At 66.6% G+C, this 57,312-nt stretch carries 49 protein-coding genes and 1 tRNA gene (2 of these 50 only partly in view); 36 read left to right on the forward strand and 14 right to left on the reverse strand.

The features are described 5' to 3' along the window. The 3 genes in view from BMX96_RS03240 to BMX96_RS03250 are tightly spaced (at most 10 nt apart) and all read left to right on the forward strand, a layout consistent with a single transcriptional unit that may run on beyond the window. Positions 1–255 carry the 3' portion of a YIP1 family protein gene (locus BMX96_RS03240; RefSeq protein WP_073125853.1) on the forward strand. 243 nt of this gene lie to the left of the window's left edge, so the window shows 255 of its 498 coding nt (coding positions 244–498); its start codon lies off the left edge, out of view; its stop codon occupies positions 253–255. Beyond that, positions 252–857 carry a Yip1 family protein gene (locus BMX96_RS03245; protein ID WP_091844195.1) on the forward strand — a complete coding sequence of 202 codons (606 nt, stop codon included), beginning with the start codon at positions 252–254 and terminating at the stop codon, positions 855–857. Before BMX96_RS03240 ends, BMX96_RS03245 begins: the two co-directional genes overlap by 4 nt. A gap of 10 nt (positions 858–867) precedes the next feature. Then, positions 868–2,088 (forward strand): cysteine desulfurase, encoded by a 1,221-nt coding sequence (locus BMX96_RS03250; protein ID WP_091844198.1) that lies wholly within the window; start codon positions 868–870, stop codon positions 2,086–2,088. A 37-nt stretch (positions 2,089–2,125) separates the two neighbouring features. Here the strand turns inward: BMX96_RS03250 and BMX96_RS03255 are convergent, their stop codons facing one another. Next, positions 2,126–3,592, reverse strand: coding sequence for a peroxidase family protein (locus tag BMX96_RS03255; RefSeq protein ID WP_091844201.1), 1,467 nt, complete (start codon positions 3,590–3,592; stop codon positions 2,126–2,128). Positions 3,593–3,774: 182 nt separating this feature from the next. Here BMX96_RS03255 and BMX96_RS03260 point away from each other — a divergent pair. The 9 genes from BMX96_RS03260 to BMX96_RS03300 all read left to right on the forward strand — a co-directional run bounded on the left by BMX96_RS03260 (position 3,775) and on the right by BMX96_RS03300 (position 17,136). Beyond that, positions 3,775–3,851 (forward strand) — tRNA-Arg (locus tag BMX96_RS03260). 59 nt (positions 3,852–3,910) lie between these two features. Next, positions 3,911–4,648, forward strand: coding sequence for a molybdate ABC transporter substrate-binding protein (gene modA, locus BMX96_RS03265; RefSeq protein WP_091844204.1), 738 nt, complete (start codon positions 3,911–3,913; stop codon positions 4,646–4,648). Beyond that, complete coding sequence (gene modB / locus BMX96_RS03270) at positions 4,645–5,307, forward strand: molybdate ABC transporter permease subunit (protein WP_091844206.1); 663 nt, start codon at positions 4,645–4,647, stop codon at positions 5,305–5,307. Before modA ends, modB begins: the two co-directional genes overlap by 4 nt. Beyond that, a complete protein-coding gene (locus tag BMX96_RS19745) occupies positions 5,300–6,286 on the forward strand; it encodes an ATP-binding cassette domain-containing protein (RefSeq protein ID WP_214606824.1) in 987 nt (328 codons plus the stop codon). The genes modB and BMX96_RS19745 overlap by 8 nt, the downstream gene beginning before the upstream one ends. Before the next feature lie 638 nt (positions 6,287–6,924). Next, entirely contained in the window at positions 6,925–13,206 is a 6,282-nt protein-coding gene (locus BMX96_RS19850) for a tandem-95 repeat protein (RefSeq protein ID WP_091844208.1), read from the forward strand. Between the two features lie 183 nt (positions 13,207–13,389). Continuing rightward, a complete protein-coding gene (locus BMX96_RS19560) occupies positions 13,390–14,568 on the forward strand; it encodes a Hint domain-containing protein (RefSeq protein ID WP_175481639.1) in 1,179 nt (392 codons plus the stop codon). A 292-nt stretch (positions 14,569–14,860) separates the two neighbouring features. Beyond that, positions 14,861–15,658 carry a Hint domain-containing protein gene (locus BMX96_RS03290; protein ID WP_091844210.1) on the forward strand — a complete coding sequence of 266 codons (798 nt, stop codon included), beginning with the start codon at positions 14,861–14,863 and terminating at the stop codon, positions 15,656–15,658. A gap of 411 nt (positions 15,659–16,069) precedes the next feature. Continuing rightward, on the forward strand, positions 16,070–16,639 hold the full coding sequence (locus BMX96_RS03295; protein WP_091844211.1) for a Hint domain-containing protein: 570 nt from the start codon (positions 16,070–16,072) through the stop codon (positions 16,637–16,639). Positions 16,640–16,704: 65 nt separating this feature from the next. After that, a complete protein-coding gene (locus BMX96_RS03300) occupies positions 16,705–17,136 on the forward strand; it encodes a hypothetical protein (protein ID WP_091844212.1) in 432 nt (143 codons plus the stop codon). A 13-nt stretch (positions 17,137–17,149) separates the two neighbouring features. Here BMX96_RS03300 and BMX96_RS03305 read toward each other — a convergent pair whose 3' ends face one another. The 3 genes from BMX96_RS03305 to BMX96_RS03315 form a co-directional block, all read right to left on the reverse strand. Then, positions 17,150–17,749, reverse strand: coding sequence for a nucleotidyltransferase family protein (locus BMX96_RS03305; protein ID WP_091844213.1), 600 nt, complete (start codon positions 17,747–17,749; stop codon positions 17,150–17,152). A 265-nt stretch (positions 17,750–18,014) separates the two neighbouring features. After that, on the reverse strand, positions 18,015–19,211 hold the full coding sequence (locus BMX96_RS03310) for an ABC transporter substrate-binding protein (protein ID WP_091844214.1): 1,197 nt from the start codon (positions 19,209–19,211) through the stop codon (positions 18,015–18,017). A gap of 107 nt (positions 19,212–19,318) precedes the next feature. Further along, positions 19,319–20,311: a GlxA family transcriptional regulator gene (locus BMX96_RS03315; protein WP_091844215.1), complete on the reverse strand. Its 993-nt coding sequence runs from the start codon at positions 20,309–20,311 to the stop codon at positions 19,319–19,321. 163 nt (positions 20,312–20,474) lie between these two features. On the opposite strand from BMX96_RS03315, the gene BMX96_RS03320 reads away from it, so the two are divergent. Beyond that, positions 20,475–21,845: a class II 3-deoxy-7-phosphoheptulonate synthase gene (locus BMX96_RS03320; protein WP_091844216.1), complete on the forward strand. Its 1,371-nt coding sequence runs from the start codon at positions 20,475–20,477 to the stop codon at positions 21,843–21,845. A gap of 30 nt (positions 21,846–21,875) precedes the next feature. Here BMX96_RS03320 and BMX96_RS03325 read toward each other — a convergent pair whose 3' ends face one another. Continuing rightward, complete coding sequence (locus tag BMX96_RS03325) at positions 21,876–22,550, reverse strand: PAS domain-containing protein (RefSeq protein WP_091844217.1); 675 nt, start codon at positions 22,548–22,550, stop codon at positions 21,876–21,878. 158 nt (positions 22,551–22,708) lie between these two features. On the opposite strand from BMX96_RS03325, the gene BMX96_RS03330 reads away from it, so the two are divergent. From BMX96_RS03330 to aroQ, 12 genes are all read left to right on the forward strand, one after another. Further along, a complete protein-coding gene (locus BMX96_RS03330) occupies positions 22,709–23,602 on the forward strand; it encodes a YicC/YloC family endoribonuclease (RefSeq protein WP_091844218.1) in 894 nt (297 codons plus the stop codon). 8 nt (positions 23,603–23,610) lie between these two features. After that, entirely contained in the window at positions 23,611–24,261 is a 651-nt protein-coding gene (gmk, locus tag BMX96_RS03335) for a guanylate kinase (protein ID WP_091844219.1), read from the forward strand. Next, positions 24,258–24,794 carry a gamma carbonic anhydrase family protein gene (locus tag BMX96_RS03340; protein WP_091844220.1) on the forward strand — a complete coding sequence of 179 codons (537 nt, stop codon included), beginning with the start codon at positions 24,258–24,260 and terminating at the stop codon, positions 24,792–24,794. Before gmk ends, BMX96_RS03340 begins: the two co-directional genes overlap by 4 nt. After that, entirely contained in the window at positions 24,791–25,966 is a 1,176-nt protein-coding gene (locus BMX96_RS03345; RefSeq protein ID WP_091844221.1) for a trans-sulfuration enzyme family protein, read from the forward strand. Before BMX96_RS03340 ends, BMX96_RS03345 begins: the two co-directional genes overlap by 4 nt. A 3-nt stretch (positions 25,967–25,969) precedes the next feature. Continuing rightward, positions 25,970–27,007, forward strand: coding sequence for a sensor histidine kinase (locus BMX96_RS03350; RefSeq protein WP_091844222.1), 1,038 nt, complete (start codon positions 25,970–25,972; stop codon positions 27,005–27,007). A gap of 107 nt (positions 27,008–27,114) precedes the next feature. Beyond that, a complete protein-coding gene (locus tag BMX96_RS03355; RefSeq protein WP_091844223.1) occupies positions 27,115–28,161 on the forward strand; it encodes a PstS family phosphate ABC transporter substrate-binding protein in 1,047 nt (348 codons plus the stop codon). An 89-nt stretch (positions 28,162–28,250) separates the two neighbouring features. Continuing rightward, positions 28,251–29,714 carry a phosphate ABC transporter permease subunit PstC gene (gene pstC, locus BMX96_RS03360; protein ID WP_091844224.1) on the forward strand — a complete coding sequence of 488 codons (1,464 nt, stop codon included), beginning with the start codon at positions 28,251–28,253 and terminating at the stop codon, positions 29,712–29,714. Continuing rightward, positions 29,711–31,069 carry a phosphate ABC transporter permease PstA gene (pstA, locus tag BMX96_RS03365; RefSeq protein WP_091844225.1) on the forward strand — a complete coding sequence of 453 codons (1,359 nt, stop codon included), beginning with the start codon at positions 29,711–29,713 and terminating at the stop codon, positions 31,067–31,069. Before pstC ends, pstA begins: the two co-directional genes overlap by 4 nt. 12 nt (positions 31,070–31,081) lie before the next feature. Then, positions 31,082–31,879: a phosphate ABC transporter ATP-binding protein PstB gene (pstB, locus tag BMX96_RS03370; protein ID WP_091844226.1), complete on the forward strand. Its 798-nt coding sequence runs from the start codon at positions 31,082–31,084 to the stop codon at positions 31,877–31,879. A gap of 3 nt (positions 31,880–31,882) precedes the next feature. Then, complete coding sequence (phoU, locus tag BMX96_RS03375) at positions 31,883–32,593, forward strand: phosphate signaling complex protein PhoU (RefSeq protein WP_091844227.1); 711 nt, start codon at positions 31,883–31,885, stop codon at positions 32,591–32,593. A gap of 2 nt (positions 32,594–32,595) precedes the next feature. Next, the gene (phoB, locus tag BMX96_RS03380) at positions 32,596–33,288 is read left to right on the forward strand and encodes a phosphate regulon transcriptional regulator PhoB (RefSeq protein ID WP_091844228.1); all 693 of its coding nucleotides are present in this window, start codon (positions 32,596–32,598) and stop codon (positions 33,286–33,288) included. A gap of 325 nt (positions 33,289–33,613) precedes the next feature. Then, complete coding sequence (gene aroQ / locus BMX96_RS03385; protein ID WP_139209938.1) at positions 33,614–34,048, forward strand: type II 3-dehydroquinate dehydratase; 435 nt, start codon at positions 33,614–33,616, stop codon at positions 34,046–34,048. A gap of 88 nt (positions 34,049–34,136) precedes the next feature. On the opposite strand, the gene tsf is transcribed toward aroQ, so the two are convergent. Together tsf and rpsB are read right to left on the reverse strand one after the other, a co-directional pair. Continuing rightward, positions 34,137–35,012, reverse strand: coding sequence for a translation elongation factor Ts (tsf, locus tag BMX96_RS03390; protein WP_091844229.1), 876 nt, complete (start codon positions 35,010–35,012; stop codon positions 34,137–34,139). A 78-nt stretch (positions 35,013–35,090) separates the two neighbouring features. Beyond that, entirely contained in the window at positions 35,091–35,951 is an 861-nt protein-coding gene (gene rpsB, locus BMX96_RS03395) for a 30S ribosomal protein S2 (RefSeq protein ID WP_091844230.1), read from the reverse strand. Between the two features lie 235 nt (positions 35,952–36,186). On the opposite strand from rpsB, the gene BMX96_RS03400 reads away from it, so the two are divergent. The 3 genes from BMX96_RS03400 to BMX96_RS03410 all read left to right on the forward strand — a co-directional run bounded on the left by BMX96_RS03400 (position 36,187) and on the right by BMX96_RS03410 (position 38,769). After that, entirely contained in the window at positions 36,187–37,074 is an 888-nt protein-coding gene (locus tag BMX96_RS03400; protein ID WP_091844393.1) for a PfkB family carbohydrate kinase, read from the forward strand. Next, positions 37,071–38,006, forward strand: coding sequence for a pseudouridine-5'-phosphate glycosidase (locus BMX96_RS03405; RefSeq protein WP_091844231.1), 936 nt, complete (start codon positions 37,071–37,073; stop codon positions 38,004–38,006). The genes BMX96_RS03400 and BMX96_RS03405 overlap by 4 nt, the downstream gene beginning before the upstream one ends. 61 nt (positions 38,007–38,067) lie before the next feature. Continuing rightward, on the forward strand, positions 38,068–38,769 hold the full coding sequence (locus BMX96_RS03410) for a DUF502 domain-containing protein (RefSeq protein WP_091844232.1): 702 nt from the start codon (positions 38,068–38,070) through the stop codon (positions 38,767–38,769). On the opposite strand, the gene BMX96_RS03415 is transcribed toward BMX96_RS03410, so the two are convergent. Both BMX96_RS03415 and BMX96_RS03420 read right to left on the reverse strand, forming a co-directional pair. After that, positions 38,770–39,804: a patatin-like phospholipase family protein gene (locus BMX96_RS03415; protein ID WP_091844394.1), complete on the reverse strand. Its 1,035-nt coding sequence runs from the start codon at positions 39,802–39,804 to the stop codon at positions 38,770–38,772. Between the two features lie 92 nt (positions 39,805–39,896). Next, positions 39,897–40,670 (reverse strand): 3-hydroxybutyrate dehydrogenase, encoded by a 774-nt coding sequence (locus tag BMX96_RS03420; protein ID WP_091844233.1) that lies wholly within the window; start codon positions 40,668–40,670, stop codon positions 39,897–39,899. Between the two features lie 330 nt (positions 40,671–41,000). On the opposite strand from BMX96_RS03420, the gene BMX96_RS03425 reads away from it, so the two are divergent. The 6 genes from BMX96_RS03425 (at position 41,001) to BMX96_RS03445 (ending at position 46,026) form a co-directional block, all read left to right on the forward strand. Beyond that, positions 41,001–42,830, forward strand: coding sequence for an extracellular solute-binding protein (locus BMX96_RS03425; protein WP_091844234.1), 1,830 nt, complete (start codon positions 41,001–41,003; stop codon positions 42,828–42,830). Continuing rightward, positions 42,820–42,948: a hypothetical protein gene (locus tag BMX96_RS20040; RefSeq protein ID WP_269085811.1), complete on the forward strand. Its 129-nt coding sequence runs from the start codon at positions 42,820–42,822 to the stop codon at positions 42,946–42,948. Before BMX96_RS03425 ends, BMX96_RS20040 begins: the two co-directional genes overlap by 11 nt. Before the next feature lie 68 nt (positions 42,949–43,016). Beyond that, positions 43,017–43,364: a CsbD family protein gene (locus tag BMX96_RS03430; RefSeq protein ID WP_073125916.1), complete on the forward strand. Its 348-nt coding sequence runs from the start codon at positions 43,017–43,019 to the stop codon at positions 43,362–43,364. Positions 43,365–43,539: 175 nt separating this feature from the next. Continuing rightward, complete coding sequence (locus BMX96_RS03435) at positions 43,540–44,196, forward strand: DsbA family oxidoreductase (protein ID WP_091844235.1); 657 nt, start codon at positions 43,540–43,542, stop codon at positions 44,194–44,196. A gap of 85 nt (positions 44,197–44,281) precedes the next feature. Next, positions 44,282–44,821 carry a methyltransferase family protein gene (locus BMX96_RS03440; RefSeq protein WP_091844236.1) on the forward strand — a complete coding sequence of 180 codons (540 nt, stop codon included), beginning with the start codon at positions 44,282–44,284 and terminating at the stop codon, positions 44,819–44,821. Then, a complete protein-coding gene (locus BMX96_RS03445) occupies positions 44,821–46,026 on the forward strand; it encodes a multidrug effflux MFS transporter (RefSeq protein ID WP_091844237.1) in 1,206 nt (401 codons plus the stop codon). Before BMX96_RS03440 ends, BMX96_RS03445 begins: the two co-directional genes overlap by 1 nt. On the opposite strand, the gene mfd is transcribed toward BMX96_RS03445, so the two are convergent. Continuing rightward, on the reverse strand, positions 46,023–49,505 hold the full coding sequence (mfd, locus tag BMX96_RS03450) for a transcription-repair coupling factor (RefSeq protein WP_091844238.1): 3,483 nt from the start codon (positions 49,503–49,505) through the stop codon (positions 46,023–46,025). The genes BMX96_RS03445 and mfd overlap by 4 nt on opposite strands. A gap of 258 nt (positions 49,506–49,763) precedes the next feature. On the opposite strand from mfd, the gene BMX96_RS03455 reads away from it, so the two are divergent. Next, entirely contained in the window at positions 49,764–50,942 is a 1,179-nt protein-coding gene (locus BMX96_RS03455) for a type III PLP-dependent enzyme (RefSeq protein WP_407944647.1), read from the forward strand. 45 nt (positions 50,943–50,987) lie between these two features. Here BMX96_RS03455 and BMX96_RS03460 read toward each other — a convergent pair whose 3' ends face one another. Next, on the reverse strand, positions 50,988–51,650 hold the full coding sequence (locus tag BMX96_RS03460; RefSeq protein WP_091844240.1) for a hypothetical protein: 663 nt from the start codon (positions 51,648–51,650) through the stop codon (positions 50,988–50,990). Between the two features lie 267 nt (positions 51,651–51,917). Continuing rightward, positions 51,918–52,787, reverse strand: a complete 870-nt coding sequence (locus tag BMX96_RS03465; protein WP_091844241.1) for an NAD(P)-dependent oxidoreductase — start codon at positions 52,785–52,787, stop codon at positions 51,918–51,920. Between the two features lie 98 nt (positions 52,788–52,885). On the opposite strand from BMX96_RS03465, the gene BMX96_RS03470 reads away from it, so the two are divergent. Then, complete coding sequence (locus BMX96_RS03470; RefSeq protein ID WP_091844242.1) at positions 52,886–55,357, forward strand: penicillin acylase family protein; 2,472 nt, start codon at positions 52,886–52,888, stop codon at positions 55,355–55,357. On the opposite strand, the gene BMX96_RS03475 is transcribed toward BMX96_RS03470, so the two are convergent. After that, positions 55,354–56,058: a VIT1/CCC1 transporter family protein gene (locus BMX96_RS03475; protein ID WP_091844243.1), complete on the reverse strand. Its 705-nt coding sequence runs from the start codon at positions 56,056–56,058 to the stop codon at positions 55,354–55,356. The genes BMX96_RS03470 and BMX96_RS03475 overlap by 4 nt on opposite strands. A 9-nt stretch (positions 56,059–56,067) precedes the next feature. After that, positions 56,068–57,312, reverse strand: the 3' portion of a protein-coding gene (locus BMX96_RS03480) for a helicase HerA-like domain-containing protein (protein ID WP_175481640.1). It continues 294 nt past the right edge of the window; the window shows 1,245 of its 1,539 coding nt (coding positions 295–1,539); the start codon falls outside the window, past its right edge — the gene reads right to left on this strand; it ends in the stop codon at positions 56,068–56,070.

Consider the following 57,312-nt stretch of genomic DNA (forward strand, 5'->3'; position numbering starts at 1 on the left):
GCGATGTACGGCCTGGCGGCGATCAGCCACCTGGTCGCGCGGGTCTTCGGTGGCCGGGCCAGCTGGCTCGAGTCGCGGATGGCCCTGTTCTGGGGGTTGCTCGCGGCCGCGCCGCTGTGGCTGCTCTGGGGTTTGGTCGCGGGCTTCATCGGCCCGGGACCTGCGCTCGACCTGACCGGCATCGTGGCGCTGGTGGCGTTCCTGGTGCTGTGGCTCGCCGGGCTCTACACGTTCGAGTTCGGGAGAACCGCATGAACCTGATGTCTCCCGCCACGCTGGGTCAGCTCGTGGTCAGTACCCTGCGCGCGCCGCGCCCGACCTTCCGCGCGCTGCTCGAGATGGGTCTGCCGCGCGAAGTGCTGTGGCAGGCTCTCACGCTGGTCGCGGTGCTGTCGCTGATCCTTTCGGTGACCGTGAACGCCTTCTTCGTCGTCCAGGTCACGGGCAGCGAACAGGTGCCGCCCGAGGAAATCATCACCCTTTCGCCGCTGATGGTGGGGCTTATCCAGTTCGCCGTCCTGGTGGTGTCGGTGTTCCTGATCGATTGGGTCGGCAAGAAGTTCAAGGGCACCGGCAGCTTCGAAGGCGCGATCCTGGCGGTCACATGGCTCCAGGTCATGATGGTCGGTGTGCAGCTGTTGCAGATGCTGCTTCTGCTGGCATTGCCCGTGCTGGGATCCGCCCTGACGCTTCTGGGCATGGTCCTGTTCTTCTGGCTGCTGACGAATTTCATCGCCGAGCTTCACGGCTTTACCAGCCTCGGCCGGGTGTTCGGCATGATCCTGTTCGTCATGGTGGGTGTGGCACTTGGCCTCTCTTTCTTGCTGACGCTGGTGGGCATAACTGTCCCGCGGTAGGAGGTATTCCATGTTCGATGTTGACGCGATCCGCGCCGAGTTTCCCATCATGTCGCGGCAGATCAACGGCAAGCCGCTGGTCTATCTCGACAGTGGCGCGTCGGCGCAGAAGCCGCAGGTGGTGATCGACACGATCACGCGCGCCTATGCCGAGGACTACGCGAACGTGCATCGCGGGCTGCACACGCTCAGCACGATCTCGACCGAGAATTACGAGTCCGTGCGCGGCAAGCTCGCCCGGTTCCTGAACGCCGCGTCCGAAGACAGCATCGTGATGAACACCGGCACGACCGAGGGCATCAACATGATCGCCTATGCCTGGGCGATGCCGCGGTTCGAGCCGGGTGACGAGATGATCCTGTCGGTGATGGAGCACCACGCCAACATCGTGCCGTGGCATTTCCTGCGCGAACGGCAGGGCGCGGTCATCAAGTGGATCGAGCCGGCGGCCGACGGGTCGCTGGACCCGCAAGCGGTGATCGACGCCATGGGGCCGAAGACCCGGCTGGTGGCGATGACCCACATGTCGAACGTGCTGGGCACGGTGGTGGACGTGAAAGCCATCTGCCGAGCGGCGCGCGAGCGTGGGATCGCCAGCCTGATCGATGGCAGCCAGGCGGCGGTCCACATGCCGGTGGACGTGAGCGACATCGGCTGCGACTTCTACGCGGTGACCGGCCACAAGCTTTACGGGCCATCGGGGTCCGGCGGGATCTACGTGCACCCCGACCGCATGGCCGAGATGCGACCCTTCATGGGCGGCGGTGACATGATCCGCGAGGTGCGCCGCGACGGGATCGACTACAACGACGCGCCGATGAAGTTCGAGGCAGGCACGCCGGGCATCGTGCAGCAGATCGGGCTGGGCGCCGCGCTGGACTGGATGACCAACCTAGGCTTGGACGCCATTGCGGCGCACGAGGCGGATCTGCGCGACTATACCCAGTCGCGGCTCGCGGGGCTCAACTGGGTCAACGTGCAGGGCACCGCGCCGGGCAAGGGCGCGATCTTCTCGTTCACGCTGGACGGCGCGGCGCATCCGCACGACATCTCGACCGTTCTGGACAAGCGCGGGATTGCGGTGCGCGCGGGCCAGCATTGCTGCGGCCCGCTGATGGATCACCTGGGCGTCGCCGCGACCACCCGGGCAAGCTTCGCCGTCTACAACACGCGCGCCGATGTGGATGCGTTGGTCGACGGGCTGGAGCTGTGCCACGATCTGTTCGCGTGACGAAGCGGCCCGGACCTGAGCCCGGGCCGCCAAGCGATCAATGGCAGTAAAGATCCTCGCGATGGGCGACATCGTCGCGATGGGCCTCGACGAACTGCATGAGCGACGCCATCGAGAAATGATCGCCGAAGCCTGACCACGGCTGGAATCCTTGCAGGTTCAGGACGCTTTCGGGGTCGAGTTTCATCGCGCGGATCAGAACCGAGGCGACGATGCGGCCGCCGACACCCGTCAGCTTGCCGGCGCCGAAGGTCGAGGCCTCTTGCAGGCAGTAGAACCACAACGGCGTCTTGTCGATGTGGTGATCCTGGAGCGCCTCGGGCGCCGGTATCACGTCCAGCCCCAGATGCGCGGCGGCCTGCTGCCCTGACACGAGATGCATGGCGGTGCGGTCGCGCAGGATGTTGCGCAGCGCAAGTTTCTTGGCCTGCTTCACCGGGATCTCGTAGTCCCCCCACATCAGCGGTTTCGACACGACCGAGTCCGGCAACTCGAACAGGGTCTTGGCCATCTTCACGCCGACGGGCAGTGCCTTTTGCGCCCCGGCGCCGAAGAACCGGGCCATCTCCAGGTCGTGGTCCGCATCGCGCGGGCCGAAGCCTTCCATCGTGAACAGGTCCACGCCCGTCTTGGAGTCGCTGAGGTCGTATTTCGCCTGCACCGTCGCGTGGCCGAACCGATAGGCCGCGACCGAGAACTCGGCGGGCATGATCGGGCCGAGATCGTGGAACGGATCGTGGGCCAGGACCGAATCGATCACGCTTTGCTCGACGAAGCTTGGCAGGAAATCCTTCAGCACCAACCATTGATAGTGCAGCCGAATGAAGCGGCGCACCTCTTCGAAGCCGGCCATGTCCTTGGGGATGACCTCGTGCCAGACGTCGCGCCGGACGCCCATCTGCGCGCAGGCGTGAACGTCGCCCTTGGCCGCGCCGCCTTCGGTCACCATGGTCATCAGGATGTTGTGCAGCATGACGAAAGCTGCCTGAATCTGACTGACGATGATGTTCTCGTCGTTGCGCGGATCGCCGATCAGGGCCCGTCCGTGGCAGTTGCGCGCCAGATCGTAGGGGCTGTCGGGCCGGCCGAGAAGCATGAAGCCCTCGGGGTCGTGAGAGTAGAGATAGGGGCTGGCCTCGGGTCCGTCGCCATAGACGCAGTCCAGATCCAGGTTCGGCGTTCGCACGTTGCGGACCGAGCGCGGGTCGATCCGCTGTCCGATGGCGCTGGTCGCATCCAGCGTGATGTCATGGTCGATGAATTGCCCGAAGAAGGTCATGCCCGCATCGGCGGGGCCGTTCTCGACCTGATCGACCCGCATGGTTTCGACCAATGCGTCGAAGCCGTCCACGATCGCTTTCTTGGTCAGGTTCCCGGTGACGGGGTTTTCGTGGAACAGGTAACCGAAGGTCTGGGGAAGCGGCGCCGCGTTGGTGCCGTGGCCGCCCAGGCAGTCGCGAAGAAACGTATCGAGCCGGGAGAGCCCGTGAGCCATATTCGTCATGAGAATTTCCTTTAATTTGAATGAGGAGAAAAAATGCAATCGTTAAATGTCGGCGACAAAATATCGCACGCCGAGGTTGTAGCATGACCGCGGAGCGATTTCCACTGCTCCGTACACTCCCGCCCTGCTTGCGGCGTTTTGCAGTTGTCGAAGCAGCCCGACCCGGTTAGGGAAGGCGCCAAGGACCATTAGCTCAGCTGGATAGAGCGCTGCCCTCCGAAGGCAGAGGCCAGAGGTTCGAATCCTCTATGGTCCGCCATTCTCCCACGCCCTTTCGTCGCTATTGCATCCCCGGCAGTGCTCGGGCTTAACCGGGCCATGGCGCGGTTTTTTCTGATCATTTGGCTTCTGGCCCAGCCGGTCACGGCGCTGGCCGACACCGTTCGTCTGGCGGTCGCGGCGAATGCGCTTCCGGCAGCCGAGGCCCTGGCGCGCGCGTTCACGGATGAGACGGGCGAGGCGGTCAGCATCGCACACGGCGCCACCGGCAAGCTCTATGTCCAGATCACCCGGGGCGCGCCGTTCGACATTTTCCTGTCCGCCGACAGCGCACGGCCCGAGCGGCTCATGCGCGAGGGGCTTGGCCGCGCCAGCAAGCCCTACGCTCTGGGGCGGCTGGTGCTGGTGGCGCCCGAGGGGATCGATGCGCACGGCGCGCCCGCCGATCTTCTGCGGGGTCAAAGAATCGCGCTGGCCGATCCCGCGCTTGCGCCCTATGGCGCGGCGGCGGTCGAGACGCTCGATGCCTGGGGGCTGGGTCTCGACGGAGTCCAACCGCTTCTCGCCGAGAACGTGGGACAAGTTGCGGTCTGGCTGTCCACCGGCAATGCCGACTACGGCCTGTTGGCGGCGTCGCTGCTGCCGGATCTACAGACCCGACGCGATGTGACCGCTATCCCGGTCGCGACCGACTTGCACGCCCCCATCGCACAGGATGCGGTATGGCTTGCTTCCGCTGCCGACACGCCGGTCGCAGCGCGCTTCTGGGCGTGGCTCGATTCCGAGACGGCCGATGCGATCCTCGCCGATCACGGCTACGACGTTCCCGCGCGATGATCTGGGACGCGGTCTGGCTGTCGCTGCGGCTGTCGGCCGTGACCACCCTGATCCTGCTGGCGGTATCACTGCCGCTGGCGTGGTGGCTGGCCAACACGCGCAACCGGCTGAAACCGTTGATCGAGGCCCTGACCGCGCTGCCGCTGGTGCTGCCTCCGACGGTCCTTGGCTTCTACCTTCTGCTGCTCATGAGCCCCGATGCCCCGCTTGGCGGTTTCTGGCTGCGTCTGACCGGCGACACGCTGACCTTCAATTTCGCGGGGCTTGTCGTTGCCTCATGCCTCTATTCACTGCCCTTCGCGGTGCAGCCGTTGCAAACCGCCTTCGCCGGGCTGCCCAGCGGCATGATGCAGGCCGCCGCGACGCTGGGCGCCGCGCCCTTCGACGCCTTCCGCAGCGTGGCGCTGCCGCTGGCCCGGCGTGGCGTGCTCACGGCGGGGGTTCTGAGCTTCGCCCACACGCTGGGGGAATTCGGCGTCGTATTGATGGTGGGCGGGAATATCCCCGGCAGCACGCGCGTGATCTCGGTCGAGATCTACTCGGCGGTTGAAACGCTGGACTACCGCACCGCGCATATCCTGTCGGCGGGATTGCTGGTCAGCAGCTTCGCGGTGCTGGTGCTTGTCTACGGCGTGGGTCGGAGCCGCTGGCGTGTCTGACGGGCTGTCTTTTGACCTGACCATCCGGCATCCGGGACTCGAGCTGCGGCTGGCGGCCGATCTGCCGTCGCACGGGGTGACCGCGCTTGTTGGGGCGTCGGGGGCCGGCAAGACATCGCTACTGCGGGCGCTGGCCGGAGTGCTGCCTGCCGCAGGCCCCTTCATGCTGAACGGCGACCGGCTGGATCCGCTTCCGGCCCATCGGCGCGGCGTCGGCCTGGTGTTCCAGGGCGCGATGCTGTTCCCGCATCTGAGCGTGGCCGAGAACATCGCCTTTGGTGCCCGACGTGCCGGCACGACCGGGGCCGAGGTGGAGCGCGTGGTCCAGGCGCTGGACGTGGGTCCACTGGTGGAGCGGGCGCCGGACACTTTGTCGGGGGGCGAGGCGCGGCGCGTGGCCCTGGCGCGCACGCTCGCCGCGCGTCCGCGGTTGCTGCTGTTGGACGAACCGCTGGCCGGTCTCGACCCGGGACGCAAGCGCGACATCCTGCCCTATCTGGCCCGTGCAATCCGGTCGGCCGGATGTCCCACGTTGTTCGTGACCCATGACACCAATGAAAGCCTGGCACTGGCCGACCGGCAACTGCGCATCGCGCGCGGGCAGATCCGCGAAACGGCAATGGACACGGCACTGATCCCCGGCCGGGTCGAAAGGGATGCGGCCGGTGCCCGGCTGTGGGTTGCAGGGCAGGGGGTGCCCATGCCCTTCGCCGCCGACGAGGATGAGCCGTGGGGCTTGGTCGTCGCGCCGGGACGGGCGACTTTCCTGGCCGGACCGGGTCCGCACGTGACCGACGCGCCGGCCGTCATTCCGGCGCGGGTCGTCGCCTTGACGGCCGCGTCCGCAACGGTCGAGATCGAGGGCGCGCGGATCGACTGGCCCCTGCCGGAGGCTGCGGCAGAAAGGCTCCGGACGGGCGATCCCTGCGCTATTGCCTTGCAGACTCCGATCTTCCGTATGGTCAACGGGCGCTGCTGATTCGATCATTCCGCCACGTTCCGTGAACAACATTCCTCCACGTTCCGCGAACAGTCGGCGGCTGCCATGGACTTCGTCCGCGCAAAATCAACAATTCGCAGGACCCGCCGACGCCACATTTCGGCCACGATTCTGACCGGATTTCCCGCTCGGGAGCGTGGGTCCGACGGAAACAATGCGCCGTCCGCCGCGCGGCATTGTCGGCATTGCACGACCGATCCTCAATATTCTCGGGGTTTTTTAGACGATTTTTGTATGACTTAGCCGGAATGCCGCCTCGATTGTCGAACAATCCGTCGTGGAGCTCCGGGTGCCACGGTTGCCGAATTCTGGAGCCGTTGCCGACGGTGACGACAGGTTTCCGCCTCTTTTGGCTATGAGGTTCGGAGCAATCTGGTAAAACGAAAGCGTCGGGAAACCGATGGGGCGCTGGGGGGCGTCCGGCATGTGGGCAGGCTTGAGCAAATCCCCATGCGGAATGTGTCTGCTTGGAGGTGATTTGCTGCACCACCGACAACACTGAGATTTAAGTGGGTCGTCTCTGGCGGCCCGACCGTCCGTCTCGCCAGTCGCGGGAAGGATGCCTTTTTGCCTGGGTGGGTCACGTCGTGGCTGCGCCGTAAGTGGAGACGAGTATAATGACCTATGGATCCGGCAAAGACGGTATCGTCGAAGGCACTGCAAACGATGACGTGATCGACACTGCTTACACTGGTGATCCCGATGGCGATCGTGTTGACGCGAACGATGCGATCCTGGGCAACGTGGGCAGCAACGACGACATCGTGCGGGCAGGGGCCGGTAACGACAGCGTCCTGGCCGGCGCGGGTGCCGATACCGTCGACGGCGAGGCGGGCAACGACACGCTGGACGGCGGCGAGGGCGACGACAGCCTTTCGGGCGGCGACGGGCTGGATCTTCTGCGTGGCGCGGAAGGCAGCGATACGCTGGTCGGCGGCGCCGGCAACGACACCCTGCTGGGCGACGAGGGTGTCACGACCACGGCCGTGACCGGCGATCGTGCGCTGTTCGACTGGTCGAAGGCACCCAATTTCGGTGACGGCAACCACGCTTCGGGGTTCACGCAGGACACCGGCGATGTGAACGTCACCTTCTCGATCGACAAGCTCGACGGCAGCCGCCACGACATCAAGAATACCTTTGAGACCAGCACGCAATACACGTCGGACCTGGACGCCGACGTGTCCGAGACCTCGTCCTTTTCGTCGGTCTTCGACGATGACCACACCAAGGTCGCCTACGGCTTCGATTTCGACGCGACCGTGACGGACGTGGAATTCCGCGTCAACGACATCGACGGCAGCGGGCGGGTCACCATCTTGGCCGAAGGGCCCGACGGCCCCGTCGAGGTGACTCTGACCGCGGGCGACAAGCTGTACCAGTCGGGCCAGACCGTGACCTCAAAGGGCGGTTACCTGCCCGATGACAGCTCGGAATACTCGGTCCTGGTGAACATCCCGGGCCCCGTGACCAAGGTCACCGTGATCCACGAGCAACTGGACGACCACAAGGACAGCGGCATCAACATCACCGACATCGCCTTCAACGGTGTCGAGTTCGTCGAAACCCCTGTCGAAGGCGCCGGCGACGACCTTCTGATCGGCGGTGAAGGCGACGACCTGATCGAGGGCGGTGCCGGCAACGACAGCGCTTTGGGCGGCGCGGGCGACGATACCCTTCTGGGCGGCAGCGGCGACGACACCCTTCTGGGCGATGCCGACATCGCCAATGGCACGGCACTGGGCGACCGCGCCCTGTTCGACTGGGAGCAGGGTCCCAATTTCGGCGACGATCGGCACGTTTCGGACTTCACCCAGGATACGGGCGAGGTCGACGTTACGTTCTCGAAGATCCGCCTCCGCGACTGGGATGGCGACACCCGTAACACCTACGAGACGTCCACCCAGAATACCGATGACCTTGACCCCGCTGTGAGCGAGCGGAGCTCGTTCGAATCCGATCTTCAGGATCGAGGCGACCGGTACCAGTACGATTTTGACTTCAGCGCCGAGGTTGCCAATGTCGAATTCCGGATCAACGACCTGGATGGCGGCGGTCGGGTCACGGTTCTCGCCGAGGGGCCGAATGGCTCGGTCGAAGTGGCTCTCGAGCCCGGCAGCCACCTGACCCAAAGCGGCAACACCGTCACCTCTCGTGGGGGGTACGAAGGCGACGAAAGCGACAACTACTCGACCCTCGTCAACATCGCGGGCCCGGTCACCAAGATCACCGTGATCCACGAGCAGATCAACGATCACGACAGCGGAGTGAACATCACCGACATCGCGTTCAACCCGGTCGTCGCGGCCCCGACGCCCACCGAGGGCATGGGCAACGACCTGCTGGAGGGCGGCGACGGTGCCGACCTGATCGAGGGTGGCAGGGGCAACGACACCGCCCTGGGCGGCGAAGGATCCGACACGATCCTCGGCGGCGACGGCGCGGACCTGCTGGAGGGGGGCGACGGTGCCGACCAGATCGACGGCGGCGCGGACCAGGACACGATCACCGGCGGGACCGATGCGGACACCATCGATGGCGGCGCGGGTGGCTTCTCGGCAGATCCGCTGGTCAACACCGACAGCGACACGCTGGATCTGAGCGGGGTCGGAAACTACCGCATCATCGACGAACGCCCAGACAGCAACGGCAACGGCTTCGACGGCACGGTCGTCCTCCTGGATGACAGCGGCAACGAGGCCGGCCGCTTCGACTTCTTCGAGATCGAAACCTTCGTCGGCCGCGATCTAGCGCCCGAGGCGCAGGACGACGCGGCCGCGACTGATGAAGATACGCCGGTCAACAACATCGACGTCTTGGCGAACGACACCGATCCCGATGGGCTCGACTCGGACCTGACGGTCATCAGCGCTTCGGCCGAGAACGGCACGGTGACGGTCAACCCCGACGGCACGCTGAACTATACGCCGGACCCGGATTTCTTCGGTGAGGACACGATCACTTACACGATCGAGGATGCAGATGGACTGACCGACACCGCGACGGTATCCGTCACGGTGGACGCGGTGAACGACGCACCGAACGCGGTCGACGATGTCGCGACCACTGACGAGGATGCGCCGACGACCATCGACGTGCTCGCCAACGACACCGATCCCGATCTGCCCGCGGACACGCTGACCGTGATCAGCGCCTCGGCGCAAAACGGCCAGGTCACGATCAACCCCGACGGCACGCTGAATTACACGCCGGATGCGGATTTCTCCGGCGAAGACACCATCACCTATACCATCGAGGATGAGGGCGGTTTTACCGACACCGCGACCGTCACCGTCACCGTGAACCCGGTGGATGATGCACCGGCGGCAGCGGATGACACTGCCGAAACCGATGAAGACACCCCGGTCACCATTGATGTGCTGGCCAATGACACCGACCCGGATACCCCGGTCGAGGATCTTAACGTCACCGAGGCGACTGCCGGGAACGGCACCGTCACGATCAACCCCAATGGCACGCTGGACTACACGCCGAACGCGGATTTCAACGGCGAGGACACGATCAGCTATACCGTGTCAGATCCGGAAGGGAACACCGACACCGCGACCGTCACCGTCACCGTGAACCCGGTGAATGACGGTCCCGTTGCCGTCGATGACACGGCGACCACGGATGAGAACCAGCCGGTCGTTATCGACCTTGTCGGCAACGACACCGATGTGGACAACGCGACCTCGGATCTGACGCTGGTCAGCTTCGACCAACCCGCGAACGGCACCGTGGTCGACAATGGCGACGGCACCGTGACCTACACGCCGAATACCGGCTTCTCGGGGACCGAAAGTTTCGACTATGTCGTGGCCGACCCCGACGGTCTGACGGATACCGGCACGGCAACGGTCACGGTCAACCACACGATCCTGCCCGACGGCATCGTCGAGGGTTCCGACGGCGATGACCTGATCGATTTCGACTACACCGGCGATCCCGAGGGCGACCTGATCGACCGTCCGGACCAGGTGATCATCGGCGGCGATCCCATTGGCACCGATGGCGACGTGGTCGAAGCGGGCGCCGGCAACGACACGGTGCGCAGCCTGGAAGGTGACGACACCGTTTCGGCCGGCACCGGCGACGATCTGGTCGAAGCCGGAAACGGCAACGACATCGTCAACGGCGAGGACGGCAACGACACGCTGCGTGGCCAGGCCGGCGACGACACCCTGTCGGGCGGCGAGGGCAATGACCTTCTTGATGGTGGTCCCGGCGACGACTCGCTTTCGGGCGGCGCGGGGGACGATACCCTGCGCGGAGCGGCCGGCGAAGACACGCTGGACGGCGGCGACGGCAACGACAGCATCAGTGGCGGCACCGACGCCGACCTGATCACCGGTGGCACCGGGAGTGACACGATCAGCGCGAACGAGGGCAACGACACGGTCGATGCCGGCGCGGGGGACGACTCGGTCACCGGCGGCCTGGGTAGTGACAGCATCGACGGCGGCATCGGCAATGACGCGATCCATGCTAACGAAGGCGACGACACTGTCGCCGGCGGTTCGGGCGACGATACGATCTCGGGCAATGACGGGGATGACGTGCTGGCCGGCGGCGCCGACAACGACAGCATCACCGGTGGCGACGGAAACGACGAAATCGACGGTGGGCAGGGCGACGACTATATCGACGCCTCGGGCCCGAACGCTGCAATCGACGCCGATGTGCCCCTGGTGCCGACCCCGTTCGACCAGGACCCCAACCCGAACGACGACCGGGATACGGTCATCGGCGGCGCCGGCAACGACACGATCCTGACGGGCGACGACGCCGACAGCATCGTGGGCGGCTTCGGCGACGACTCGATCGAATCCGGCATCGACGATGACACCGTCATCGGTGGCGCAGGCAATGACACGATCACCGACGTACAGGGCTCGGACAGCATCTTCGGCAACGATGGCGACGACCTGATCGACGCGGGCACCGATACGTTGTCGGATTACCCGAACGACCAGCCGACGCTGGCCGACGGCTCGCCCAACCCGTTCTTCGGATCCGGCGATCCGAACCCCGATGACGGTCGCGATTTCGTCGATGGCGGCGACGGCGCGGACACGATCACCACGGGTGACGATGATGACACCATCATCGGCGGCGGCGGTGACGACGTCATCAATGCCGGGATCGACGATGACGAGGTCACCGGCGGGGCCGGAAACGACAGCATCATCGGCAGCCACGGATCGGATACGCTGGACGGCAACGACGGCAATGACACCATCTACGGCGGCTATGGACCGACCCCGGTTCCGTCCGGCGTGGCGGGGGCCGAGCCCGATGCCACCGATCCCCAGCCCGATAACGGCCGGGATCTGATCAGCGGTGGTGACGGAAACGACGTTCTCTACGGCGAGGACGACGACGATACGATCTTCGGTGGCGCCGATGACGACTTCATCGATGGCGGCATCGACGACGACTCGCTCGACGGCGGAACCGGCAACGACACGATCCTTGGTGGCGATGGCGATGACACCGTCGACGGCGGCGCGGGAGCCGACTCGATCGAGGGCGGCGATGGCGATGACAGCCTGATGGGTGGAGCGGACAACGACACCATCATCGGTGGCGGCGGCAACGACGTCATGGATGGCGGTGCGGGCGACGACCTGCTGACCGGCCGCGACGGCGACGACACCATCACCGGCGGCGACGGGAATGACACCCTCGCGGGACGTGGCGGGAACGATATCCTGTCTGGTGGAGCCGGCGACGACTTCATCTATGGCGGTCTCGAGAACGACTCGCTTGACGGTGGCGATGGCAACGACCTGCTTTCCGGTCGCCAGGGTGACGACACCATCGACGGTGGTGCCGGCGATGACACCATCGACGCAGGCGGTGGCAACGACCTGGTGGATGCCGGCGACGGTAACGACCAGGTTCAGGGCGGCACAGGTGCCGACACCATCGACGGCGGTGAAGGTAACGACACTATCGAGGGCTTCGGCGGTGGCGACATCATTACCGGCGGTGCCGGCGACGACCAGATCTCGGGCGGCAACGGTCCCGACACGATGGAGGGCGGCGACGACCGCGATACCTTCTCCAACGTGACCGCAGGCGATAGCATCCTCGGCGGCTCCGGCGGCGACGACTTCGACGTTCTGGATCTGACCGGATCGCTGAATGGTGGCAGCTATCGGCTGGTGAATGTGACCGAGGACAACGATCCCGGCGACACTGTCGATGGCGACAGCCCCAATGACGGGATCGACGGTGAGGTTCAATTCTTCGACGCCGGCGGCAACCGGACCGGGACCCTGACATTCGAGAATATCGAACGGATCATTCCCTGCTTCACGCCCGGCACCCTGATCGCGACCCCCAAGGGCGAGCGCCGGGTCGAGGACCTGCGCGAGGGCGACCGTGTCATCACCCGCGACAACGGCATTCAGGAGATTCGCTGGATCGGCGAAAAGCGCCTGGACCGGACCGAGCTGCTGCGTCAGCCCGAGCTGAAGCCGGTACTCGTTCGGGCCGGTTCACTGGGCAACGGCCTGCCCGAGCGGGACATGCTTGTCAGCCCCAATCACCGGATGCTGGTCGCCAACGACAAGACGGCGCTTTACTTCGAGGAACGTGAAGTGCTGGTTGCGGCTAAGCACCTGATCGACAGCGACGGCGTGGACCAGGTCGAAGCCCTGGGCGTCAGCTACATCCACTTCATGTTCCAGCAACACGAGGTTGTGCTGTCGGACGGCACCTGGTCGGAAAGCTTCCAGCCCGGCGACTACACGCTGAAGGGCATCGGCGATGCACAACGCGCCGAGATCCTGACGCTGTTCCCCGAGCTCGAGAACCACGAGGGGATCGAGGGCTATCAGTCGGCCCGCCGGACGCTGAAGCGGCACGAGGCGAAACTGCTTACCCGCTGACCCACTTGCCAAATGGCCGAATCGAAACGGCCGACCGCTGCCGCGGTCGGCCGTTTTCTGTTTGTACGGCCCGTCAAGGATCCATCTAACAGGCTGTATCGACAGAAATCTGCCTTGCAGCGCCAAGTTTCCGCAACGTCAGACGCCTGTTAGTGGACCGACGGAAAAACATCCTGTAGTTGATTGTCCATCGAATTGATTAAACCCCGGGGGCTGGTGATGGCGGTGATCAACGGCAATGGCAGGAGCAATACGCTCTCGGGCACCGGCGACGACGACTTGATCCGGGGACGTGGCGGGGACGACCTGATAAGCGGTGGTGACGGGAACGACACCCTGTCCGGCGACGCGGGCAATGATACGATCGTGGGCGGCGCGGGCAGGGACGTGATCAGAGGTGGCACGGGAGACGACTCACTCGACGGGGGGACCGGCCGGAACGACAATGATCAGGTTTCGGGGGATGCTGGCGACGACACGCTGGTAGGATACGGCGAGAATGACATCCTCCGCGGCGATGATGGAAACGACACGTTCATTGCACGTCCCGGCAGCACCACTGACGGCAATATTTCCGTCAACGGAGGTGAAAGCGATACAGGCGATACCATCGATCTGCGCGAGGTTCTGTCACAGGGCTTCGAGATCGACGCGCTGACTCGAAACCCGAGCAGCACCGACAACGGCATCCCAAGCTTTACCGGACAGATCCGGCTTGTGAATTCGGCCGATGGCCGGTCACTCAACATAAACTACGATGATATCGAAGCGATCACACCATGCTTTACGCCGGGCACCCTGATCGCGACCCCGCAGGGCGAGCGCCGGGTCGAGGACCTGCACGAGGGCGATCGGGTGATTACCCGGGACAGTGGCGTCCAGCGTCTTGTCTGGATCGGCGAGAAATGCCTGCATCGCTCCGATCTGAAACTTCATCCAGAATTGCAGCCTGTGCTGGTTCGGGCCGGATCACTGGGCAGAGGCTTGCCCGAGCGTGACCTGCTGGTCAGCCCGAACCACCGGATCCTGGTCGCCAACGACAGAACGGCGCTCTACTTCGAGGATCGTGAAGTGCTGGTCGCGGCCAAGCACCTGACCGACCACGACGGCGTCGACCGGGTCGAGGCGGCCGGTGTCAGTTATATCCACTTCATGTTCGAGCACCACGAGGTGGTTCTTTCGGAGGGCGTGTGGTCGGAAAGTTTCCAGCCCGGCAGCGCCTCACTCAAAGGCATCGGCGACGCCCAGCGCACCGAGATCCTGTCTCTTTTCCCCGACCTTGGGACACGCGAAGGTATTGAAGGCTTCCAATCGGCGCGGCGGACGCTGAAGCGCCACGAAGCGAGACTTCTATCGAAGTGAGTCGCGCACGTCTTTTCCCGGAAAGGCGGAGAAGTCATCGCGACCCGCACATCCTGAACCTGTCTCTGATTAATCCTTCCGCGATTTGCACAGGCCATCGTTTCGCCCGGAAGCCCAATTCGGTACGCAACTTGGGATTGTAGACCTATCGAGCGGCTCGCTCAAAAATGCCTTGATCGGCCACAAAATCTCCCACAGGTTGTATAAATGAAGGCGTCTTTAGGCTTGGGCCACTGACCGAGTTCCCGGGATCGAGGCGCCGCTTTCGTTGCAGAACTGCAGGAGCCCCGAGATGATGAAGTTCGACGAAAATGCGATGTCGCCGGTTGGTGCCGATGCCGAAGCGCGTGACTCTCGGGCGCGCCGCAATTCTTCAGGAACAGGCGAGCTGGCCGAATTGCGGACCCGGCAGACACCGCAGGTGGTCCGGCGGAAGGCGATCGATGCGTCCCGCGAGAGCGACACCGCCGTCAAGCTGAGCCTGTCGGATATCGAGGGCGTCCTGCCATGCTTCACGCCCGGCACCCTGATCGCAACAGGCAAGGGTGAGCGGCGGGTCGAGACATTGCAGGCAGGCGACCGGGTCATCACCCGCGACCGGGGTATGCAGGTGGTTCACTGGGTCGGTAAGACGACCCTGACAGAAAAAGACCTGCGCGCCCAACCCGCCATGCGCCCCGTTCGTTTGCGGGCAGGGTGCCTGGGGCCGGACCGCCCGGCGCGCGACATGCTGCTCAGCCCCAACCATCGCGTGCTGTTCAACGAGAGTCAGTACACCGGGAAATTCGCCGGCTCCGAGGTCATGGCCGCGGCCAAGCACCTGACCTGGATGCCCGGGATCACCCAGGCACGGGCGGAAACCGTCACCTATATCCACTTCATGTTCGCCCAACACGAGCTGGTCCTGTCCGACGGGCTGTGGTCCGAGAGCTTCCAGGCGGGCGATTACACGCTGAACGCGCTCGACCGCCGGCAAAGGGATGCGATCTTCCAGATATTTCCCGACCTGAAGGGTCACGAGGGCATGGATGGCTTCACGCCCGCGCGGCGGGTGCTCAGCAGGAAAGAGGCACGACTCCTGGGCGCCTGAGGTAAATGGGGCAGGTGGACACGCTTCGGCCCCATTTCCGACCCAAATCCGAATCGAACGGCTGAATTCGAGCTGAATGCGCCGCCTTGCGGGCGCTCGATTCGCTTCCAAGCGACAAGTTACGGCAACAATGCCGCCGATCGGGCGGTTTTGTTCGTTCGTGTGAATGTGGCGAAAATAAGTGATTGTTTGCCACCACTTTCCGGTTCTTGCAGACCCAAATCACTGTTCCGACGCTCGAGGTCAATCGGACCGATTTGTGGCCGGATCCGGCCAAATGTGTCCGAATGCGGCGCAGGGACGACCACAATCGTGACACTTTTCTGGCCCGGTCCGCCCAATTTGGCTAAAACAAGGCAACAAGTTTCAGCGGATCGCCTGAACCGGCGGACCAAGTGAAGGAAGACCAGTATGACCGTTTCGACCGCCAAAGCCCGCAAGATCGCCACCGACCGCCAGATCGCCGAAGGCCGCGGTCGCATGATCGGTATCTCGGCCGAGACCTTGGTCGCCACCATGGCGGGCGAAAAGCCGGCCGGCAGCCTGGCCGTCGGCGACAAGGTCTTCACCCGCGACAACGGCGCCCAGCCGATCCGCCGGATCGAGCGCATCGAAGCCGCCACCGCCGAGAAATCGACCGTTCGCATCGCCAAGGGCGCACTGGGCCACGGCCTGCCGATGCAGGACATGGTCGTCGCTGCCGATTACCGCCTTCTGATCTGCTCGGAGCGGGCCAACCTGCTGCTGGACGACACCGAGGTTCTGGTCGCCGCCGCCGACATGGTGGGCCAGCCCGGCTTCGACTGGGCCGAGGCGCCCGCGGCCGGCTTCGTCGCCATCTTCACCGATTTCCACGAAGTGATCCTGACCGACGGCACCTGGGCCGAAACCGCCGAACCGGGCCGCGTGGTCCATGGCCACGGCGCCCCGGCGCGCCGCGTGCTCAAGCGTTTCGAGGCGCAGCTGGTCGCGGGCGCCTGAGCGCGGCATCTGGACGTTCGCGGCAGGGCAGGGCAGATTGAGCCCGACCTGACCCGGAGTTTTCCATGTTTCACCCCACGCCCTGGCATTTCTGGCCCGTTCTGACCATTGCCCTGATCTGGCATCTTTTCGGGGTGATCGATTACACCGCTACGCAGCTGGATCTTGCGTTCTGGATGTCCATGGCGACCGATGCGCAGCGCGCCTTCGTCTCGACCATGCCGGACTGGATCGACGCTGTCTGGGCCATTTCGGTCTGGGCGGGTCTTGCCGGTGTCATCCTCATGGCGATGCGGACCGGGTTCGCGCCGCTGATCCTTGCGGCCAGCTTCATCGCGACCCTGATCCTGACGATCTGGCTCGCCATTTCGGCAGATCCTTCGCTGGTCCAGCTGGTGGGTCCTGTCGGTGTCTGGGTCATGGTCGGCGCCACGGTGCTGTCGCTGATCCTGTGGCTCTGGGCCCGGGCGATGCACCAGGAAGGCGTCATCGACTAGCGCACGGCTGCGCCTAGCGCGGCTGACCGGTCCGGGCGCGCCACGCGTCCCAGGCCTCGGGCGTGTCCAGGTCGGTCACGGCGCGGTCGCCTGCCAACGGCAGCAGCTCGACCTTCTGTCCCGACAACAACGCGCGTCCACCCGCATCGCCCTGCAATTCGGCGAAGCGGGGGACCAGTGAGGCGGGGAAGATCACCGGCTGGCCGGGCTGGCCGCCGGCGGTGGCGGCACGCAGCGGCGTGTCGGGCGCGCCTTGCCACTGTGCGATCAGGGCGCGCATGTCGGCGGCGGTGATGTCGGGCATATCCGCCAGGACCACCATGACGGCCCGCCCATCGGCCAAGGGCGCGATCGCGCGAAACGACGCCGCCATGCCCGTATCGGCGTCGGGAACGCGCACCAGATCCACCGCCAGCCCCTCCAGCGCGTCGTCACGCGAACGGGCCTCGGGCAAGGTGACGAGCACCGGCGCGCCGGTTTCCAGCGCGCGCCGCGCCACCAGCCGCAGCAGCGGCATGCCACCTACGGTTTCGCGCAGCTTGTCGCGGCCACGCATCCGGGTCGACCCGCCGGCGGCGAGAATGGCGATGACGGGCAGCGCGGATGCGGTCATGGGGCAGGGGGCCTGCGCCGTCCCGAAAGGGGCGTCATTATGCAGCCCGAAGGGGAACTGGCCCGGCCATTGCACGTTGCCCGAGTGACAGCGCGAAAGCTGCAAAAGTGGTTTGACTGCCGGTCCCACCGGGGGTCATGTCCCTGCTCCCCTGGGGATCCGGTTCGTCCCTTACGGATCACTTGGCCTGGCCCTGTCAAAGGAAGCCCGGCAAGCGTCATGCTTGCCGGGCTTTCGCGTTTCGTGTCTGCGGTCGGCAGGGGCGTCAGCGGATCTGCTGCTGCTCGAACGCACCGTCGGTGACGGTGTATTCCAGGTAGGTGCCTGCGGCTTCACCCGGGCCGATCAGCTCGACATTGGTCGCGCCGACATAGTCGATGTCGCCACCTTCGCTGAGAATCTGGATCGCTTTCTCCATCTCGCCCGGCAGGATCTGCTCGCCCGGGGCGTTGGCCACCTCGAGGATCGAGTCCTTGTACTCGTTCGGGTCGGTCGAGCCCGCCGCCTGCATGGCCAGCGCGAGCAGCGCGGCCGCGTCATAGCTTTCGCGGGTATACGAGGTCGCGGGGTCGAACCCGGCGGCTTCGGCATTGGCGGCGAACGCTTCCGTGCCTTCCCCCTCGGACCACGGCACGGCGCCGAACGAGCCGTTCATGGCGTCGCCGATGGTGTCCAGCAGCGCGGTGGCATACATGCCGTCGCCCATCATGAAGGTGTCGAACGCACCCGAGTCGAGCGCCGAGCGGATCATGCCCAGACCGCCCTGGTCTGCGTAGCCCAGCACGACCAGCACGTCGCCACCGGCCGAGGCCAGCGCGCCGACTTCGGCCGAGTAGTCGCCCTTGCCGTCCTCGTGCGCCGAGTTCAGCGTCACGCTGCCGCCGGCCTCCTCGAACGAGGCGATGAAGCTGTCGCTCAGGCCCTTGCCGTAGTCGTTGTTGGTGTAGGTCACGGCCACCGACTCGACCCCGCGGTCGGACAGGATGTTGGCCAGCACTTCGCCCTGGCGCGCATCCGACGGAGCGGTGCGGAAGAACTGGCCGTTATCCTCGGCGGTGGACAGGCCCGGCGACGTGGCCGAGGGCGAGATCATGACCATGCCGTTCGGCACGGCGACGTTGGCGAGGATCGCGCCGGTCACGCCCGAGCAGTCGGCCCCCATGATGCCGGCCACGCCGTCCGAGGTCACCAGACGCTCGGCCGCGGCGGTGGCGGCGGCGGCGTCGACGCAGGTGCTGTCGGCGGTCACGGCTTCCAGCATGCGGCCGTCCAGGATGCCGCCGGCCTCGTTCACTTCGGAGATCGCCAGCTGCGCGGCGTCGGACATGCCGGGCGTGATCGATTCAATGGGGCCGGTGAAGCCCAGGATGATGCCGATCTTGACCGGGCCTTCGTGTTCGGCGGCAATGGCGCCGGTGGCGGCCATCGTACCCATGGCCGTAGCCATCAGAAACTTCTTCATGGTGAAAGACTCCCTGTCTTTTTCGTGTTTGTGCCGCGATGATTGCCAGCAAGGTCGGCGCTTGGCAATGACCCTGCCGGTTGCCGCAGGGGCAGGGTGCACTTTCGCTAGACGCGCGACGGCTGGCTGCCGCGCTCGCGGTAGGGCGTGGTGTCGTAATGCGCGCGGTAGCATTTCGAGAAATGCGACGGGCTGGAAAACCCGCAGGCCAGGGCGACGTTGATGACGCTCATCTCGGTCTGCATCAGCAGGTTGCGCGCCTTCTGCAGCCGCAGTTCCATGTAATACCGCTTGGGGCTGCGGCCGAGGTAGCGGCGGAACAACCGCTCGAGCTGGCGCGTGCTCATGCCCACGTCGCGGGCCAGCGTCGCGGGACTTATAGGGTCCTCGATATGGGCCTCCATCACGCCGATGACCTGGGCGAGCTTCGGATGCCGCACGCCGATGCGCGTGGGTACGCTCAGCCGCTGGGTGTCCTGGTCGGTGCGGATGGTGTTGTAGATCAGCTGGTCGGCCACCGCGTTGGCCAGGTCGGGGCCGTGATGTTCGGCCAGGAGCTTCAGGAAAAGGTCGATGGACGCCGTGCCGCCGGCCGCGGTCATGCGGCCGCCATCGATGGTGAAGATCTCCTTGCCCAGAGTGACATCCGGGAAGTCCTCGGCGAAGCCGTCGTGGTTTTCCCAGTGGATCGTGGCGCGCTTGCCGTCCAGCAGGCCTGCGCGGGCCAGCGTGTAGGACGCGGTGCAAAGCCCCGCGACCGCGGCCCCGCGCCGGGCCTCGCGTCTCAGCCAGTTCAGCACCGGCTTGCTGCTGGCGGCCGCAACGCCCAGCCCCCCGCACACGACGATCAGGGTGTCGCGCGGCAATTCGGGCAGATCGCCGTCGACGGCGAAGCGGGTGCCGGCCGAACAGGCCATGGGCCTGCCCCCGTCCGATACGATCTGCCAATTGTAAAGACGTCGCCCCGACAGCCGGTTGGCGATGCGCAGGCAGTCCACCGCGCTGGCGAAGGCCAACAGCGAGAACTCCGGAAGCAGCAGGAAGGCGACGTTGCGCGCGGGTGCCTCTGGCGCCGTGCTGGAAACCGGGTGTTCAACCATTCAAAGCCGCTTTCGACCGTGGACCGAAGGTGAGCCAAGCACCGTTGCGGAGCAGGCGCAAGAGACGACGATCCCGCCATGGCACGTCACGGGCTTTTTGCCGGTTTGCAATGCCTTTTGATCGCCCTATACACGCCCGGCAATTCGACGAAAGGAACGCCCCATGGCAGACTGGCAGAAATCCTCCTGGCGCAGCCGTCCGCGGATCCAGATGCCCGAGTATACCGACCCCTCCGCGCTGCAGGCGGTCGAGTCGCGCCTGTCGAAGTTCCCGCCGTTGGTCTTTGCCGGCGAAGCGCGGACCCTGCGCGAGGAGCTGGCGGCCGTATCGCGGGGCGAGGCGTTCCTTCTGCAAGGCGGCGACTGCGCCGAAAGCTTTGCCGAGTTCTCGGCCGACAGCATCCGCGACACGTTCAAGGTCATGCTGCAGATGGCCATGGTGCTGACCTATGGCGCCAAGGTGCCCACGGTGAAGGTCGGGCGCATGGCCGGCCAGTTCGCCAAACCGCGCAGCGCCCCCACCGAGACCCAAGGGAGCACCGAGCTGCCCAGCTATCGCGGTGACATCATCAACGGGTTCGACTTCACGCCCGAGGCGCGCATCCCCGACCCCAACCGGATGCTCGAGGCCTATACCCAGGCGGCCGCGACGCTGAACCTGCTGCGCGCCTTCTCGAAGGGTGGCTTCGCCGACGTGCACCGCGTCCATGCGTGGACTCTGGGCTTCACCGATGACGACGAGGCGGGCAAGTACCGCGATATCGCCAACCGCATCCAGGACACGCTGGACTTCATCACCGCCGCCGGCATCACCGCCGACCGCAACGCCGAGCTGTCGACGGTGGATTTCTACACCTCGCACGAGGCGCTGCTGCTGGAATACGAAGAAGCGCTGACCCGAGTCGACTCGACCTCGGGCGCGACAATTGCCGGATCGGGTCACCTGATCTGGATCGGCGACCGCACCCGGCAGCCCGACGGCGCGCACGTGGAATACTGCCGTGGCGTGTCGAACCCGATCGGCCTGAAATGCGGTCCGTCCATGACCGAGGACGACCTGAAGCGGCTGATCTGGACGCTGAACCCCCGCAACGACGCGGGCCGCCTGACGCTGATCTCGCGCTTCGGTGCCGGGACGGTGGGCGATCACCTGCCGCGCCTGATCGAGACCGTCCGCAGCGAGGGCGCCAACGTGGTGTGGACCTGCGATCCGATGCACGGCAACACGATCAAGTCGGCCAGCGGGTACAAGACGCGTCCCTTCGACAGCGTTCTGCGCGAGGTCGAGGAGTTCTTCGAGGTCCACAACGCCGAGGGCACCATCCCCGGCGGCGTGCATTTCGAGATGACGGGCAAGGACGTGACCGAATGCACCGGCGGCGTGCGCGCCGTGACGGACGAGGATCTGTCGGACCGCTACCACACCGCCTGCGATCCGCGCCTGAACGCGAGCCAGGCGCTGGAGCTGGCGTTCCTCGTGGCGGAACTCCTGCGCAGCCGGGGCGACGCCGCCCGCGCCCGCGCGGCGGGGTGATCCCGGGCCGGGGCCGCGACGGCCCCGGGCTTAACTGTTGTCGACGACCAGTCGAAGGTAAGGACGCGCCGGCCTCACGGGGTTCGGCGCGTTTTTCGTTGCCTGCACCGCGGGGTCTGGCAGGGTGCCATAGCCCAGCAGCGTCTGGCGCGCTTCCGCGACGATATCGAACCGCTGCGGTGCCTTTATCGTGGCGCCACCCGCCGACAGGCAACCGATGGCCCGGGTCACCGCGCCGTCACGGTCGCGCAGCGGCAGGATCAGCAAACGGGCCGCCACGCGCCCCCTGCGGCCTTCACGCGGGCCGTCCAGCGTCATGTCGATCCGCGCCGGGTCGTCGAACAGGGCGCGCACCGAAGAATTCACGCCATCGCGCGCGGCCGGGAAGAACAGGCTGGTCAGCGGCAGGCCCCGCATGTCCATGTCCAGCAGGCCGTTCAGTCGCTCGCCCGCCAGCCGGAACCGCGCGACCCCGGGCGCCATCCGCTCCAGCAGGAAGACGCGGTCGAGGATACCGCTCAGCGCGCGGGGGTCGATCTCGTCCCGGTGGGGCATGATGCGGCCCGCCGCGACGCGCAGCCAATACCGCTCGAGCGTCTCGAACGGGTCGGGGCGCTGTGCCGCGTCGGGCGATCCGGGTGCGGCCGGATCCGCCTGTCGCGGTCGCCCGATGGGAATGACGGAGTCATCGCTGCTGGTCGTCATGGCGCTGGCCTTTTTCAACGTTTGCCATGTCCCGGCGCCGTCATTGTGACGGCCGGTTGGCTCTGGTATCGCTCGGGCGCGGGGGCCGTCCGATACCTGTCAGACTACACCGAAGCCCGCGCAATTTGGTGCAAAAAGAGAGCAAAAGGTTAACCGGTATGCCCCAGTCGATGACGGCCTATGCCTCGGGCACCGGCGCGCACGGACCGTTTTCCTGGACGTGGGAACTGCGCAGCGTGAATGCCCGCGGGCTGGACCTGCGGCCGCGCACCCCCGACTGGATCGACGGGCTGGATCCCGCGCTGCGGGGCGCGCTGCAACAGGCGCTGGCGCGTGGATCGGTCAGCCTGTCGCTGCGCCTGACGCGCGAGGCCGCCGGGGGCGACGGACCGGACACGGCCGCCCTGGACGCGGCGCTGGCGCAGATCGGCGCGGTCGAGGCGCGCGCGGCGCAGCAGGGCATGTCGCTGGCCCCGGCCCGCGCCGCCGATGTCATGGCGCTGGCGCAGTCGAAAGGCCCCGTCCAGTCCACGCCCGAGGAAATCGCGGCGCTGCGCGAGGCGCTGGTGGCGGATTTCACCGGCAACTTGCTGCCGCCCTTTCTTGCCATGCGCGCGTCCGAAGGGGCGGCCATCTCGGATGTCCTGGCCGCGCAACTGGACGAGATCGCCGGCCTGGTCGAGACCGCCGCCGCCCAGGCCACGGACCGCGCGGGCGCCGCGCGCGAGGCACTGAACGCCGCGCTGGCGCGGGTGATGGACGGCGCGCCGGACGCCGACCCTGACCGCGTCGCGCAAGAGCTCGCCCTGCTGGCCGTGAAAGGGGACGTGACCGAGGAAATCGACCGCCTGCGCGCCCATGTCTCGGCGGCGCGCGAGATGCTGGCCAAGGACGCGCCGGTGGGCCGGAAACTCGATTTCCTGTCGCAGGAGTTCAACCGCGAGGCCAACACCCTGTGCTCCAAGTCGCAGGACACTGCGCTGACCGCCACGGGACTTGCGCTCAAGACCGTCATCGATCAGATGCGCGAACAAGTCCAAAACCTGGAGTGATCCGAGCCATGGCCGACGCCGCCCCGCGCCGGGGACTTCTCATCATCCTTTCCAGCCCCTCGGGCGCCGGCAAATCCACGCTGGCGCGCGCGCTCCGGGCCTGGGATCCGACGATCCGCTTTTCCGTTTCGGCCACCACGCGCCCGCCGCGGGCCGGTGAGGTTGACGGTCGCGACTACCATTTCGTCACCGAGCAGCGGTTCAAGCAGATGGTGGCCGAGGGCGAGATGCTCGAACACGCCCATGTCTTCGGCAACTTCTACGGCTCGCCCAAGGGACCGGTCGAGGCCGCGATCGCGCAGGGGCAGGACGTTCTCTTCGACATCGACTGGCAGGGCGCCCAGCAGATTCGTAATTCGTCGCTAAACACCAACACGCTGTCGATCTTCCTGCTGCCGCCCTCGATCCCCGAGCTGAAGCGCCGGCTGGAATCGCGCGGGCAGGACGACGCCGAGACCATCGCGCGGCGGATGCAGAAAAGCTGGGACGAGATCAGCCACTGGGACGGCTACGATTTCGTGCTGGTGAACGCCGACCTGGCCCAGACCGAGACGCACCTGAAATCCATCATCAGCGCCGCACGCCTGCGCCGCACCCAGCAGCCGCGCCTGACGGACCACGTGCGCAAGCTTCAATCCGAGTTCGAGGACAGCCAATGATCTATGACCTGGACGGCCACACGCCGATGATCGACCCCGACGGCACCGTCTGGGTCGCCCCCGACTCCAACGTGATCGGCAAGGTCGTGCTGGAAAGCAGATCCTCGGTCTGGTTCTGCGCCACCCTGCGCGGCGACAACGAAGAAATCCGCGTGGGCGCGGGCTCGAATATCCAGGAAAACTGCGTGGTGCACACCGACATGGGCTTTCCGCTGAGCATCGGGCGCAACTGCACCATTGGTCACAAGGCAATGCTGCATGGCTGCACCATCGGCGACAACTCTCTCATCGGCATGGGCGCGACTGTGCTCAACGGCGCAAAGATCGGACGCAACTGTCTGATCGGCGCCGGCGCTCTCATCACCGAGGGCAAGGAGATCCCCGACAATTCGCTTGTCATGGGCGCACCCGGAAAGGTCGTGCGGCAGGTGGACGGCGAGGGCGAGAAGATGCTCGAGGCCTCGGCCCTGCATTACCAGGAAAACGCCGCGCGGTATGCCAAGGGCCTGACCCTGCTGGAGGACGGGAAATGAGCGACGACACGCTGGTGCGCCGCACCCCCTGGCCCGAAAGCTCCAGCCGCGCGGTCGGAACGCCGTTGCAGCCTTCGGTCGTCTATGCCGCCGAAAGCCCCGATCGGCTGGACGACCTCTATGAAGGGCGCGCCCCGGGCTATTCCTACGCCCGCGAGCGGCACCCGAACGCCGATGTGCTGGCCACCAAGATCGACGGCATGGAAGGCTGCACGGGCGGCATCACCGTGGGCTCGGGCATGGCTGCGGTGACGGCGGGACTGCTGGCGCATCTGAAGGCGGGCGACCACCTGCTGGGCGGCAACCAGCTTTATGGCCGGTCCCTGCGCATGATGTCGACCGAGTTGCCGCGCATGGGCATCGAGACGTCGCTGGCCGACCCGACCGACGTCGCGGCGATCGAGGCCGCGCTGCGCCCGAACACCCGGATGGTCCTGATCGAGGTCGTATCGAACCCCACGCTGCGGGTGGCGGACCTGGACGGGATCGCGCAGCTTTGCAAGTCGCGCGGTATCCTTCTGGCGGTGGACAACACCTTCACCACGCCGCGTGCGGTGAAACCGTTCGACCATGGCGCCGACATCGTCATTCACTCGGTCACCAAGCTGCTGGCGGGTCATTCCGACGCCACGCTGGGTTGGGTTGGCGCGCGTGATGCCGCCCTGAACGAGGCGATGCTGGGCTTTGCGCAAACGCTGGGGCTGACGGCCAGTCCCTTCGACTGCTGGCTGGCCGAACGCGGGCTCTATTCGTTCGAGCTGCGCTATGACCGGGCCGAGGAGAACGCCCGCGCCCTGGCCGACCACCTGCACGGCCTGCCGGGCATGGAGCGGGTGATATATCCCGGCCGCCCCGACCACCCGGACCACAACCGCGTCGCCAGCCTGCTGGGCGAACGCACGGGCAACATGGTGACCTTCGAGATCGCGGGCGGCCGGGACGCGGCCAACAGGCTTGTCCGCGCGGCCAGCAACATCGCCTTCGCGCCTACCTTGGGCGATATTGGCACCACGCTCAGCCATCCGGCCACGTCGTCGCACCGGGCCCTGACGCCCGAGGGACGGGCGGCCCTTGGCCTGTCCGAAGGCTCTTTCCGCGTGTCGGTGGGGGTCGAGCCGGCCGAGCTGCTGTGCCGCGAGTTCGAGGCTGCGGTGCGGGCCGCCGCGGCCTGAGCCATGACGTCCGAGGATCTTGCCGACCTGCTGTCCGCCCTGCCGTTGCCCGCGCTGGTGATCGGGCAGGGGGCCCGCATCCTCGCCATGAACACGCTGGGCGTCCACCTGCTGGGCGCGGGGCTGGAGGGGCGCCATTATATCACCGCGTTGCGCCAGCCCGCGCTGCTGGACGCGATCGAGACAGTGATGCGGGACGGCGTTGCGCGCAGCGTCGAGTATTTCAGCCACGATGGCGACCACGACACGACATTCGCCGCCCACGTGGCGGTGGCGGGCACCGGTCTGCTGGTCAGTTTCGAGGACCGGACGGCGGCGCAGGATGCCGACCAGATGCGGCGCGATTTCGTGGCCAATGTCAGCCACGAGCTACGCACCCCGCTGACGGCGCTGCTGGGCTACATCGAGACGCTGCAAGGCCCGGCCCGCGACGATGCCGCGGCGCGCGAGCGATTCCTGTCGACCATGGCCGCCGAGGCGCAGCGCATGAACCGCCTGGTCAGCGACCTGCTGTCGCTGAGCCGGGTCGAGGCCGATGCGCGGCTCAGGCCCACCGGCGAGGTCGACCTGACCGCCGTGGTTTCGCAATCCATCGCGCTGCTGTCGAGCCAGGCGCAGGAGCGTGATGTCGAGATCTCCTTCGAACGGCCCGAGACGCCTGTGATGATGCAGGGCGACGAGGACCAGTTGCGGCAGGTCTTCAGCAACCTGGTCGAGAACGCCATCAAGTACGGCGGCAACCGGGTGCGCATCGAGATGGTCGTGGACCCGCGCATGGCCGCGCTGCGCGGACCGGGCGTGCGCGTCGACGTGACCGACAACGGCGCGGGCATCGACAGCATCCACCTTCCGCGCCTCACCCAGCGATTCTACCGCGTGGATACCCACCGTTCGCGCGAGGTCGGCGGGACCGGGCTGGGGCTGGCCATCGTCAAGCATATCGTGTCGCGCCATCGCGGCCGGTTGCGGATGTCGTCGCAGCAGGGGCAGGGAAGCCGGTTCTCGGTCCTGCTGCCGGCGAAATCCGCCCCGGATCCGTGATTGTCATGGAACTGTTACATCTGCGTTACAAATGTGACGCGCGGCGCGCCTAAATCCGGCCCCAACGCCGCAGCGAAGCGGCGTCCATCGGAGAAACAGGAGCTTCCATGTCTGCCACCAAACTGACCATCGCGAGCACCGCGATCCTGGCCGCCGCTGCCACCGGCGCCATCGCGCAGAGCCGTGACAACGTTCAAATCGCAGGCTCGTCCACCGTTCTGCCTTACGCGTCCATCGTCGCCGAAGCCTTCGGCGAGAACTTCGACTACCCGACCCCGGTCGTGGAATCGGGCGGCTCGTCGGCGGGTCTCAAGCGCTTCTGCGAGGGCGTGGGCGAAAACACCATCGACATCGCCAATGCCAGCCGCGCGATCCGCGCCGGCGAGGTCGAGACCTGCGCCGCCAACGGCGTGGAAGAGATCATCGAAGTCCGCATCGGCTATGACGGCATCGTCTTCGCCAGCCAGATCGACGGCCCGGCCTTCAACGCATTCGAGCCCGCCGACTGGTTCCAGGCGCTGGCCGCCGAGCTGCCGCAGGACGGCGCCATGGTCGCCAACCCCAACACCCAGTGGTCGGACGTGAACGGCGATCTGCCCGCCGTCGACATCGCCGCCTTCATCCCCGGTACCAAACACGGCACCCGCGAAGTCTTCGAAGAGAAGGTCCTGCTTCAGGGCTGCGAAGACACCGGCGCGATGCAGGCCATGATGGATATGGGCATGGACGAGGACGCCACCGAAGCGGCCTGCATGGCGGTCCGCACCGACGGCGCGTCGGTCGACATCGACGGCGACTACACCGAGACTTTGGCCCGCATCAGCTCGAACCCCGAGGGCGTGGGCGTGTTCGGCCTGGCGTTCTACGAGAACAACACCGACACCCTGAAGGTCGCCACCATGTCGGGCGTCGAGCCCACCGTGGACACTATCTCGACCGGTGAATACCCCGTTTCGCGTCCGCTGTTCTTCTACATCAAGAAGGCCCATATCGGCGTGATCCCCGGCCTGAAGGAATACGCCTCGTTCTTCGTGTCCAACGAAGTTGCCGGCAACGGCGGCCCGCTGGCCGACTATGGCCTTGTGCCCGATCCCGAACTGGCCGAGACCCAGGCCAAGATCGAGAACGAGACCACCATGGGCACCGGTTCCTAAGACCATGCCCTGACCCGGGCAAACGCGGGGCGGCCTGATGGTCGCCCCGTCACTTTTTTAGGAAGACCGAAGCCGGAGAGATCGCGCCAATGCCGTTTTACTGGACGCTCGCCATCATCGCGCTGCTCTGTGCCGCGGGTTACGTGCTGGGCCGCAGGAAGGCCGTCGCCAGCGTGGGCGGCGACAAGCGCAGGCTGCATTCGCTGCCCAATTTCTACGGGATGAACGTCGCGCTGAAAGGCGCGGTGCCGGCCTTCGGGCTGCTGGTCTTCTGGCTGATCGCGCAGCCGCTGTTCGTCGAGTGGCGCGTGTCCTCGATCGTGTCGGACCTAGCCGTCTCCGAGGCGCGGGATCTCGGGCTGGTCATGGTCGACGTGCGCCGCGTCGCGGACGGGCTGGATACCGCCGTGGCCACCGGCACGATGACGGCCAGCGAGGCGACTGATATCGCGGCGGGCGACGGAAATGTGCGCGAACGTCTGGGCGCGGCGGGCGTGGCGCTCGGCTCGGAGGTGTCCGAGCCGGTGCTGCGGGCCGCGCAGCGCTATCGCGCCCTGTCGTCCACCGGTGACACGCTGCGCAGCGTCGCCGTGCTGGCCGTGCTTCTGCTGGGGCTGGGCTGGGCCTATCGCGAGACCGATGGCGAGTTCCGCGCCCGAAACGTCGTCGAGCAGGGCGTGTTGGCGCTGCTGCTTGGCGCGGCCTGCATCGCGATCCTGACGACGCTGGGCATCGTGCTGTCGCTGATCTTCAACACGATCGAGTTCTTCAGCATCTATCCCGCATCCGAGTTCTTCTTCTCGACCACGTGGTCTCCGTCCTTCGGCGGCGGATCGAGCCTTGGCATCCTGCCTCTGCTGTGGGGCACGCTCTATATCTCGCTGATCGCGCTCGCGGTCGCGGTGCCCATCGGCCTCATGGCCGCGATCTACCTGTCGGAATACGCAAGCCCGCGCGTGCGCGGCGTCGCCAAGCCCGCGCTGGAGATCCTCGCCGGTATTCCGACGATCGTCTACGGCCTGTTCGCGCTGCTGACGGTCGGCCCGGCGCTGATGGTGGTCTTCGGCGATGGCGGCCTTGGCTGGATGCAGGCAGGCACGGCGGTGATGACCGCGGGGCTGGTCATGGGGATCATGCTGATCCCCTTCGTCTCGTCACTGAGCGATGACATCATCAACGCAGTGCCGCAGTCCATGCGCGACGGCTCCTACGGGCTGGGCGCCACGCAGTCCGAGACGGTGCGCCAGGTGGTGCTGCCCGCCGCCCTGCCGGGCATCGTGGGCGCCATCCTGCTGGCCGCCAGCCGCGCCATCGGCGAGACGATGATCGTCGTGCTGGGGGCAGGGGCCGCGGCCCGCATCTCGCCCAACCCGTTCGAGGCGATGACCACCGTCACCGCCAAGATCGTGAGCCAGCTGACCGGCGACGCCGATTTCTCGTCGCCCGAGGCGCTGGTGGCCTTCGCGCTTGGCATGACGCTGTTCGTGCTGACGCTGGGGCTGAACGTCTTCGCCCTTTATATCGTGCGGAAATACCGGGAGCAGTACGAATGACCGACGCGACCCAGATCCCGTCCAGCGGTGCCGCGCGCCCCGCGGGCAAGTCGATCATCACCACCGACGACCGCACCAAGAAGCGCAACGCGGCCGAGAAACGGTTCCGCATGTACGGCATCGCCGCCATCCTGGCCGGCATTGCCTGCCTCGTGGTCCTGCTGGGCTCGATCCTGATGAACGGCGCGTCCGCGTTCCAGCAGACCTTCATCCAGGTGCCCGTCTACCTGAACCCGGAAGCGGTGGACCCGAACGGCAACCGCGACCCCGAGGAAATGGGCTCGGCCACAACCTTCACCTACAAGCCGATCGTCGTCGACGCCATGGCGGCGCTGGTCGAGGAGCGCGGGATCGAGACCGAGATCGACCCCGGCGACATGGACGCGCTGTTCTCGGCCGCGGCGGTGGCGCAGGTGCGCGACCGCGTTCTGGCGAACCCCGAGCTGGTCGGCGAGACGGTCACCTTCAACATCCTCGCCTCCAGCCGGGTGGACGGGTATCTGAAGGAGCGCGTCAGCCGCGACAGCGTCGCGCGCGACAGCAACATCGACGCGGGACATCTTGATATCGTTGACGAACTTCGCGCCGAGGGCGACGTGGTCAAGCGCTTCAACTGGGACTTCATCTTCGGCGCCGACGCGTCCGAGTCGCGGCCCGAACAGGCCGGCATGGGCGTGGCGATGCTGGGCTCGTTCTTCATGATGCTGGTGGTGCTGGGCCTGTCGCTGCCCATCGGCGTGGCCGCGTCGATCTACCTGGAAGAATTCGCGCCGCAGAACCGCCTGACCGACATCATCGAGGTGAACATCTCGAACCTCGCCGCCGTGCCCTCCATCGTGTTCGGCATCCTCGGGCTTGCCGTCTTCATCCAGTTCATGGAGTTCCCGCAATCGGCCCCGTTGGTGGGCGGGCTTGTCCTGACGCTGATGACGCTGCCCACGATCATCATCTCGACCCGGGCGGCGCTGAAATCGGTGCCGCCCAGCATCCGCGACGCGGCGCTGGGGGTAGGGGCCTCGAAGATGCAGTCGGTGTTCCATCACGTGCTGCCGTTGGCCATGCCCGGCATCCTGACCGGCACCATCATCGGCCTTGCGCAGGCCCTTGGGGAAACGGCGCCGCTGCTGCTGATCGGCATGGTGGGCTACATCGCAACCAACTATCCCGACGGCGTGGCCTCGGGCTTCCTGGATCCGAACTCGGCCATGCCGGCGCAGATCTACGAATGGGCCAAGCGCGCCGACCCTGCCTATTACGAACGGGCCTGGGGCGGCATCATCATCCTTCTGGTGTTCCTCTTCGCCATGAACGCCATCGCCATCCTCCTCCGCCGCAAGTTTGAGCGGCGCTGGTAAAAGGAGTAAGCCATGTATGACAATCGTGCATCGGAGAGCGCCGTGACCGCCGACGACATCAAGATCGAAGCCAAGGGCGTCAACGTGCATTACGGGACCACCCACGCCATCAAGGACGTGGACGTGAGCATCCTGGACAAGACGGTGACCGCCTTCATCGGCCCGTCGGGCTGCGGCAAGTCGACTTTCCTGCGGTGTATCAACAGGATGAACGACACGATTGACGTGGCGCGGGTCACCGGCGACATCCGGATCGACGGCGAGGACATCAACGATGCCCGCGTCGACCCGGTGCAGCTGCGCGCCAAGGTCGGCATGGTGTTCCAGAAGCCGAACCCCTTCCCCAAGTCGATCTACGACAACGTGGCCTATGGTCCGAAAATTCACGGCTTGGCGAAGAACAAGGGTGATCTCGACGATATCGTCGAGCGCGCGCTGCGCCGTGGCGCCATCTGGGACGAGGTGAAGGATCGCCTGCACGCGCCCGGCACAGGCCTGTCGGGCGGCCAGCAGCAGCGCCTGTGCATCGCGCGGGCCGTGGCGACCGAGCCCGAGGTCCTGCTGATGGACGAGCCGTGCTCGGCGCTCGATCCCATCGCGACGGGGCAGGTGGAGGAGCTTATCGACGAGCTGCGCCGCGACTACTCGGTGGTGATCGTGACCCACTCGATGCAGCAGGCCGCCCGCGTCAGCCAGAAGACCGCGTTCTTCCACCTGGGCAACCTGATCGAGTACGGCGACACGGACGAGATCTTCACCAACCCGAAAGACCCGAAAACCGAAAGCTACATCACCGGACGGATCGGCTAGGCCATGAACAACACACATATTTCTTCCGCCTTCGACCGCGATCTCGAGGCCCTTCAGGCGCTGCTGATGAAGATGGGCGGGCTGGCCGAGGAGGCGATCCTCGACGCCGCCAAGTCGCTGGAAGGCCGCGACGAGGACCTGGCCCAGAAGGTGCGCGAGGGCGACAAGGCCATCGATGCGCTTGAAGACCAGATCAACGAGGAAGCCGCAAAACTGGTGGCTTTGCGCGCGCCCATCGCGTCGGACATGCGCCTGGTCCTGAGCGTCATCAAGATCAGCGCCAACCTGGAACGCATTGGCGACTATGCGAAAAACATGGCCAAGCGCACGGTCGTGCTGAACCAGCTGCCGACCCAAGACGGCGCGCCGCAATCCATCCGCCGCATGGCGCGCGAGGTGCAGCACATGCTGCACGACGTGCTGGATGCATATATCCAGCGCGACCCCGCGGCCGCTCTTGAGGTGCGCGACCGCGACGCGGACGTGGACCAGATGTACAACGCGCTGTTCCGCGAATTCCTGACCTTCATGATGGAAGACCCGCGCAACATCACGGCCTGCATGCACCTGCATTTCATCGCGAAGAACATCGAACGCATGGGCGACCACGTCACGTCCATCGCCGATCAGATCTACTATACGGTGACCGGCCAGACGCCCGACGACGCGCGCCGCAAGGGTGATATCACCTCGGTCTCGCCGCTGGATGTCTGACCATGGCCGTACAGCACGCCCCACACGTAATGATCGTCGAAGACGAGTCCTCGCAGCGCGAGATCCTGGCCTACAACCTTGAAGCCGAGGGATATTCGGTGTCCCGCGCGGCCAGCGGTGACGAGGCGCTCGAGGTGTTCCGCGCCAGCACGCCGGACCTGGTGGTGCTGGACTGGATGCTGCCGGGCGTCTCGGGGATCGAGGTCTGCCGCCAGCTGAAACGCGGTGCCGAGAGCCGCGAGGTGCCGATCATCATGCTGTCGGCACGCACCGAGGAAAGCGACCGTGTACGCGGGTTCGAGACCGGGGCCGACGATTACGTGACCAAGCCGTACTCGGTGGCCGAGCTCATGGCGCGGGTGCGCGCGCATCTGCGCCGCACGCGTCCGGCGGCGGTCGGTCAGATCCTTCAATTTGACGACATCACGCTGGATCCCGAAACGCACCGGGTGCACCGCGGCGATATGGAGCTGAAGCTGGGACCGACCGAGTTCCGGTTGCTGTCGACCTTCATGGAGCGTCCGGGTCGCGTCTTCAGCCGGGAACAGCTGCTGGACCGGGTCTGGGGGCGCGACATCTACGTCGACAGCCGCACCGTGGACGTACACGTGGGGCGCTTGCGCAAGTCGCTGGGCGCCGACGCGATGCCGGATCCCATCCGCACGGTGCGCGGCGCGGGATACGCGCTGGGGTGACATGCGCAGGGCTGCGCAGGTGACTGATATTATTGAGGGAATCCGGCCAAGGGGCACCGTTCGCACCGGTCGGATAATTTACATAATCATGATTATACGACTCATACATGTCTACGCGGCCGAACGCCCTTGCGCCCTTACCAGCGGTGATTTCGCCGTCTGGTGATCCTGTGCGAAGCACAGCGAGCCTTTACACCGATCCCGACCCCACGCTGTTGTGCCTTCAACGCGGCGCGACCAGCCGAGCGGTCGCCCTGTCGTCCGCCCTTGCATCGCACCATCGCACTTCCGATAAGTCCGGGAACGCAAACGCAAGGCGCCCCCAATGTCCAAAACCGTGCTGGTCCTGAACGGACCGAACCTGAATACTCTCGGGACCCGCCAGCCCGAGATCTACGGAAGCCAGACCCTGGCCGATGTCGAAGACGCCTGTCGCAAGCTTGGCGACGAGCTGTCGCTGAGCGTGAACTGCGCGCAGTCGAATTCCGAGGGCGACCTGGTGACGATGATCCAGAACGCGCGCGGCACTGTCGATGCCATCGTCATCAACGCGGGCGCCTACAGCCATACCTCGATCGCGATCCTGGATGCGCTGAACCTGTTCGACGGATTGGTGATCGAGGTCCACATCTCGAACATCCACAAGCGCGAAGCCTTCCGCCACCATTCCCACATTTCGGACCGCGCGGACGGGGTGATCGTGGGCTGTGGCACGGACGGATACCTGCTGGCGCTACGGCACATCGCGGCGCGTGGATGATGGCGCAAAAAGCGCTGTAAATCTCTGATTACTAAATAAAAAGGGCGCCCCGATTGGAGCGCCCTTTGCCGTTGGCATGTCGTGCGGATCAGCCCTTTGCGGCCTTGGCGACCTCGGCGGCGAAGTCTTCCTTCTCGACCTCGATCCCCTCGCCCACTTCGACGCGGGCGAAACCGGTGATCTCGATGCCGGCTTCCTTGGCGGCGGCGCCGACGGTCAGGTCGGGGTTCACCACGAAGGCCTGGTTGACCAGGGTCACCTCGCTCAGGAACTTCTTCATGCGGCCTTCGATCATCTTCTCGATGACCTGCTCGGGCTTGCCGGATTCGCGGGCGATTTCCATCTGCACCTGCTTTTCCTTCTCGACCACGGACGGGTCCAGATCGGCCTCGGACAGCGACGCGGGCTTCACCGCGGCGATGTGCATGGCAACCTGGCGGGCCACATCGGCGTTGTCGCCGGTGAAGGCCACCAGCACGCCGATCTTGCCCATGCCGTCGGTGGCGGCGTTGTGGACGTAGGCGGCCACGTTTTCGCCGGTCAGCACTTCCATGCGGCGCAGGGTCATGTTCTCGCCGATCTTGGCGATGGCGTCGGTGATCCGCTCTTTCACGGGCTTGCCGCCCATGTCGGCCTCGGACAGCGCGGCCACGTCATCGACGGTCAGCGCGACACCGGCGATATCACCGATGAGCTGCTGGAATTCGGCGTTCTTGGCGACGAAGTCGGTTTCCGAGTTCAGCTCGACCGCGACGCCCTTGCCGCCATCGACCTTCACGGCCACCAGGCCCTCGGCCGCGGTGCGGTCGGCCTTCTTCGCGGCCTTGGCCAGGCCCTTGGTGCGCAGCCAGTCCACTGCGGCGTCCATGTCGCCGTCGGTTTCGGTCAGCGCCTTCTTGGCATCCATCATGCCCGCGCCGGTGGCTTCGCGGAGTTTCTTCACGTCTGCTGCGGTGATCGCCATCTCGGGCTCTCCTCAAGTCTTGAAATGAACGGGGCGGACCCCTGCCCGCCCCTGAAGATTTGCAAGGAACGCGGGGACTTACGCCTCGCCCTTTTCCTTGTTGTCCAGATCCAGCGGCGCGCCTTCGGCGACCGCGTCGTTGGCGACGGCCTCGTCGCTGATCTCGACGGTGTCCTCGGCGTTGGCGGGCGTCTCGACCACTTCTTCACCCGCGTCTTCCATGGCGCCCACATCGACACCGGCGGCGCCCAGCTGCGCGGACATGCCATCCAGCGCGGCACGGCTCACCAGGTCGCAATACAGGGCGATGGCGCGCGCGGCGTCATCGTTGCCCGGGATGATGTAGTCCACGCCATCGGGCGAGCAGTTGGTGTCGACCACGGCGACGACCGGGATGCCCAGCTTCTTGGCTTCGGCGATGGCCAAGTCTTCCTTGTTGACGTCGATGACGAACAGCAGGTCCGGCACGCCGCCCATTTCGCGGATACCGCCCAGCGAGGCGTTTAGCTTGGCCTGGTCACGCTCCATCGACAGGCGCTCGCGCTTGGTCAGGCCCTCGGCGCCCTCGGCCATGCGCTCGTCGATTTCCTTCAGGCGGGCGATGGATTTGGACACGGTCTGCCAGTTGGTCAGCGTGCCGCCCAGCCAACGGTGGTTCATGTAATACTGCGCGCAGCGCTCGGCGGCGTCGGCGATGGGCTTCTGGGCCTGGCGCTTGGTGCCGACGAACAGGATGCTGCCGTTCTTGGCCACGGTGTCGCGGATGACCTGCAGCGCCTTGTCCAGCATCGGGACGGTCTGCGTCAGGTCCATGATGTGGATGCCGTTGCGGTCGCCGTAGATGAATTCGCCCATGCGGGGATTCCACCGCTGGGTCTGGTGACCGAAGTGCACGCCAGCTTCCAGCAGCTGACGCAAAGAGAACTCGGGAAGAGCCATTTGCTTATCCTTTTCCGGTTTCATGCCTCGGCGGTGCTGTTCAGCCCGGATGGGCCAACCGGTGGATCTCCGGGGATGTCTCCCCCGATAGACCCGAGCTCCGCCTGCGAAGTGCGGCTGCGTTACGGCGGATTCGCCCGGAATGCAAGCCCGCGCGCGCACCGTCGCACCTGCAATCGCGCGGCTTGGCCAGTTTCCCTTGCGCCCGCCCGCCGACTGGATCAACAGGTGGGTCATGGAGACTTCGGTTCTGTGCATCGGATCGGTCCTGTGGGACACGATCGGACGAACGGCGCGGCCGCTGGCCATCGGCAACGACGTGCCGGGCCGGATCACGCGCGATCCGGGCGGCGTGGCGTTGAACGTGGCGATGGGGCTGGTGCGGTTGGGTCTGTCCCCTGCCCTGCTCAGCGCCGTGGGCCGCGACATGGATGGGGACGCGATCCTCGCCGCCGCGCGATCCCGCGGGATCAACTGCGACATGGTCTACGTCTCGGACGACCTGCCAACCGACCGCTACATGGCGATCGAGGGCGCGGGCGGGCTGGTCGCGGCCATCGCCGATGCCCATTCGCTCGAGGCGGCGGGCGACAAGATCCTGGCGCCACTGCTGGACGGGCGGCTGGGCGGTGAGGACGCGCCTTATACCGGCTGCGCCGCGCTGGACGGCAACCTGTCCGAGGACCTGCTGACCGCCATCGCCAAGGGCCCGTGGCTGGCCGCGGCCGACCTGCGCGTGGCGCCCGCCTCGCCCGGCAAGGCGCTGCGCCTGCTGCCGCTGCTGCGCCACCCGAAGGCGACGTTCTACGTCAATCTCGAAGAAGCCGGCCTGCTGCTGGGCGAAGCCCCGGCCGACAGCGCGGCGGCGGCGCAGGCGCTGGTTGTCAGGGGCGCGGCACGGGCGCTGGTGACCGACGGGCCCCGGCCCGCCGCCATGGCCGACACCGAAATCTGCGTCACCGCCACGCCGCCCGAGGTGACCGTGGCGCGCGTGACCGGCGCGGGCGACAGCTTCATGGCCGCCCATATCGCGGCCGAATTGCGTGGCCTGACCGGTCGCGCGACGCTGGATGCCGCGCTGGTGGCGGCGGCCGCCTTCGTTGCAGGGGATGATCCGGAATGAGCTTGCCCATGATCCAGTCGGACGAGGTCGCCGACGCGCTGCGCAACGGCGCGCCGATCGTCGCGCTCGAATCCACCATCATCACCCACGGGATGCCCTGGCCGCAGAATCTCGAAGTCGCGCGCCGGGTCGAGGACACGGTACGCGAAGGCGGCGCGGTGCCCGCCACCATCGCGGTGATCGACGGGACCCTGCACGTGGGCCTGACCGACGCGCAGCTCGAGGATCTTGCGCAGCGCGACGGCGTAGCCAAGCTCAGCCGGGCCGACATCGCCGCCTGCATGGCCACCGGCGGCACCGGCGCCACCACCGTGGCCGCCACCATGATCGGCGCCCGGCTGGCGGGCATCGACGTCTTCGCCACCGGCGGTATCGGCGGTGTGCATCGCGGGGCCGAAGACAGCTTCGACATCTCCGCCGACCTGCGCGAGTTGTCCGAAACGCCCGTCACCGTGGTCGCGGCGGGGGCAAAGGCGATCCTCGACCTGCCGAAAACCTGGGAGGTGCTTGAGACGTTGGGCGTGCCCGTCATCGCCGTGGGACAGGACAGTATCCCGGCCTTCTGGTCGGCCATGTCTCCCCACCCCGCGCCCCTGCGGATGGACCGCGCGTCCGAGATCGCTGCGGCCCACGTGATGCGGGGCGCCATGGGGCTGCCCGGCGGACAGTTGGTGGCCAACCCGATTCCCGCGCCCGATGAGATCCCGGCCGAGGTGCTCGCCCCCGTGATCGACCAAGCGCTGGAGGAAGCGGCGGCGCAAGGCATCGCGGCCAAGGCGGTGACGCCCTTCCTGCTCGCGCGGATCTTCGAGCTGACCGAGGGCCGGTCGCTCGAGGCCAATATTGCGCTGGTGCTGAACAACGCGCGTCTGGCCGCTGAAATTGCACAGGAAATCGGCGTAGCCCGAAGCGCCGGCGCCCCGGGCGCTTGATCCTTGTTGTGCCCTCGCGCGCCCACACCTAAGTAATGCCGAGACCGATCAGGGCCCCTTCATGAGCAACTTTTCCGCCGATCCCGAGCCGCCCAAGCGCAAGTCGCTGTTCGCGGGACTGCGCGCCAATTTCCTGACCGGCCTCGTCGTGATCGCGCCCATCGGTCTGACCATCTGGCTGATCTGGGCCGTCATCGGATGGGTCGATGGCTTCGTGCTGCCCTTCGTTCCGAACCGCTTCAAGCCCGAGCAGTATATCGGCATCAACCTGCGCGGCGTGGGCGTGGTGTTCTTCCTGGTCTTCACGGTGCTGATCGGCTGGCTGGCCAAGGGGCTGATCGGGCGGTCGCTGCTGCGCTGGGGCGAAAGCCTGGTGGCGCGCACGCCGGTGGTCCGGTCGGTCTATAACGGGTTGAAGCAGATCGCCGAGACGGTCTTCGCCCAGTCGGACACCAGCTTCGACCGGGCCGTTCTGCTGGAATACCCGCGCAAGGGATTGTGGGCCGTCGCCTTCATCTCGACCGATGCGCGGGGCGAGATCGACGAGAGCATCCCATCGACCGAGCAGAAGGTGGCGGTCTTCCTGCCGACCACACCGAACCCGACCTCGGGCTTTTTGCTGTTTGCCCGCCGCTCCGACCTGATCGAGCTGGAGATGACCGTCGAGGACGCCGCCAAGCTCGTGATCTCGGCCGGGCTCGTCTACCCCAACGCCAAGGATCCAACGCGGCCCGCCGAACAACCCGCCCAGGCGGCCGAGTGATCAACCGTACATCGCGGCAAGATCGACCGACGATTCCTGTCCGATCTGCTCCAGATGCGCTGACAGGAACCTGTCGGCCGCCGCCCGCCCCGCGGCCTTCAGGCGCGCCAGGATGATCGGCTGTGGCACGGTCTTGGTGGCCACCGACAGGCCAGTCATCGTGTCGTCATCGGCGATCATGTGCACCAGCACCCGTTTCATCTGCCCCTCGGGGATGCGGCCCTCGGCGATCATGCGCTGCACGAAGGCGATGGCGCGCAGCTCGGACAGAAGCGCGCTGTTGAAGCTGATCTCGTTGACGCGGTTCAGGATCTCCTGCGCTGTATAGGGCAACTCGGCCCGCTCCAGCGGATTGATGTTCACGATCACCACGTCGTCTGGCAGATGCGGCTCGTAAAGCGGAAACAGGGCGGGATTGCCGGAATAGCCACCGTCCCAGTAGGATGCGACCGTCCCGTCGGGCTCGGCGATCTCGACGGCACGGAACAAGGTGGGCAGGCAGGCCGAGGCCAGCAGCGCGTCGACCCCGATCTCGCCGTGCCGGAAGACGCGCACCTTTCCGGTGCGCACGTTGGTGGCGCATACCGACAGGTCGGGGCCCGCGGCACTGCACACCTCGTCGAAGCGCAGGTCCTCGAGGATCGAACGCAGCGGGTTCACGTAGAACGGGCCCAGGCCATAGGGGCTGGTCGCCCGCGCCAGCCAGTCGCCGATGGCATAGCCCGGCGAGTATTCGATCGCACGGCCCAGGAACGGCGTCGACGGCAGCAGGGCGTTGACCCAGGGCGTGCCGTCCAGGCTGCCCAAGGCGCCGATCCGGCCCCAGAGCCACGCCAAGTTCTCGCGCGCCGCCTCGGCCCCGCCCGACAGCAACCCCGCCTTCAGCGCCGCACCGTTCAGCGCCCCGGCCGAGGTGCCCGAAATGCCGGCGATCTCGACCTCGCCCCCTTCCAGGATGCGGTCGAGCACGCCCCAGGTGAAGGCGCCATGCGCGCCGCCGCCCTGCAGCGCCAGGTTGATCCGCGGCTTCGTCATGTCGCCCCCGGTCTGGGGCGGTGCGCCCCGCCCCTGCTTCATCTTTCAACAAATACCTATGGCGCGCCCGACGCCCCGGGCGCGCCCTTCGATCACAGCGCGGTCCAGCCGCCATCCACGCTGATCGTGGTGCCGGTGATCTGCGCGGCCGCGTCCGAGCACAGGAAGACGGCCGTGCCGCCCACCTGTTCGACGGTGGCGAACTCCTTGCTGGGCTGGCGCTCCAGAATGACCTTCTGCTTCACCTCGTCCTCGGACATATCGTATTTCTTCGCCGTGTCCGGGATCTGCGCCTCGACCAGGGGCGTCAGGACGTAACCGGGACAGATCGCGTTGCATGTGATCGGTTCGCGCGCCGTTTCCAGCCCGACGGTCTTGCTCAGCCCGACGATGCCGTGCTTGGCGGCGATGTAGGCGGATTTGTAGGGCGACGCGGTCAGGCCATGGGCCGAGGCGATGTTGACGATCCGGCCCCAGCCCGCCTTTCGCATCATCGGCAGCGCCACGGCGGTGGTGTGGAAGGCCGAGCTGAGATTGATGGCGATGATCGCGTCCCATTTCTCGGTCGGGAACTCGTCCACCGGGGCCACGTGCTGGATGCCGGCGTTGTTAACCAGGATGTCGCAGGCGCCTGCCTGTTCGACCAGGGCGCGGGCCTCGTCGGCCTTGCTGAGATCGGCCTTGATGTAACGTGCCGTCACGCCGAACGCATCGGCGATTTCCCGCGCAAGCGCGTGATCCTCGTCCCGGTCCGTGAACGAATTCAGCACCACGTCGGCGCCCGCGCGCGCCAGTTCGCGCGCCACGCCCAGCCCGATTCCCGAGTTCGAGCCGGTGATGACGGCGGTCTTGCCCTTCAGCTGCATGTCGGATTCCTGTCTGCAAAACTTCGCTGGCGCGTTTCTGCACCTGCAAACAAAGCGAATCCAGCCCGATTTGGTTCACGAAACGGGCGATTCGTCCAAAAATCGTGGTGGACCAAGGACCTAGGAGTCAGCTTGAAGCCAATAAAAAAACGCCCGCGCAAGGCGGGCGTTAAGTTATTGAGGCAGGTTTCATACAGGCAAGAAACCTATCGAGCAGTGCCCCTGTTATACGCCATTCTCCGCGCAGATCAAATCCAAAAAGTTTGCTGTTCGCCGCAAGCCCCCGTAATCTGGGCCAAACAAGAAACGGCGCAGCAGACAGGTTCCCCAATGGAAACAATACTCTTCCGCACCTTCGCCGGCGCGGCAACCGCGATCTGCCTGGGGCTGGCCAGCCCCGCGGCGGCCGAGCCCAGCCACGGGATCGCGATGTATGGCGAACCGGCCCTGCCCGAGGGCTTCACCGCCCTGCCCTATGCCAATCCCGACGCGCCGCTGGGCGGGCGGCTGGTGCAGGGCGAGGTCGGTACGTTCGACAGCCTGAACCCCCATATCCTGAAGGGCGAAACGCCCTGGCAGCTGCGGTTCCTGGCGCACGAATCGCTCATGGGCCGGTCCTACGACGAGCCGTTCACGCTGTACGGTGTGCTGGCCGAGTCCATCGAGACCGCGCCCGACCGCTCCTGGGTCGAGTTCACGCTGCGCCCCGAGGCGCGGTTCTCGGATGGAAGCCCCGTCACGGTCGAGGACGTTCTGTGGTCCTATGAGACGCTGGGCACCGAGGGGCACCCCCGCTATCGCGGCACCTGGGCGCAGGTCGCCTCGGCCGAGCAGACGGGCGAGCGGTCCGTGCGCTTCACCTTCTCCGAGCGCAACGACGAGCTGGCGCTCATCATGGGGATGCGGCCGATCCTCAAGAAGGTTCAGTGGGAGGGCAAGGATTTCACCGACTCGGGCGTGGACGAGATCCCGATCTCGTCGGCCGAGTACGTGGTCACCGATTTCGAGCCGGGCCGCTATGTCACCCTGCGCCGCGACCCCGACTACTGGGGCAACGGCGTCGTGCCTTTCATGAACGGCCAGGGCAACCTGGACGAGATCCGGATGGAGTTCTACGGCGACAGCACCGCCATGTTCGAGGCGTTCAAGGGCGGCGCCCTGAACATCATGCGCGAGGCCGACGCGCAGAAATGGGAAACGCAGTACGATTTCCCGCGCGTGCAGAACGGCGAGGTCGAGAAATCGGTCATCCCGCACGAACGGCCCTCGGGCATCTACGGCTTCGTGATGAACACCCGCCGCGCGCCCTTCGACGACTGGCGCGTGCGCGAGGCGCTGATCACCGCCTTCAACTACGAGTTCATCAACCAGGTGCTGAATGACGGCCGCCTGCCCCGGGTCACGTCCTACTTCTCGAACTCGGTGCTCGGAATGGAGGACGGCCCGGCCTCGGGCCGCGTTCTGGAGTATCTCGAGCCCTATTCCGACGACCTGCTGCCCGGCGCGATCGAGGGCTACAGTCAGCCCGAGGGCGACGGGTCCGAGCGCAACCGCGCCAACCTGGCCCGCGCCATGGACCTGCTGGCCGAGGCGGGCTGGACCATCGACCGGGGCACCGGCGCGCTGGTCAACGATGCGGGCGAGACGATGTCCTTCGAGATCCTTCTGGCCAATGGCGATCTGGTCGCGGGCACGAGGCAGGCGATCAACATCTACACCGCCGCGCTCGAGCGGCTGGGAATCGAGGCCAGCGTCAGCCTGGTGGACGATGCGCAGTTCAAGTCCCGCACCGATGCCTTCGATTTCGACATGACCGAGTACAGCCGCGCGCTGAGTCTCAGCCCCGGCAACGAGCAGCGGTATTACTGGGGGTCGGATGCGGCCGACCAGGAAGGCTCGCGCAACTGGATGGGCGTCCGCAGCCCGGCCATCGACGGGCTGATCGACGCCATGCTGTCGGCGCCCAGCCAGGAAGATTACGTGGCCGCCGTGCGCGCGCTGGACCGTGTGCTGACCTCGGGGCGCTACGTGATCCCGCTGTGGTTCCGGCCCGACAGCCTGATCGCCCATGATGCCGATCTGCACTATCCCGAGAGCCTTCCCGCCTACGGGGATTACCTCGGATTCCTTCCCGACGTATGGTGGTACGATGAAGACTAAGCTGATCCTCGCCGTGATGGTCGTCGCCCTGTCGGGCTGCGCGCTGGTCCGCACCCCGGTGCGCGTGGCCGCCGACATGGCGCACATGACCGTCGACCTGGCCACCGCCCCCTTCTGATCGCGCGGAACCACCGGCCCGGCGCCGCATTTCCTCCGTGACACATCACGCAAAGGGGACGACCTGCCATGCAATGGGACACCATCAAACGCGACTGGCCCGCCTTCATCGCGCCGATCATGCAGCGCTGGGACCGGGCCGAGGAAAACGACCTGCTGGCGCTGGACGGGAACCGCGAGCGGCTGGTGGATTACCTGGCCGAGCGGCACGAACTGACCCGCGCCGAGGCCAATGAGCAGTTGACCGCCTGGGAGCAGGGCGCGGCGCCCGCCGACGCGGTGATGGACGAGACCCGCGATGGCGACAACATCCGCGCCTCGGCCGCCCATATCGGCGTGGGCGAAGACGTCTATGCCGACGACAAGGATTTCGGCGACGACAACAAGACGGCGCGCCCCATCGGCCGCGATACCTGATCGGGCGTCGTCCGCGGGCGCCCCGCGTCCCGCCATGCGTATTTCCGGACCAGTGATGCGGCCGCAGAGTGGTAAGCGTCCTGTTGCGGTGCGCGCTTCAAGGGTTACATAGCCGGTCAACGAAGGCCCGCCGCGCCTCGCGCGCGCGGGGCCGGACAGACACGGAGCGCGCCCCATGATCAAGCTCGACATCCTGTCGGACCCCATCTGCCCCTGGTGCCTGATCGGCAAGACCCGGCTGGACCAGGTCCTGCAGGACCGGCCCGACCACCCCTTCACCATCGAATGGCATCCGTTCCAGTTGAACCCCGACATGCCGCCCGAAGGCATGGACCGGCGTGACTATCTCGAGACCAAGTTCGGCGGCCGCGAGGGCGCGGTGAAAGCCTATGCCCCCGTGGTCGAGGCCGCCGAGGCCACCGGGCTGGATATCGCCTTCGACAGGATCGAGCGGACGCCCAACACGTTGGACGCGCACCGCATGATCCATTGGGCGGGCCTCGAGGGCCGGCAGGCGGCCATGGTGGCCGCGCTGTTCAACGCTTATTTCATGCAGGGCCGCGACATCGGCGACCGTGACACGCTGCTGGCGCTGGCGGGCGACGTGGGCATGGACGGCGAGATGACCGCGCGGCTTCTCGACAGCGATGCCGACCGCGCCGACATCGCGGCGCGCGACGCCCACGCCCGCGCGCGCGGAGTAACCGGCGTGCCGACCTTCATCATCGCCGAGCGCCACGCGGTTCCCGGCGCGCAGCCGCCCGAGCTGTGGCACAACGTGCTGGACGATCTCGAGCGCCAGGCCGCCGAGGCCGAGGCCGAGGCCGAATGAGACCTGGGCCCTGGGGGCTCCGCCCCCGTCCTTCGGACTCCCCCGGAGGTATTTACGGAAAGATGAAGCCGGGGCGGGCCGCGTGATGGTCACCTGGCTTCTGGTGTCGCTGGGGGCTTCCGCGCTGTGGGGCGTGGTGCTGTTCGTGTCGGACAGGGGCATTGCCCAGATCTGGCCGCCGGCGCGGGGCAACTGGATCACCGGGATCGCCGCCTGGCTTCTGACCATCGCCATCTACATGGGGCTCATCCGCACCGCGACGGCGGACTGGAACACGCTGGACCTGCCCGCCTGGCTGCGCTGGGGCGTGGGCGGCGTGGCGCTGTCGGTCGCGGCGACGTGGGTGCAGGGGCGCGGGATCACCGACCTGGGGCTGAAGGGCACCAGCGGCTGGGACGTGGGCGTCGTGACCACGGGCGCTTACGCCCGGCGACGCCATCCGCAATACGCGGGCCAGGTCCTGTCGCTTTTGGGGCTGGCCCTTCTGGGCGGATCGGCCTGGGCCGGGCTGGCGGCGGTTGCGGGCAGTGCCGCCTTGATCTATGCGAGCCACGTGGAGGATCGGTTCATGGCGCGCAGGCATCCCGGATACGGGGACTACGCGTCGCAAGTCAGGTTCTTTTGATGTCCCAGAATTCGTTGACGCAACCGGGCCGCGTCGAGTTCGTGGCCATGGTTGCCGTCCTGTTCGCAACGTTGGCGTTTTCCATCGACGCGATGCTGCCCGCCCTGCCCGAGATCGCCGGCACGCTGACCCCCGACGATCCGAACCGCGCGCAGCTGGTGGTGACCTCGTTCATCTTCGGCATGGGGGTCGGCACGCTGTTCGCCGGGCCGATCTCGGACACCGTGGGGCGCAAGGCGGGCATCCTCGGGGGGCTGGGGCTGTATATCCTGGGCGCGGCACTGGCGAGCCGGGCGCAGACGCTCGAGACGCTCATGGCCGCGCGGGTGGTGCAGGGCCTGGGCGCGGCGGGGCCGCGCATCGTCAGCCAGGCCATGATCCGCGACCGGTTCGAGGGGCGCGAGATGGCGCAGATCATGTCCTTCGTGATGATGATCTTCATCCTCGTGCCGGCGATGAGCCCGGCGGCCGGCAGCCTTGTCATCGACGGGTTCGGCTGGCGCGCGATCTTCTGGGCCTTCGTGATCTTCGCGCTGTTCGGCGGCACCTGGCTGGCGTTGCGCCAGCCCGAGACCCTGCCGCGCGAGGGGCGCCATCCCCTGCGCATCGGGATCGTGTGGCTCGCGCTGAAGGAGACGCTGCGGCGGCCCGAGGTGCGGCTCTATATCGCCGTGCTGACGCTGGGCACCGGGCAGATGTTCGCGCTGATCAGTTCGGTCCAGCCGATCTATGACCAGTCGCTGGGCATGGCGGACAGCTTCGCCTTCTGGTTCATGGCCACCGCCCTGCTGGCCGGCACGGGCACGATCGTGAACGCGGCGCTGGTCATGCGGCTGGGCATGCGGCGCTTGGCGATCACGGCCTACGCGGCGCAGGGCGTGATCTCGCTGGTGCTGGTCGCGGCCGAGGTGGCTGGGCTGGTGCCCGCCGAGGCGGCGTTTCCGGTGTTCTTCGCCTGGTCGGTGTCGGTCTTCTTCATGGTCGGCCTGACCTTCGGCAATCTCAACTCGCTGGCGCTGCAGCCACTGGGCCATATCGCGGGGACGGCTGCGTCGGTGATCGGCGCGATCTCGACCATTCTTGGCGTGGTCATCGCCGTGCCGATCGGGCTGGCCTTCAACGGCTCGCCCATGCCGCTTTATGTCGGCACGGGCGTCTGTTCGGCGCTGGCCTACCTGCTGATGCGGCGCACGGTGGAGAGCTAGGATTTCTCGGGCGTCTTCTGGCCCACGTCCAGCGCGCGGCGCAGGTCCTGGGCGATCGAGAAGGCGCCCTTGATCTTGTCGCTGTCCTTTTTCCAGTCCCGGCGCACGACGATCTTGTTGTCCTTGACCTTGGCCTGGCCCTTCTGGTCGTTGATGAACTTCACCAGGCCCTGCGGGTTCGCGAACTTGTCGTTGTGGAACTGGATCGTCGCGCCCTTGGGCCCGGCATCGAGCTTGGCGATGCCGGCGCGCTTGCACTCGGCCTTGATGCGCACCACCAGCAGCAGCGTGTTGACCTCTTTCGGGAGCTTGCCGAAACGGTCGATCAGCTCGGCGGCGAAGCCTTCCAGCTCGACCTTCGAGGTCAGGTCCGACAGGCGGCGATAGAGCCCCAGTCGCACGTCGAGATCGGGCACGTAGTCTTCGGGGATCAGGACGGCGACGCCCAGGTTGATCTGGGGCGACCATTCGCCCATCTCGCCCAGGCCGTCGATGCCCTCGAGCTCGCCCGCCTTCAGCTTGGAAATCGTCTCTTCCAGCATGGACTGGTAAAGCTCGTAGCCGACCTCGCGGATCTGTCCCGATTGCTCTTCTCCCACAAGGTTGCCCGCGCCGCGGATATCGAGATCCTGGCTGGCCAGCGTGAAGCCCGCCCCGAGGCTGTCGAGCGATCCCAGAACGCGCAGGCGTTTCTCGGCCGTGGGCGTCAGCTTGGCGCGTGGCTTGGTGGTCAGGTAGGCATAGGCGCGGGTCTTGGCGCGCCCCACCCGGCCCCGGATCTGGTAGAGCTGCGCCAGCCCGAACATGTCGGCGCGGTGCACGATCATCGTGTTGGCCGTGGGGATATCGAGGCCCGATTCGACGATGGTGGTGGCCAGCAGCACGTCGTAGGCGCCGTCGTAGAAGGCGTTCATCCGGTCGTCGAGCTCGCCCGCCGCCATTTGGCCGTTGGCCACGATATAGGTGATCTCGGGCACCTCGTTCTTCAGGAACTCCTCCATCTCGGCCAGGTCCTTGATGCGCGGGACCACGATGAAGCTTTGCCCCCCGCGGTAATGCTCGCGCAAAAGCGCCTCGCGGATGGTCAGCACGTCGAATTCCGACACGTAGGTGCGGATCGCCAGGCGGTCGACGGGAGGCGTGCCGATGATCGACAGGTCGCGCACGCCGGTCAGGCTCAGCTGCAGGGTGCGCGGGATGGGCGTCGCGGTCAGGGTCAGGACGTGGACGTCGGTGCGTAGCTGTTTCAGGCGTTCCTTGTGGCTGACGCCGAAATGCTGCTCTTCGTCGATGACCAGCAGGCCGAGGTTCTTGAACTTCACCGATTTCGCCAGCAGCGCGTGGGTGCCGATGATGATGTCGCAGCCGCCATCGGCCATCCGTTGCCGCGCCAGGTCGCTGTCCTTCTTCGACACGAAGCGGGAGAGCTGGCGCACCTCGATCGGGAAGCCCTTGAAGCGTTCGCTGAACGACTTGTAGTGCTGGCGCGCCAGAAGGGTCGTCGGCGCGATCACGGCCACCTGCACGCCCGACATGGCGGCGATGAAGGCGGCGCGCATGGCGACCTCGGTCTTGCCGAAGCCCACGTCGCCGACGATCAGCCGGTCCATGGGCGTGCCCGAGGACAGATCGCCCATCACGTCCTCGATGGCCGACATCTGGTCGTCGGTCTCGTCATAGGGGAAGCGGGCGCTGAAATCCTCCCAGGCGTGGTCGGGCGGATCGAGCACAGGGGCCTTGCGCAACAGCCGCTCGGCCGCGACGCGGATCAGGCGGTCGGCGATCTCGCGGATGCGTTCCTTCAGCCGCGCCTTCTTGGCCTGCCAGGCCCCGCCGCCCAGCTTGTCGAGCATCCCTTCCTCGTGGCCGAACCGGCTGAGGAGTTCGATATTCTCGACGGGAAGATACAGCCGGTCGCCGCCCGCGTATTCCAGCAGCAGGCATTCATGCGCGGCGCCCAGGGCCGAGACGACCTCCATCCCCTGATAGCGCCCGACGCCATGGTCCACGTGGACGATCAGGTCGCCGATGCTGAGCGATTGCGCCTCGGTCAGGAAGTTCTCGGCCCGGCGCTTCTTGGGCGTCTTGCGCACCAGCCGGTCGCCCAGCACGTCCTGCTCCGAGATCACCGTCAGGCGGCCGTCCTCATACGGCCCCTCGAACCCATGGTCGAGGCCCCAGACCGCTAGAAACAGCCCGCCCTTGCCCTCGGGCACGTCGCGGAAGTCGCGGATCTCGGTCGCGCCGTCCACGTCTTCGTCTTCCAGCAGCCCGGCCAGCCGCTCCCGCGCACCGCTGGAATAGGAGGCGACGATGACCTGCCCGTCCCTGCGCTTCGCCTTAATGTGGTCCGCCAAGGCGCCGAAAAGGCTGACACTTTCCTGCTGTCGTTCTGGCGAGAAATTACGCCCGATGCGGCCGCCCGCGTCGACCACGTTCGGGCCCGACGCCTGCGCCAGCGGATGGAAACGGATGGTGCGATGACCTTCGGTCGCCTGCTCCCACGCGTCGTCGTCCAGGTAAAGCTGCTCGGGCGGCGCGGGCTTGTAGACGGTATCGACCCGGCCCTTCTTTGTCATCGCGTCGCGGCGATTGTCGTAGGCGTCGGTGACCATCTCCCACCGCGCGACGCGGGCGGGCGTGACCTGGTCGTCGAGCGTGATCGCCGCGTCCGGCAGGTAGTCGAACAGCGTCTCCAGCCGGTCGTGGAAGAAGCCCAGCCAGTGCTCGATCCCCGCGTGTTTCTTGCCCGCGCTCACGGCCTCGTAGAGCGGATCGTCGGTGCCCGCCGCCCCGAACTCGATCCGGTAGGCCTGGCGGAACCGGGTGATCGCGGCATCGTCGAGGATCACCTCGCTGACCGGGGCCAGTTCGACCTGGTCCAGCTTCTCGGTGGTGCGCTGCGTCCCCGCGTCGAAGCGGCGCGCGCCGTCCAGCACGTCGCCGAACAGGTCCAGCCGCACCGGACCGCCCTCGCCCGGTGGCCAGACGTCGATGATGCCGCCGCGAATGGCGTAATCGCCGGGCTCCATCACCGTGGGGGCCTGGGTGAACCCCATGCGCACGAAGAAATCGCGCAGCCTGGCCTCGTCGATCCGGTCGCCTACTCGCGCGGTGAAGGCCGACCCACTCAGCACGTCGCGGGGCGGAATGCGCTGGGTCGCGGCGTTCACGGTGGTCAACAGCACGAAGCGCTTCGGCATCCCGTGCACCAGCGCCGCCAGCGTCGCCATGCGCGCGGCCGAAATGTCGGCATTGGGCGACACGCGATCGTAGGGCAGGCAATCCCAGGCCGGGAAAGTGAAGACGGGCAGCGACGGGTCGTAGAAAGCCAGCGCGGCCTGCATCGCCGCCAACCGCTTGTCGTCGCGCGCCACGTGGACCAGCGCGCCATCGGCCTTCGCCAGTTCGGACAGGACCAGGCGCGCGTCGAACCCTTCGGGCGCGCCGCCCATGGTGATGAAGCCGGATTTTGACATGGACGCCTCAGGTAACGGCCCCGCGCCCGGTGTCAATCGCCAGTGCGCCGTGACCTGTCTGCATCGCCGGTCGGGCATGCGGAAGTTTCGGGCAATCGAACAATATTTCCCCTTGATCCAACGTCGGTTGGGCCTCATATGCGCGACCAAGACGCCAACGCACGCGCCTCTGTTCGGGCCATTGCCCTCACGCAGCGACGGTAACGTCTCCGCTGTCACTTTCGGGGGGCTGAAGCAGTCCCTCCGGGTCCACTGGAGATGCCCATGACCGCCCTTGCCTCAGACCGCGCGCTGCGCGGTGCCGATTCCATCACCGACCGTCTGGACGCGGCCATCGCCGCGACCACGTTCGAACGGCCTACGCTGGTCCTGGACCTGGACATCGTGTCCCGGAACTTCCAGGCCCTTCAGCGCGGCCTGGGCGATGCGTCCATCCACTATGCCGTGAAAGCCAACCCCGCGCCGCAGGTGATCGAGCGTCTGGCGATGCTGGGCTGCCACTTCGATGCCGCCTCGCGCGGCGAAATCGAGCTGTGCCTGAGCATGGGCGCCCGCCCCGAGCATGTGAGCTTCGGCAACACCATCAAGCGCGCGACCGACATCGCCTTCGCCCATCGCGCGGGCATCACCATGTTCGCCGCCGATGCCGAGGAAGAGCTTGAGAAGATCGCCGAGCACGCGCCCGGTGCGCAGGTCTACCTGCGCCTGATCGTCGAGCCGACGGGCGCCGACTGGCCGCTCACCCGCAAGTTCGGCTGCGCGCCCGCCCGCGCCGAGGGCCTGCTGGCTTATGCCCGCGACCTGGGCCTCGATGCCATCGGGCTGTCGTTCCACGTGGGCTCGCAGACCCGTCACGCGCGTATGTGGTCGGACACCCTGAACCAGGTCGCCGCCACCTGGCATGCCGTCCTCGCCGCCGGCTTCGACCTGCGTCTGCTGAACATCGGGGGCGGCTTCCCCGCCTTCCACGGCGATGACGTTGACCCGCTCGAAGCCTACTCGCGCGACGTGATGGACCTGGTGCGCGCCCGTTTCGGCGACGCCGTGCAGATCATGGCTGAGCCGGGTCGCGGCATGGTGGCCGATGCCGGCGCCATCGCCGCCGAGGTTCTGCTTGTCAGCCGCAAGAGCGACGACGACCTGCACCGCTGGGTGTATCTGGACGTGGGCCGCTTCTCGGGCCTGGCCGAGACCGAGGGCGAGGCGATCCGCTACCAGTTCGAGACTGCACGCGACGGCGACGAGTCCGGCCCCTGCATCCTTGCGGGTCCCAGCTGCGACAGCGTGGACGTGCTATACGAAAAGCGTCCCGTATCGCTGCCCGTGAGCCTGCGCGCCGGCGACCGCGTCGTGATCCGCAATTGCGGCGCCTACACCTCGAGCTACAGCTCGGTCGGCTTCAACGGCTTCCCGCCGCTGGACGTGATGGTGATCTGATCGCCCTGCCCCGGCCTTGCGCCGGGGCATCCACGTCCGAAGGTTTCATACACCCGACAGGAACACGGTCAGTGGCACCGGCGACACGCCGATCGCCATGCAAAGCAAGGTGGGCACCGGCGCGAACAGGCGGCTGAGCCCGGCGAGCATGAGGATGCCGCCACCGCCCCCGATGATCACGTTGCCCGGCACGTTCACCAGCAGGGCCAGCGCGACATAGCGGTGCCGCAGGCCCAATGCGATCAGGCCGGGTGGCGCGCCTTCCAGCAGGACATCCACCCGCCGCGCACGCGGCAGTTCGGCGGCCCGCGCAACCAGGGCCGCCGCGCGTTTCAGCCTGAAAAACCAAAGAAGCCGGATCAGCACACCCGTCGGCAGGAGCCGCCCCAGGGCGAAGGCCAAACCAAGGGCCAGCACCGTGGCGCCGTAGATCACCGGTGCCATGGCAGCGCCGTAGGCCGTCAGAAGGGCGATGCCGATCTCGGCCCCCGGCACGAAGGGCACCGCCATCAAGGCGACATAGGCGACCAGCGCCACGACCGTCATGTTCCGCATCTGCTCGGGCGTGACGGGCATCTGGCTGACCGTCAGGGTCTCGCGCAGTACGTGTCCGGCCCATAGCGCGGCAAGGATAGCGCCAAGAACAACCAGGCCGCGGACCGCCCGACCGATCTGCCGCCTGTGCGGCCAGCGCAGGGAGAAAACCATGATGACAGCTCCGTGGTGCCAAGCGGCACACCGCCCCCGGGATGGACACCGGGGGCGGCGGCGCGTCAATGTCGGTTCAAAATGCCCGTCGCACGCCACGGTGGCGGGAAACAGGGTCGGGCCGCGACGTCCGCCCGGAAATACGCTTGGCCGGAGGGACTCGACCAAAGTCTTATACAGCAATTCGTCGCAGAAAGCGACTGAAACGCGCCCGATGATACGATCGACCCGGTTTTGCGCCGGAAATGGTCCCGAAGCCTAGCTGCGTCAGTCCTTCGACAACGCGGCCAGCCGCTTGATCAGCGCCGAGGTATCCCAGCGCCCGCCGCCCATGTTCTGCACGTCCTTGTAGAACTGGTCGACCAGCGCCGTCACCGGCAGGGCCGCGCCGATCTCGTCGCCCGTGGCCAGGCAGATGCCCAGGTCCTTGCGCATCCAATCGATGGCGAACCCGTGGTCGAACTTGTCGTCCAGCATTGTCTCGTAACGGTTCGACATCTGCCAGCTGCCCGCCGCGCCCTGGCTGATCACCTCGACCACCGCGCGGCCGTCAAGCCCGGCGGTCTGCGCGAAATGCAGCGCCTCGCTCAGGCCCTGCACAAGGCCCGCGATGGCGATCTGGTTGCACATCTTGGTCATCTGGCCTGCGCCCACGTCGCCCAGCCGGCGGCAGATCTTGGAATAGACCTCCATCACCGGCTCGGCCTTGGCGAACGCCGCCTCGTCGCCGCCGCACATGATGGACAGCTGGCCGTTCTCGGCCCCCGCCTGCCCGCCCGAGATCGGCGCGTCGACATAGCGGCCCGGGATCTCGGCGGCGAGTTCACGCGTGACCATGGCGGACACTGTGGTGTGGTCGACGAAGATGGCGTTGCCCGTCATTCCGGCGAAGGCGCCGTCATCACCGAGGCAGACCGACCGCAGGTCGTCGTCGTTGCCGACGCAGGCCATCACGAAATCGCAGCCCGCCGCGGCCTCGCCCGGTGTGGATGCGTGGGTGCCCGAATGCTCCTCGGCCCACTTCTCGGCCTTCGCTTCGGTCCGGTTGTAGACGCAAACCTCGTGGCCCGCGGCGGCCAGATGCCCCGCCATCGGGTATCCCATCACGCCCAGCCCCAGAAACGCTACTTTCGCCATGCCTTCACCTCCGCTTTCAAATATCTTATGCGGCTAGCTAACGCTTGGGGCGGTGCGATCCAATACCCACCGCACGCGCACGGGGGACCAAGGGCACAATGGCATCGATCTTTCGCTGGTCGCTGAGGCTGTTTCTGGCATTGGCCGTCCTCGCCATCCTGGCCTTGGTGATCGCCCTTTGGTTCGCGTCGCGGTCCCTGCCCGACTACGACGCCAGCTACCGGCTCGACGGCGTATCCGGCCCGGTCGAGATCGTGCGCGACAACGCCAACGTGCCCCATGTTTTCGGCGAAAGCGATCCGGACGTCTTCTTCGGGCTGGGGTTCGCCCACGCGCAGGACCGGCTGTGGCAGATGATGCTGCTGCGGCGCACGGCGCAGGGGCGGCTGTCCGAGATCTTCGGCCAGCGGACCGTGCGCACGGACGAGCTGCTGCGCCGGCTCGACCTCTACAACCTTGCGACCCGTTCGGTGGATGTGCAGACGCCTTACGCCACCGAGGCGCTGCGAGCTTACGCCGACGGGGTGAACGCGTGGCTGGCGCAGGTCAATGACGGCGCCATGGGGCGCGGCGCGCCCGAGTTCTTCCTGTTCTCGCCGCAGATCGCGCCGTGGCAGCCCGCCGACAGCATCGCGCTGGCCAAGCTCATGGCATTGCAGCTGAATTCGCACCTTCCGAACGAAGTCCTGCGCGCCCGCGTATCGCTTCAGATGGACGATCCGCGCGTCGAGGACATCATGCCCAGCCCGGCGGGCAACGGGATCGCCACGCTTCCCGAATACGCGTCGCTGGTGCCCGCGGCCGAGGACGCGCCGGGCACGCGGCTGGCTTCCTTGCCGCCTGAGGATCCGCTCTATCCGGTGAAGCCGCTGGGCCTTGGCGGCGCGTCCAATGCCTGGGCCGCCGACACCAGTCGCTCGGCCTCGGGCGGCACGCTTCTGGCCAATGACCCGCACCTGGGCCTGACCGCGCCGTCGGTCTGGTATCTCGCGCGGCTCGAGCTGGAATCGGGCGGCGTCATCGGCGGCAGCCTGCCCGGTGTGCCGTCGATCCTGCTGGGCCGGTCGTCGGAACTGGGCTGGGGGCTGACCTCGTCCTATCTCGACGATGTCGATGTGCATATCGAGCGGCTGAACCCCGACAACCCCGAGGAGGTCCTGACGCCCGAGGGCTGGAAGCCGCTGCGCGAACGCACCTCCATCGTGCTCATCAAGGATGCCGAGCCGATCACCCTGACCTTGCGTTGGTCCGATAACGGTCCGGTCCTGCCCGGCCGCCATTTCGATTTGGAGACCATCACGCCGCCAGGTCATGTCGCGTCGGTCAGCTGGACGGTGCTGTCGCCCGCCGACACGTCCGTTTCGGCCGGGCTGGAGCTGCTGAAGGCGAAGACGGTGCCCGATGCCATCGACGCCATGGAGGGCTTCATTGCCCCCAGTCAGAACCTGACGTTGGTCGACCGCGAAACCGTGGGCATGAAGATGATCGGCGCCGCCCCGCGCCGCGCCGACGGCCACCAGTCCAAGGGCCGCCTGCCCACGCCGGGCTGGATCGCCGACAACCGCTGGGACGGCCGCCTGCCCTATACAACGAATCCCGAATTCGTCGGGCCCGCCGGTGGCATCGTGGGCAACACCAACAACAAGACCGTGGACCGGCCCTTCCCGCTGCATGTCTCGTATTCCTGGGGCGACACTCAGCGGGTCCAGCGCTGGCGGCGCCTGATGCAAAGCCGCGAAGTCCACACCCGCGAGTCCTTCATGGAGGCGCAGCTCGACACAGTCAGCTTCACCGCCCGGTCGCTTCTGCCGCTGATCGGCGCAGACCTGTGGTTCACGGGCGAGGCGGCGCCCGAGGGCACGCCCGAACGGCTGCGCCAGCGCGCGCTGGACCTGGTGGCCAGCTGGAACGGCGAGATGAACGAACACCTGCCCGAGCCGCTGATCTACGCCGCCTGGATGCGCGCGCTGCAATCGCGCCTGATAACAGACGAGCTGGGACCGCTCGCCGATGAATTCGCGCGGCTCGAGCCCCTGTTCATCGAGCGGGTCTACCGCGACGTGAACGGCGCGTCTGTCTGGTGCGACGTGGTGCAGTCGGCCCGGGTCGAGACCTGTTCCGACATGGCGCGATTGGCGCTGGACGACGCACTGATCTGGATTTCCGAACGCTATGGCACCGCGCTGGAATCCCTGCGCTGGGGCGATGCGCACGAGGCGGTGCACGAGCATCCCGTTCTGGGCGAAGTTTCGGGCCTCTCGTGGCTGTTCAACATCCGCCAGTCCACCTCGGGCGGGGACAACACGCTGCAACGGGGCCGCACGGCGGGCGATGGGCCGAACCCGTTCCGCAACGTGAGCGCGGCGGGCTATCGCGGGATCTACGATTTCGCTGATCCCGACTCGTCGCTTTTCGTGATCTCGACCGGGCAATCGGGCCACCCGCTGTCGCGGCATTACGACGACCTGGGCGAATTGTGGCGCCGCGGCGAATACATCCCCATGACGCTCGATCCCGAACTGGCGCGCGCCGCCGCCGTGGGCGTCACGCGGATCGAGCCCGCGCGCTAGAACAGCGATCCGATCCCGTAGGCGACCGCCGCCGCAGCCCCCCCGATCAACAGGGTCTCGAGGCCCGACCGCCACCAGGGCGCCAGCGACCAGAGGCTTTTCAGCCCGTCGATGGCGAAGAAGACCGTCAGGGTCGCGACGCTGGACGCGCGGAAGGCGTTCTCCATCCCGAAAAGGAACGGTAGCAGCGGCACCATGCCCGTGACGAGGAAGGCCGCGAAGGTCGCCAGCGCCGCGCGCATGGGATGCGGCGCGACCGATCCCAGCCCGTATTCGCCTTCCAGCATCATTTGCAGCCAGGGCTCGCGGCGGGATGTGATCTGCGCGGTCGCCTCCTCGAGCACGTCGCCCGACAGGCCCTTCTGGCGCAGGATCTCGCGGACCTCGCGGCGCTCGCCCTCGGGGTCGGTGGCGATATGGCGCATTTCGACCGCGCGCAGCCGCCTGATGTCGTCGACCTCGGACTTGGTGGCGGAATAGTTGCCCGCCGCCATCGAGAACCCGTCGGCGAACACGTTCGCCAGCCCCAGTGCGACGATCACCAGCGGCGACAGCCCGGCCCCGGCCACGCCCGCCACGATGGCGAAGGTCGTCACGCCGCCGTCGATGGCACCGTACACCACGTCGCGCAGATAGCCGCGGCCGCGTGGCGCGCCGATGCGGGTGCGGATCTCCTCGGGGCTGTGGCCGTGTTCTTCCATGCCGCAGGCCTAGCGCCCGCGGAACAGGCCGCCGAGGATGCCACGGACAATGCGGCGCCCGGTGGTTCCGCCCAGCTCCTTGATGACCGCCTTGGTCATCGCCTCGCCCAGGCTGTCGGGACTGCTTGACCGGCGCGAGGTGGATCGCTTCACCTGCTGCCCGGTATAGCGTCGGGCCGCGCGGTATTCGCGCTCCGCCTCGGCGGCGGCCTCTTCCTCGGCTTCGGCTTCCGCCGCCTCGGCGGCGGCCTTGTCGGCGCGCGCGCTCAGGATCTCGAAGGCGCTTTCGCGGTCGCGCACGGCTTCGTATTTCCCGGCGATGGGCGAGGTGTCCATGACCTCGCGCCGCACGGCCTGCGAGATCGGGCCCAGCTGCGACGACGGCGGCCGGATCAGCGTGCGCTCGACCACGCCCGGCACGCCCTTGGCCGCCAGAAGCGACGTGACCGCCTCGCCCACGCCGACCTCGCGGATCGCGTCCTCGGTGTCGAAGCGCGGGTTCGAGCGGTAGGTCTGCGCGGCGCGGGCAAGCGCCTTCTGGTCCCGCGCGGTGAAGGCTCGCAGCGCGTGCTGGATGCGGTTGCCCAGCTGGCCCAGGATATCCTCGGGCACGTCGTCGGGATCCTGGGTGATGAAATAGACGCCGACGCCCTTGGAGCGGATCAGCCGCGCGACCTGTTCGACCTTGTCGACCAAGGCCTTGGGCGCGTCCTCGAACAGCAGGTGCGCCTCGTCGAAGAAGAAGACCAGCTTGGGCTTGTCCGGATCGCCGACCTCGGGCAGCTCCTCGAACAGTTCGGACAGGAGCCACAGCAGGAAGGTCGCGTAGAGCTTGGGCGAGGACATGAGCGTGCCCGCGTCCAGGATGTTTATCCGTCCGCGCCCGTCGGGATCGGTGCGCATGATGTCCGAAAGCTCCAGCGCGGGTTCCCCGAAGAGCTGCGCGCCGCCCTGGTTCTCGAGTACCAGCAGCCGGCGCTGGATCGCGCCGATGGACGCCCGGCTGACATTGCCATAGCGCAGCGACAGCGCGTCGCCGTTCTCGCCCACCCAGACCAGGAGCGCCTGAAGGTCCTTCAGGTCCAGAAGCGGCAAGCCCTGTTCGTCGGCCAGGCGGAAGGCGATGTTGATGATCCCCTCCTGCGCCTCGGTCGCGTCCAGCAGCCGGCTGACCAGCAGCGGCCCCATCTCGGCCAGGGTGGTGCGCACGGGATGGCCGTTCTGACCGAACAGATCCCAGAAGGTCACCGGGAA

Origin of the sequence: Palleronia pelagia (genome assembly GCF_900110115.1) — a bacterium.
Lineage (GTDB): Bacteria > Pseudomonadota > Alphaproteobacteria > Rhodobacterales > Rhodobacteraceae > Palleronia > Palleronia pelagia.

Bases quoted from the DNA above. Each gene is read 5' to 3' on its own strand.
- BMX96_RS03295 (WP_091844211.1), top strand. From the start codon at position 16,070: ATGACCGTTTCGACCGCCAAAGCCCGCAAGATCGCCACCGACCGCCAG.
- pstB (WP_091844226.1), top strand. From the start codon at position 31,082: ATGTATGACAATCGTGCATCGGAGAGCGCCGTGACCGCCGACGACATC.
- phoB (WP_091844228.1), top strand. From the start codon at position 32,596: ATGGCCGTACAGCACGCCCCACACGTAATGATCGTCGAAGACGAGTCC.
- BMX96_RS03465 (WP_091844241.1), bottom strand. From the start codon at position 52,787: ATGGCGAAAGTAGCGTTTCTGGGGCTGGGCGTGATGGGATACCCGATG.
- BMX96_RS03415 (WP_091844394.1), bottom strand. From the start codon at position 39,804: ATGACGAAGCCGCGGATCAACCTGGCGCTGCAGGGCGGCGGCGCGCAT.
- BMX96_RS03300 (WP_091844212.1), top strand. From the start codon at position 16,705: ATGTTTCACCCCACGCCCTGGCATTTCTGGCCCGTTCTGACCATTGCC.
- modA (WP_091844204.1), top strand. From the start codon at position 3,911: ATGGCGCGGTTTTTTCTGATCATTTGGCTTCTGGCCCAGCCGGTCACG.
- BMX96_RS03425 (WP_091844234.1), top strand. From the start codon at position 41,001: ATGGAAACAATACTCTTCCGCACCTTCGCCGGCGCGGCAACCGCGATC.
- tsf (WP_091844229.1), bottom strand. From the start codon at position 35,012: ATGGCGATCACCGCAGCAGACGTGAAGAAACTCCGCGAAGCCACCGGC.
- BMX96_RS20040 (WP_269085811.1), top strand. From the start codon at position 42,820: ATGAAGACTAAGCTGATCCTCGCCGTGATGGTCGTCGCCCTGTCGGGC.
- phoU (WP_091844227.1), top strand. From the start codon at position 31,883: ATGAACAACACACATATTTCTTCCGCCTTCGACCGCGATCTCGAGGCC.
- pstA (WP_091844225.1), top strand. From the start codon at position 29,711: ATGACCGACGCGACCCAGATCCCGTCCAGCGGTGCCGCGCGCCCCGCG.
- gmk (WP_091844219.1), top strand. From the start codon at position 23,611: ATGGCCGACGCCGCCCCGCGCCGGGGACTTCTCATCATCCTTTCCAGC.
- BMX96_RS03420 (WP_091844233.1), bottom strand. From the start codon at position 40,670: ATGCAGCTGAAGGGCAAGACCGCCGTCATCACCGGCTCGAACTCGGGA.
- rpsB (WP_091844230.1), bottom strand. From the start codon at position 35,951: ATGGCTCTTCCCGAGTTCTCTTTGCGTCAGCTGCTGGAAGCTGGCGTG.
- BMX96_RS03315 (WP_091844215.1), bottom strand. From the start codon at position 20,311: ATGGTTGAACACCCGGTTTCCAGCACGGCGCCAGAGGCACCCGCGCGC.
- BMX96_RS03345 (WP_091844221.1), top strand. From the start codon at position 24,791: ATGAGCGACGACACGCTGGTGCGCCGCACCCCCTGGCCCGAAAGCTCC.
- BMX96_RS03255 (WP_091844201.1), bottom strand. From the start codon at position 3,592: ATGACGAATATGGCTCACGGGCTCTCCCGGCTCGATACGTTTCTTCGC.
- BMX96_RS03320 (WP_091844216.1), top strand. From the start codon at position 20,475: ATGGCAGACTGGCAGAAATCCTCCTGGCGCAGCCGTCCGCGGATCCAG.
- BMX96_RS03310 (WP_091844214.1), bottom strand. From the start codon at position 19,211: ATGAAGAAGTTTCTGATGGCTACGGCCATGGGTACGATGGCCGCCACC.
- BMX96_RS03400 (WP_091844393.1), top strand. From the start codon at position 36,187: ATGGAGACTTCGGTTCTGTGCATCGGATCGGTCCTGTGGGACACGATC.
- BMX96_RS03350 (WP_091844222.1), top strand. From the start codon at position 25,970: ATGACGTCCGAGGATCTTGCCGACCTGCTGTCCGCCCTGCCGTTGCCC.
- BMX96_RS03410 (WP_091844232.1), top strand. From the start codon at position 38,068: ATGAGCAACTTTTCCGCCGATCCCGAGCCGCCCAAGCGCAAGTCGCTG.
- modB (WP_091844206.1), top strand. From the start codon at position 4,645: ATGATCTGGGACGCGGTCTGGCTGTCGCTGCGGCTGTCGGCCGTGACC.
- BMX96_RS03330 (WP_091844218.1), top strand. From the start codon at position 22,709: ATGCCCCAGTCGATGACGGCCTATGCCTCGGGCACCGGCGCGCACGGA.
- BMX96_RS03435 (WP_091844235.1), top strand. From the start codon at position 43,540: ATGATCAAGCTCGACATCCTGTCGGACCCCATCTGCCCCTGGTGCCTG.
- BMX96_RS03325 (WP_091844217.1), bottom strand. From the start codon at position 22,550: ATGACGACCAGCAGCGATGACTCCGTCATTCCCATCGGGCGACCGCGA.
- BMX96_RS03455 (WP_407944647.1), top strand. From the start codon at position 49,764: ATGCCCATGACCGCCCTTGCCTCAGACCGCGCGCTGCGCGGTGCCGAT.
- mfd (WP_091844238.1), bottom strand. From the start codon at position 49,505: ATGTCAAAATCCGGCTTCATCACCATGGGCGGCGCGCCCGAAGGGTTC.
- BMX96_RS19850 (WP_091844208.1), top strand. From the start codon at position 6,925: ATGACCTATGGATCCGGCAAAGACGGTATCGTCGAAGGCACTGCAAAC.
- BMX96_RS03470 (WP_091844242.1), top strand. From the start codon at position 52,886: ATGGCATCGATCTTTCGCTGGTCGCTGAGGCTGTTTCTGGCATTGGCC.
- BMX96_RS03405 (WP_091844231.1), top strand. From the start codon at position 37,071: ATGAGCTTGCCCATGATCCAGTCGGACGAGGTCGCCGACGCGCTGCGC.
- BMX96_RS03305 (WP_091844213.1), bottom strand. From the start codon at position 17,749: ATGACCGCATCCGCGCTGCCCGTCATCGCCATTCTCGCCGCCGGCGGG.
- pstC (WP_091844224.1), top strand. From the start codon at position 28,251: ATGCCGTTTTACTGGACGCTCGCCATCATCGCGCTGCTCTGTGCCGCG.
- BMX96_RS03245 (WP_091844195.1), top strand. From the start codon at position 252: ATGAACCTGATGTCTCCCGCCACGCTGGGTCAGCTCGTGGTCAGTACC.
- BMX96_RS03340 (WP_091844220.1), top strand. From the start codon at position 24,258: ATGATCTATGACCTGGACGGCCACACGCCGATGATCGACCCCGACGGC.
- BMX96_RS03460 (WP_091844240.1), bottom strand. From the start codon at position 51,650: ATGGTTTTCTCCCTGCGCTGGCCGCACAGGCGGCAGATCGGTCGGGCG.
- BMX96_RS03445 (WP_091844237.1), top strand. From the start codon at position 44,821: ATGTCCCAGAATTCGTTGACGCAACCGGGCCGCGTCGAGTTCGTGGCC.
- BMX96_RS03355 (WP_091844223.1), top strand. From the start codon at position 27,115: ATGTCTGCCACCAAACTGACCATCGCGAGCACCGCGATCCTGGCCGCC.
- aroQ (WP_139209938.1), top strand. From the start codon at position 33,614: ATGTCCAAAACCGTGCTGGTCCTGAACGGACCGAACCTGAATACTCTC.
- BMX96_RS03440 (WP_091844236.1), top strand. From the start codon at position 44,282: ATGGTCACCTGGCTTCTGGTGTCGCTGGGGGCTTCCGCGCTGTGGGGC.
- BMX96_RS03250 (WP_091844198.1), top strand. From the start codon at position 868: ATGTTCGATGTTGACGCGATCCGCGCCGAGTTTCCCATCATGTCGCGG.
- BMX96_RS03475 (WP_091844243.1), bottom strand. From the start codon at position 56,058: ATGGAAGAACACGGCCACAGCCCCGAGGAGATCCGCACCCGCATCGGC.
- BMX96_RS03290 (WP_091844210.1), top strand. From the start codon at position 14,861: ATGATGAAGTTCGACGAAAATGCGATGTCGCCGGTTGGTGCCGATGCC.
- BMX96_RS03430 (WP_073125916.1), top strand. From the start codon at position 43,017: ATGCAATGGGACACCATCAAACGCGACTGGCCCGCCTTCATCGCGCCG.